We start from the raw sequence: 54,349 nt of genomic DNA, 5'->3' as shown, positions 1-54,349 counted from the left end.
TCACGCGGCGCTCGCTTCTTGCGGGTGCCGTCGCCGGCGCGGCGTTCTCGGCGCTGCCCATGGGGCGGGCTCTGGCGGCGGAGCGGGTGCGCTTCGTCTGGTGGGGCTCGCAGGAGCGCGCCGACCGCACCAACAAGGCGATCGCCGCCTACAAGGCGGTCAATCCCGCTCTCGAGATCGTCGGCGAGTTCTCCGGCTGGAATGATTACTGGACCCGCCTCGCGACGCAGGTTGCCGGCCGCAACGCGCCCGACCTGATCCAGATGGATTACCGCTACATCTTCGAATATGCCCGCCGTGGCGCGCTGATGCCGCTCGACGACTATCTCGGCAAGGGCCTCGATATCGCCGATTTCGGCGCCGCCAACATCGATAGCGGCCGCGTCGGCGGCAAGCTCTACGGCGTCAATCTCGGCGTCAATTCCAGCGCGCTCCTCTATGACACCGTCGCCTGGCAGAAGGCCGGCGTCGAGGCGCCGGCGCCCGGCATGACATGGGAACAGTTCGGCGAGCGCTGTCTGGCGCTCTCCAAGGCCAAGACGCGGCCGGGCATTTACGGCATGTCGGACGGCAGCAGCGTCGAGCCGGCGCTGGAACTCTGGCTGCGCCAGCGCGGCAAGTCGCTCTATGCCGATGATGGCAAGCTCGGCTTCGATGCCGCGGATATCGAGGCCTGGTTCAGCTATTGGGAGGAACTGCGCAAAGCGGGCGCGATCGTGCCGGCCGACATCGCGGCGCTCGATCAGGCCTCGATCGAGACCAATGCGCTGACGACCGGCAAGGCGATGGCGACCTTCGCCCATTCGAACCAGTTCGTCGGTTTCCAGAAGCTGAACAAATCCGAACTCGGCCTCTCCATCTATCCGAGCGCCGGCCCCGACAAGCCGTCCGGACACTATCTGAAGCCCTCCATGCAACTCAGCCTCGCCTCGACCGCGAAGAGTGTGGAGGCGGTCATCGGCTTCGTGAACTTCCTCGTGGCAAAGCCCGAGGGCGTCAACATTCTGGGCCTCGAGCGTGGCGTTCCGGCCTCCGAGGCGATGCGGAAGGAACTCTCCGGTTCGCTGAACGCGGTCGACAAGAAGGTGGTCGAGCTGATCGCGATCATCACCAAGGTGGCGACGCCGTTGCCGCCGCCCCCTCCCTCCGGCGCGGGCGAGATCACGGCCGTGCTGACGCGCGTCAGCCAGGAGATCGCCTTTGAATCGATCACGCCGAAGGATGGCGCGACGAAGTTCGTGTCCGAGGCCGACGCCATCCTCGCGCGCGGATAGGCCGATATGGCGACGACGTCGATCGCGCGGCCGCAAGCGGGCGTCCGGCCGGAGGGCGGTGGCTTGCTGCACCGTCTCTTCGGCCGGCAGCCGGCCGGCTATCTGTTCCTGCTGCCGTGGCTCGTCGGCTTTCTCGGCCTGACGCTCGGGCCGGCACTCGCGTCGCTGTATCTCTCCTTCACCGACTACAATCTGCTCGAGTCTCCCAACTGGGTCGGCGCCGCGAATTATGTTCGTATCGCGACCGCCGACCCGCGTTTTGTCGCCGCCATGCGCGTGACGCTGCTCTATGTCGTGCTGTCCGTGCCGCTGAAGCTCGTCTTCGCGCTTCTGGTGGCGATGGCGTTCAATCGCGGCCTCAAGGGGCTGCCGCTCTATCGCGCGATTTTCTACCTGCCCTCGCTGCTCGGCAGCAGCGTCGCGATCGCCGTGCTCTGGCGCCAGCTCTTCGCCGGCGACGGCCTCGTCAACATGGCGCTCTGGCAGCTCTTCGGCATTGAGGGGCCGAGCTGGATCTCCAATCCGCGCTATTCGCTCTATACGCTGGTGATCCTGTCGGTCTGGCAGTTCGGCTCGCCCATGATCATCTTCCTCGCGGGCCTGCGGCAGATCCCGGTCGACATGTACGAGGCGGCCAATCTCGATGGCGCCAGCAAGATGCGGCAGTTCTTCAAGATCACGCTGCCGCTCCTGACCCCCGTCATCTTCTTCAACGCCGTGATCCAGACGATCGACGCCTTCAAGGCGTTCACGCCGGCCTTCATCATCTCGGACGGGCAGGGCGGCCCGGTCAATTCGACGCTGTTCTATACGCTCTATCTCTATCAGGAGGGCTTCGGCTTCTTCCGCATGGGCTATGCCTCGGCGCTCGCCTGGATCCTCGTGGTGATCATCGGCGCCTTCACGGCGTTCTCCTTCCTCTCCGCGCGCTACTGGGTGCATTATGACGAGTAGTGCCGCCGCCATTCCCGCCATTCACCAGCCTGCCGAGCGCCGCGCGCTCTGGCGCTCGATCCTGATCCACGCGCTGTTGATCGGCGCGTCGATCCTGATGCTCTATCCGCTGCTCTGGATGCTGTCGGGCTCGGTCAGGCCGCAGGACGAGATCTTCGGCTCGTCCTCGCTGCTACCCTCCAGCATCAGCTTCGACGGCTTCGTCCGCGGCTGGAGCGGACTTCAGGTCAGCTTCGGCAAGTTCTTCCTGAACTCGCTGATCATCGCCGTGCTCGCCACCATCGGCAATGTCGTCGGCTGTTCGATCACCGCCTTCGCCTTCGCGCGGCTCGACTTCCGGGGCCGCAATTTCTGGTTCGCGCTGATGCTGGGCACGCTAATGCTGCCCTATCACGTCACGCTGATCCCGCAGTATATTCTGTTCCTGCAGATCGGCTGGGTGAACACCTTCCTGCCGCTGATCGTGCCGAAATATCTGGCGACCGACGCCTTCTTCATCTTCCTGATGGTCCAGTTCTTCCGTGGCATCCCGCGCGAATTGGACGAGGCGGCGATGATGGATGGCTGCAGCCCGTGGCGGATCTACTGGAAGATCATGCTGCCGCTCTCCCTGCCGGTTCTGGCGACGGCGGCGATCTTCTCCTTCATCTGGACCTGGGACGATTTCTTCGGTCCGCTGATCTACCTGAACGACATCAATACCTACACGATCCAGCTCGGCCTGCGCTCCTTCGTCGATTCGACCGGCCAATCGGACTGGAGCGGGCTCTTCGCCATGTCGACGCTGTCGCTGATCCCGGTGTTCCTGTTCTTCCTGTTCTTCCAGCGCCTTCTGATCGAGGGCATCGCCACGACGGGGCTCAAGCGCTGAACGCGGCGCGGGACCGACCGACATTGGAAATGAGAGACATGCCCGACATCAAGACGGTTGCCATCATCGGCTGCGGCATCGGCCGCTCCCACATCATCGAGGGGTATCTGCCGCATCCCGATCGCTTCCGCGTCGTGGCGGTCTGCGACCTGGACCCCGCGCGGCTGGCGGCGATCGCCGACGAATTCGCCATTTCCCGCCGGACCACCGCCTCGGCGGAAATCATGGCCATGGACGATATCGACATCGTCGATATCTGCACTCCGCCCGCAACGCATTATCCGCTGATCCTCGAAGCGCTCGCCGCCGGCAAGCATGTGATCTGCGAGAAGCCGCTGGTCGGCTCGCTCGCCGATGTCGACCGGGTCATCGCGGCCGAGCGTACGGCGCGCGGCGTGCTGATGCCGATCTTCCAGTATCGCTACGGCGACGGCGCCATGAAGGCGAAGCGGATCATCGAGGCGGGTATTGCCGGCAAGCCCTATCTCGGCACGGTCGAGACGCTCTGGAAGCGCACGGCCGAGTATTACGACAATCCCTGGCGCGGGCGCTGGGCGAGCGAACTCGGCGGCGTGCTGATGACGCATGCGATCCATATTCACGACCTCGCCACCTTCCTGATGGGCCCGGTCTCCCGCATCTTCGCCCGCGTCGCGACCCGCGTGAACGCCATCGAGGTCGAGGATTGCGTCAGCGCCAGCTGGCTGATGCAGTCCGGCGCGCTGGTCTCGGCCAGCGCCACACTCGGCTCGCAGGAGGAGATCAGCCGGCTGCGCCTCGCTTTCGAGAATGTGACGTTCGAGAGCAATCACGAGGCCTATGCGCCGGGCGAGGATCCCTGGCGGATCATCCCGGCCAATGCCGATGTGGCGTCGGCGATCGATGCCCTGCTCGCCGACTGGCGACCGGTCGGCCGGCGCTTCAACGGGCAGATGCTCGCCTTTCACGAGGCGCTTTCGAACGGCCTGCCGCCGCCCGTAACCAGCCGCGACGCGCGCCAGGCGCTCGAAATCGTCACGGCTTTCTACGAATCGGCCGAGAGCGGCGCCGATGTCGCGCTGCCGCTCGCCGCCGATCATCCGAAATACCGGAGCTGGCGTCCCGCCGCCTGACAGGTTCGCCATTCTGGGAGTATTCGCATGGCCACACGCATCGAGCTCAGGCAGATCGTCAAGAGCTACGGCACTCTGCAGGCGATCCACGGCATCGACCTGACCATCGAGCCGGGCGAGTTCACTGTCTTCGTCGGGCCATCGGGCTGCGGAAAATCGACCCTGCTGCGCATGATCGCCGGGCTGGAGGAGATATCAGGCGGCGATCTCTTCATCGATGCCGACCGGATGAACGGCGTGCCGGCCTCGAAGCGCGGCATCGCCATGGTGTTCCAGTCCTATGCGCTCTATCCGCACATGTCGGTCTACAAGAACCTCGCCTTCGGGCTGGAGACGGCCGGCTACAAGCGCGCCGAGATCGACCAGCGCGTGGCGCAGGCGGCCGACATATTGCAAATCCAGCATCTCTTGCAGCGCCGGCCCAAGGCGCTTTCCGGCGGGCAGCGCCAGCGCGTCGCCATTGGCCGCGCCATCGTGCGCGAACCGAAGATCTTCCTCTTCGACGAGCCGCTCTCCAATCTCGACGCCGAACTGCGCGTCCAGATGCGGCTCGAGATCGCCAAGCTGCATCAGACGCTCGGCAATACGATGATCTATGTGACGCATGACCAGGTCGAGGCGATGACCATGGCCGACAAGATCGTCGTGCTGCGCGATGGCCGCGTCATGCAGGTCGGCGCGCCGCTCGATCTCTATAACCGGCCGGCCAACCAGTTCGTCGCCGGCTTTCTCGGCAGCCCGAAGATGAACTTCCTGCCCGCCCGCCTCGACAGCGCGGCCTCGGGCGGCCATACCATCAGCGTCGCCGGGCGCACGCTCGATCTCGGCCGGAGGCTCGCGGTCACCGGGCCGGACGAGGCGCTGATGATGGGCGTCAGGCCGGAGCATGTCGTGCTCGGTGAGAATGCCGGGCCGGCCAGCCTCGGATTGGCGCGGGTGCAGCATGTCGAGCAACTCGGCGGGGAGACAATCCTCCACACGGCGCTCGACCAGGGCGATGTGCTCACCGTATCGAGCGCCGGCCAGCTTGCCATCCGTCCGGGATCGATGGTGCCGCTCGGCCTCGATCCCGCCTTCTGCCACCTGTTCGGCGCGGATGGCCGCGTGCTCTGAGGCGGCCATCCCATGCATTGTCCGAAGGTCACGGCTCGGCCTTCGGGTTCCGATCGGGGATCGGGCGGTCAGTACCGCATCACGCAGCCGCGCGGATAGCCGACGCGCGTGCAATAGACGACATGGCGGGGAGCGGCGGGGCGAACGACGCAGCCGCGCGGATAGCCGGGGCCGGTGCAATAGACGACGCGTGCCGGCGGCACGACGGGCCGCGCGACGCAGCCGGCCCTGTAGACGCCCGCCGCGCAATAGACCACGGCCTTGCTCGGGGTGCTGGTGACGATCGCTCCGGTGAAGAGCGCGCCGAGCACGAGGGCGAGCGAAAGAAATGCGAACCTGATTGTCTTCAACGTCGATGACATGACGTTCCTCCACGAATGGGAGCCGACCTGCTGTCGCTCCTCCACTTCAGGTTACCACGTTCGACTTCCCCGAACCTTAACGTTCCGCGTTTGGCGCCCGGCATCAGCCGTCATTTTCAGCGTTCAGATTCTCCGGCCGCGTGCCGTCCTCGTTGCGGAAATAGCCATGCGCGGTCAACCAGTCCGACAGGATGGCGGTGATCGCATCGGTCTCGGATTCGCTCGCGAGCTTCTCGCGACGGAAGGCGTTGATCGCGGCCAGAAGCGGCTCGGGGAGGTAAAGCTGCAGCGTTGGGGTGTCGGCCATGGTGACGCCTTCCTTTGGGTTGATCGACGAAAGAACGGTCCGAGCGGCTCCGGCCCCGACGGTACCGCATCGCCTCGCGCGGCGCGCGGGCGACGATCCGATATTCGCTGATCGAGTCGCCGCGTCAGTCAGGATTTGTAGCGCGGGACGCCTCAGCCGCGAAGACCCGCAGCAGCCAGTCATGGCGCACCCGTGCCATACGCGGCCGCTGGAAATGGCTAAACTGGTGAAAGCGCGTGTGTCCAGCGGCGACTATGCTTAAAGAGCGAAGTCTTCGCGAAGGCCTGCGGGCCCTGCAGGAACGAGAGAACGCCGTCGAGAACTGGCTCCGCACGCAGGCTGTATTCGCCGGCTATATAACGTTACCACCAGCCACGAGTCGCAAGTTCCTGTTCCCACATTTGGTAGACTTTCTCTGCGATGGATTGGAACTCCAAGTAATTGCCATTGGGGTCAGCCAGAATGACACGTGGAGTTCCACCCCAGGGCCCGGTCCCATATCGGCCCCTGCCGAAACCAGTCGATTGCGATCTCGTGTTCGCGGCATTGCTCGGTGCATTTTGGACAGGCCGGATGCCGCCCGGAGCGAGCTTCAGGTGCTTCCCGGCATTTGCAATTCCCCGGATACGACCAAAGTCATCACATGTCTGCTCTAGCGCAGTCGCAAAGTCCTTCTCGCAAGCGACTGCCACGATCTGCCCTGCTTTGCCCTTAAGTGTGTATGCTGACCTCACGTCATTTTCATGCGAATGAAATACCCAATCGGACATATGAAATAGAGAGTTTGCCAGATGCAAGGCGAGTCGCAGGCTTGCCTTCTGACCTAAGTATTCATTGTAGTCCGGTTTGACCATGCCATGCCAAAATTCTTCAGCATTGGTGAATTGTTCTATAATAGGCATATTGTCGTACTCGGAATATAATGTATGCGCGTACTTGCCCTAGCCCCAATTAGTAATATATGCCACTATTTCGCACAATATCGAGCGCGGGCAACTGCGCAATTCCGATGTAGATATACTATCGCATAACCATGACCTGACCTACGTCGTGGCCATGCCATTATTGGGAGCAAAACTGTGCCATGAGCCGACCTGCTGCAGCCGAAATCGATCGCCTGAGCGTCGCCTACCAGGCGAGCAGGCGGCGGCCGATCAGGGCGCCGGCGGCGGTCACGATGGCGATGCCGAGCGTGTACCAGGTGAGCACGAAGAGCGGGGAATCGTCGGTGCAGTGGAGCGCGTAGAGCGCGGCGCCGATCCCGCCCGCGACGAGGCCGGCGGCCGCACCCGCGAGCGCCGGCCGCGTCGGCGCCCCGCGCTTCAGCGCGAGCAGCGCCGCGCCCAGGAGCGGCGCGCTGATGAGGGGGATCAGCGCGACGCAGAAACGCGCATTATGGCCGATGAGACCCGTCATCCAGCTCGACTCGGGCGTCGCCGCCATCTCGCCGCCGACGCCGATCGCGAGAATGGCGAGCGGAACGAGCAGGGCAGCGAGGCCCGGCCTCGGATCGGCGCCCGGCCGCGAGAGCCGCAGCACCAGCGCCGATGCCGCCGCCGCCAGCGTCAGCGTCACGGCGAATTTCAGGATCAGGCGCGGCTCGGCCAGGATCTCGGCGAGGTCCGGCCGCAGGCGCAGCAGCAACGTGAACAGCAGCATTGAGCCGAGCAGGCCGGGGCCAAGCGCAAGCGCGAGGCCCGCGCCGAGGCCGGGGCGCCTGCTGCTGTCGGCTGAAAGGCCGCGGATGAGGTCTTCGGTTTTCACTGTCCTGGTCCCGTCATCATTCGTCCGCCCTGAGCTTTTCCGCGAGCCGCGCGAAGCCCCGATGCAGGGCGACGCGCACCGCGCCCGGCGTCATGCGCATCCGCGCCGCCGCCTCGCCGATCGATGCGCCCTCGACCGCCACCGCCTTCAGGATCGCCCGCTGCTTTTCCGGCAGCAAAGCGAGATGGCGGTCGACATCGGCCGCGTCCGTGGCCGGGCGCTCGTTTGCGGCCGGAAGGATCTCGGCGAAATCCTCGATCGGCACCTCGATCCGCCGCCCGCGCCGGCGCATATGGTCAACCAGTTTGTTGCGCGCGATCGTCCAGAGCCATGGCCCGAGCGGGTCGCCGGTCCGCCATGTGTGGCGCTTCAGATGGATCGCGAGCAGCGTTTCCTGCACGACGTCCTCGCTTTCGCTGGCCGAGACGCCCATCGACGCGAAACGGCGCCGCGCCACCGCGCGGATGGCGGGCGCGAGCTCACGCAACAGCCTGTCATAGGCCAGTTGATCGCCGGCGAGCGCGGCCTGCATCATCAAGGCCCAACCTCGTTCGCGATCGTTCATCGATATCGTCCCGAAGAGGAATTCGCACACGCGCGGGCGATTGTTACACCGGCTTTGTCACGGCCGGGCGAATTTTCATCCGGCATCATCTATCACAGTCCGATTGGCGGTGGCCGGTCCGCCCGGGGCAGCACGCTCAGGCTCCTTTTTGACAGCCTCCAGATAGGAACGGCACATCACCACCAATTGCCCGCGCACCTCGCCGCCGAGCGCCGACGGCAGATTGCGCTCGAAGACACTGCGGACGGCTCCGAAGATGGCCGTCAGGAGCGTGGTATTGACCACGGACGGGTCGGCGAAATCCGCATCCGCGGCGCTCGCGAGCATGGCTGCCGTGGCGGCATCGACCCGGCGCCCGAAGGCCTCGATCAGGGATTCGGTGTCGAGTTCGACGGCGGAACGATAGAGCGCGCGGGTGACGTCGCTTCGAACGGTCTTCGCCTCCCAATAGGCGCCGACGAGTGCATCGACCATCTGCCCGATCGAGGCGCCATGCTGGGCCTCGCAGGCTCGCTCCACTTTTTCGGCGACAATCTCCAGATAGCGCTCGTTCAGAGCGTAGAGCAGTGCCTGCTTGTGCGGAAAATACTGGTACATCGTGCCGACGGAAACGCCGGCGCGCTGCGCGACGCGTGTCGTCGTCAGCCGGTTGGGGCCATCGGCCAGCAAAACCTGAATGGTCGCCTCGAAAATCGCGTCGACCGTGACCGTCGCCCGCGCCTGGCGCGGCCTTTTCCGCGGGGTCAGATGGGCCGGCGGCACCGTCGCCATAAGCGAATCCTCAAGCTGAATGATCCTTCATATACTGGGCGCCTCATCCACACCAGCTTCCAGGGATCCACACATGATCGAACCCGCTCGCATCGCGCTCGTCACCGGAGCCAACAAGGGCATCGGGCTGGAGATTGCCCGCCAACTCGCCGAAGCGGGCGTCACCATGATCATCGGCGCGCGCGATCCCGATCGCGGCATGGCAGCCGTCGCGGATTTGGCTGCTCAGGGTCTGGAGGCCGAGTTCGTCAGGCTGGACCTGACCGACGAGGCGGGAATCGCCGCCGCGGCGGCCGAGATCGCCACACGGCATGGAAGGCTCGATATCCTCGTCAACAATGCCGGCATCGTGGATGAGGGCGACGGACCGCCCAGCGTCGCCACGACCAGGGCCGTCCGGCGCATCCTGGAGACGAATTTCATCGGCACGCTGGCGGTGACGCAGGCGATGCTGCCCTTGCTGCGCCGGTCGGCCGCGGGCCGGATCGTCAACCTGTCGAGCTCGCTCGGATCGCTCGCCGGCAATGGCGATCCTTCGTCGCCTTACTATGCGGCGCGGCTGATCGGCTACAACGCCTCCAAGGCCGCGCTCAACATGCTGACCGTCCAGCTCAGCGAGGAATTGCGCGATACACGCATCGCCGTGAATTCGGTGAGCCCGGGCTTCGTGAAGACGGACATGACGGGCCTCGGATTCCTCACGCCCGAGCAGGGCGCGCGGCTGCCGGTCGCGTTCGCATTGCAGGGGGAGGATGCCGTCTCGGGACGTTTCGTCGAGGCGAGCGGGGAGACGCCCTGGTAAGGGCCGGCCTCAACCCTGCGTCGAGGTGATGGCGTCCCAGCCGAACATGGCGCTGCGGGCGACGGCGGCCAGCGTCTCGGCGTCGGCGCCGTCGCGGGCCTCGATCGACATGCCCTTGATCACGGTCGCGAAATAGGCAGCGATCCGGTCGAGATTGAGGCCCGCCGGCAGTTCGCCATCGGCGACGCCACGCTCCAGCCGGGCGCGGATGCGGGCTGCCATGTCCTTGCGCTTGTCGCAAAGATATTGCTGCGCGGCATCGGTCTCCGGCCCGCCATTGGTGGCGCCGATCATCAGGAAGCAGCCGGATGGACGGTCGGGCAGCAGGCAGGAGCGGGCATTGACGGCGAGCATGGCGGCGATCGAATCCCGCGTCGTCAGGTCGCCTTCCAGCATTTGCAGCGTGCAGGAATCGTCGGTCGCGACATAGAGCGCCACCGCCTCCTTGAACAGCTCCTCCTTGGAACCGAAGGCGGCATAGAGGCTCGGCGAATTGATGCCCATCACCTCGGTCAACTCCGCGATCGACGCGCCCGCATAGCCGCGCGCCCAGAACACCTCCATCGCCTTTTCAAGGGCGACGGCGCGATCGAAACTCCTTGGGCGGCCTCGTGCTGTCATGTCGATTTCTTTTCTGTGACGATCACTAAATAAAGGTCTTGACGGGCGGAATCAAGCGCTTATCATTTGTGTATCGATCCTCACAGAAATGAGGAGCGGTGGTGACCTCCAAAGCGCGCGACGCCTCTCCCGTCGCGCGCTTCGCCATCTTCGATCGGTGCCCCGGCGCCAGACCAACACATAGTGAGACCATCATGACCCGCGCATCCCCCGATGCGGCGAGGAGCAAGTCGCTCATTCTCGCCGCCATCTTTCTCGTTGCCGTGACGATCCCGATCTCGTTCACCGGTCCCGCCGTGGCCCTCCGCTCGATCGGGGAGGATCTCGGCGGCAGCGTCACCGCGCTCGCCTGGATCATCAACGGCTTCATGCTCGCCGTCGGTTCCTCCGTCATGCTCGGCGGCGCGCTCGCCGACCAGTATGGCCGCAAGAAGATCTTCACGATCGGGATCACGGGCTTCACGCTCGTCTCGCTCGCGATCGGCCTCGCGCCCAATGTTCTGACGCTCGACCTGCTGCGCGGGCTGCAGGGCATTTCGGGCGCGCTGGCGCTCTCGGCAGGCTTCGCGGCGCTTGCGCAGGAATTCGAGGGGCCGGCGCGGACGCGGGCGCTCGGGCTCATCGGGTCGGGCTTCGGCATCGGCATAGCCTTCGGCCCGATCATCGCCGGCGGGCTGATCGCGACGCTCGGCTGGCGCGCGATTTTCTTCATCTCCGCCGCCGCCGGCGTGCTGATCCTCGCCATCGGTGTGCCGCAACTCCGCGAGACCCGCGATCCCGGCGCGACGCGGATCGACGGTTTTGGCGCGGCGACGTTCACGGCCATGCTGGTAACGCTGACCTTCGGCCTCGTCGAGGCGCCGGAGCTCGGCTGGGCGCATCCGCTGGTGATCGGCCTGCTGGCGTTCGCGGCGATCTTCCTCATCGTCTTCATCGCGATCGAGCGGCTGCAGGTCCGCCCGATGCTCGATCTCTCGCTCTTCCGCTATGCCCGTTTCGTCGGCGTGCAGGCGCTGCCGGTCGCGGTCGCCTATTCCTTCGTCGTGCCGCTCTTCCTGCTGCCGATCCGCTTCATCCGGGTCGAGGGCTATAGCGAGTTGCAGGCGGGGCTGATGATGCTGCCGCTCTCCGCGCCGATCGCGATCGTGCCCTTCCTCGCCGCAAATCTGACGCGCTGGGTGCCTTCGGGAATGCTGGCGGCCGGCGGCCTGGTGCTGTCGGCGATCGGCATTGCCTGGCTCGCCGCCATCGCGCCCGGCGCCTCGACCTTCGCCTTCGTGCTGCCGCTCCTCCTCGTCGGCACCGGCGCGGGCATGCCCTGGGGCCTGATGGACGATCTCGCCATCTCCGTCGTCCCGACCGAACGGGCCGGCATGGCCACGGGCATATTCGGCACGATGCGCGTTGCCGGCGAGACCGTGGCGATCGCGGTCATCAGCGCGGTTCTGGCGGGCTTCGTCGGTGGCGGGCTGGCCGGTCAACTGCCGGACGCGGCGGTCGGTGAGGTCGCGCTGGCGGTGGCGAGCGGCGCCTTCGAGCAGGCGGCGACGCTGGCGCCCGGTCTCTCGCACGCCGCCTTCGCAGCAGCCTATGGCCACGCGTTCCACATGACGATGCTGATCTGCGGCACGATCACTTTCGCCGCCGCGCTGATCACCTTCGTGGCTCTGAAGAAGCCGCGCCCGGCGCGCAAGCGGGGCAGGGGCCGGCGCATGATGGAAATCGAGGCCTAAGACGCCAAGAAACGCATGAGCCGCGCCAGGGGGGAGGGCGCGGCTCATGGTTCAGATGAGATCGCCGCGCTCAAATCGTGCGCGGCGATCAGATGCGGGGATCAGCTCTCGGCATATTTGAATGCGGGCTCGGCGCTCAGGCTGTCCTTGGTCGCGCCGGGCAGAATGGTCTTGCCCTTTTGCGTGGTGTCGAGCGAGCTGTAGGGCACGGCGACGAGCTTCGTGCCGATGCCGAGGAAGCCACCGACGGAGAGGATCGCGAACGGCACCTTCTCGTCGGCCGTCAGGATCAGGTCGTCGACCGCGCCGATCGTCTCATTGTTCTCGTTGACGACGGTGGTGCCGATGATCTTCGACGCGCGCCAGCCGGTCGCGACCGTGCTCGGGTCGATCTTGGCGACGCCCACGGTTTCCTGCGGCGCCGGCGTCGCGGCATCCTGTCCAAAGGCCGGCGTTCCGGCGATGAGAAAAAGAGCTGCTGTCGTCGCGATGATGTAGTGTTTCATTCCATGTCTCTCCGCATGCCGATTCAGGCATTCAGACGACTAACGTCGTCGTGAAAGACTGGTTCCATCCGCGAAAGACATGATCGTTATTTCGGTCAACTTCGGGGGCGGGCCGTTGACCTGTCCGCCACCGGGTTGTGCTGGCCGGTGCGATCGCTTGCACCCATGCTGCCGATATCAGCTGGCACCGAGGCTCTCGGCGGAAAGCCAGAACACTTCGCCTTCGCTCTCGGCCGTGTCGAGCCAGAGGAAATCGAGGTCCGGATATTCCGCCTCGAGAATTTCCCGGCCGGTGCCGATCTCGCAGAGCAGGCCGCCGCCAAGGTTCAGATGGGCGCCGGCTTCGGCCAGGATGCGGCGGACGATGTCGAGCCCGTCCAGGCCGGAGCCGAGCGCCATGGCCGGCTCGTGCAGATATTCCGGGGGCAGCTCGTCCATGGCGACCTGGTCGACATAAGGCGGGTTGGTCAGGATCAGGTCGTAGCGCTTGCCGTCGAGCGGCGCGAACAGATCGCCCTCGTAGAGCTCGATCCGGTCGGCGAGCTTGTGGTCGTCGACATTGATGCGCGCAACGTCGAGCGCTTCCGGCGACAGGTCGACGGCATCGATCTCGGCATTCTCGAACACATTGGCGGCGAGGATCGCGATCGCGCCGGAGCCGGTGCAGAGATCGAGCACGGTCTCGATGCTGGAAAGATCCTCAATGACGGTGAAATCATCGCCCCCGAAGACATCCGAATAGAGCAGTTCGCCGATGAAGGAGCGCGGCACGATCACGCGCTCGTCGACATAGAACGGCACACCCTGAACATAGGCGCGCTTGACGAGATAGGGCGTGGGCTTGCGCGTCGTCACCCGCGCCTCGATCAGAGCGGCGAGGTGCTGCCGCTCGTCGGCGAGAAGGCGGGCGTCGAGGAACGGCTCGAGCTGGTCGATCGGCAGCTTCAGCCCTTCCAGCACCAGATAGGCCGCATCGTCGAGCGCGGTCGAGACGCCATGGCCGAACGCCAGGCCGGCGCTGTTGAAGCGGCTTACCGCATAGCGCAGGAAGTCGCGGACGGTGAGGAGTTGATCGGCGGGCGCAATCTCTTTGGTCACGGTCGTTCTCGGTGTCTGAGCAGGATTTGCGCCCGTACTAGCAGGTCGCGCCGGGAAGCGCATCCGTTCCTCGCCCGGGGCCGGCTGTCTTCACGGTGCGTCGCCCAGCGCGCCCCGCCGGGCAATCCGTTGCGGCTATCCTGCCTGCTCGACGGCATGACCGAGCCAGTCTTGCCGTCGAGCGGCGCGTCACATCGCCTTGCCTCGACCGGGGAGCTACTGGCCTTGTGCCTTCAGGCGCTTGTTGCAGTCGCTCCAATATTGCGGCCATTTGGCGCCGGCGGGCAGCTTGCCGGCCTTCTTGTTCGCCTGCCACTCCGCGCCGCACGCCTTGATGCGCACGATCGCAGCCTGCTGGCCGGGCGTCAGCGGGCGCTTCGGCTTGGCGGTGGTGTCGATGCTCGCGGCCTTTTCAGGGTCCGGCAGCGGAAGGCCCTCATCGGCCTCGACCGGCTTCACGGCTTTCGGCGCCTTGGTCGCCGCCGCCTTGGCTGATGAAGCTGCATCCTCGGGATGGGCGGCGGCATAGGTCTTGGCGCATTCGCTCCAGAATTTCGGCCAGGTCTGCCCGGTCGTCTTGCCGGCAGCCTTCATCGAGCCCCATTCGTCGCTGCAGGCCGTCATGGCTGCGGATTTTCCGGTCGATGCGGCGGCGGGCTCTTCGGCGGGCGCGGCGGCCGGAGCGGCCGCCTTGGCCGTCTTCTTGGCCGGGGCGGGCGCCGGCTCCTCGGGCGCGGTCGCCGCCGCCTTGGTGGTCTCGGCCGCCTCGGCCGGATGGGCGGCGGCATAGTCCTTGGAACACTGGCTCCAGAACTGCGGCCATGTCGTGCCGGCGGGAACCTTGCCGTCGGCCTTCATCGTGGACCACTGGTCGCTGCAGGCCGTCATGGCGGGAGATTTGGTGGCGGCCCCTGCCGGGAGGATCGTGGCGGCAAGGCCCAGCGACAGGCTGGCGCCCAGCAGGAACATCTTCGTCTTGAGCTTCATAGGACGTTCTCCCTCCGATATCGGCTTCGACGATACCGGCTCCGCGCGACGTCGGCTCGACGCCTCAACTGCCCCGCATGAGGGAACATCCGCGCGTTGCAACTGTCAACGTCCGAGCCCTCGCAAACGAAGGAATTCGGCGGGCCGGCATCGTGTCCGTCGTGATCGCGGCCACCCTGCGCGGCCGCGATCCGATCTGGTGTCTACCCGTGGTCGCGGAACCTATTTCGCGTGGGCAGCGAGCCAGGCGTTCATGAGGGCGATTTCCTCGGTCTGCGCCTTGATGATGCCCTCGGCCAGTTTGCGGATTTCAGGGTCCTTGCCATATTCGAGTTCGACCTTGGCCATGTCGATAGCGCCCTGGTGATGCGGGATCATGCCGCGCACGAAGTCGACATCGGCATTGCCGGTATAATCGATCATCATGTCCTGCATCATGGTGCGGTCGGCGTGGCGGAAGGCCTTGGTCGAGGCGCTGGCGTCGTCGTCGTCATCATCCATCATCGGCATGTCGCCACGGTTCATCATGCCGTTCTGCATCGCGCCATGGTTCATCATGGTGCTCTGCGCCCCGGCATAGGACAGCGACAGCACGAGGCCCGCGGCGATGGCCGCGCCGGTCAATAGTCTCTTCATCTTGATGGTCTCTCTGATCTGAGGCGGGCATGGGCTGACGCATCGCCACGGCCCGCGCGTGACGACGTATGATCGCTCTTCAGGCTCGGATCAGAGACGGGGTGGGGGCAGGTCGGGCCCGATGGCGCGGGTGCGCGGGGCGCGATCGGAAAGCGGACGTGCCATGGCGCCAATCGCGGCGATGCGCTGTGGCAGCAGGGCCTCGGCGGCGAGGTTGGCTGACGGGGCGGCATAGCAGCAGATCGGCAGGACAGGCGGCAGGTTGTGTCTGCCCTGCGGCGCCTTGCCGGCGACATGCGTCATGTGCCCGCCATCGCCCATGCCTTGCAGCGCGGCATGCGGACAATCCGCCATCGCCATGTGGTCGACAGGCATCACCGACGCCATGGCAGCCTCGCTCGTGGCGATGAGGCCGACGAGAACCAGCATGACGGCAAAGAGGCGCCTGACGATATCCATGCGCCAGAACTGGCGCGCCCCGGCGGCCGCGTCAAGGTGGGGCATCAGCCGAGCTTCCTCTGCAGGAAGACGAGATCGAGAAAGCGGCCGAACTTGTAGCCGAGTTCGGGCATGCGCGCGGTCTCGATGAAGCCCTGTCGGGCATGGAGGCGGAGCGACACGTCATTATCCGCCGTGATACCGGCGACCATCATATGCTTGCCGGCGGCTGTCGCATGCTCGATCAGCGCCGCCAGAAGGGCCGAACCGGCGCCCTTGCCGCGCGCGCGGCCATCGACATAGATCGAGTTCTCGACCGTCAGGCGATAACCCTGGAAGGGACGGAAATCGCCATAGCTCGCATAGCCGAGCACAGTCTGGTCCTCGACCGCGACGAAGACCGGAAAGCCCTGGCCGGTGCGCGTCCGGAACCAGGCGATGCGGTTTTCGAGATCGACGACGTCGTCGTTCCAGATCGCGGTCGTGTTCGAGACCGCATCATTGTAGATCGCGAGGATCGCGGTGAGGTCGGCCTCGGTGGCGGGTCGGATCGTCGTCATGGATCAGTGTCTTCCGATCATCTTGTAGAAGATGGTCGCGCCCTTGGGCCGCCCATCCGTCGAGAGGGCATAGCCGGGGATGGTGCCGACTTCCGTCCAGCCGCAGGCGGCATAGAGCCGATGGCCCGCGCTGTCGGTTTCAGTATCGAGGACCAGCAGCGTCTTGCCGGCGTCCAGCGCGGCCGTCTCGGCCGCTTCGAGCAAGGCTCGGCCGATGCCCTGCCGCCGTGCCGCCGAATGGACCAGCATCTTGCCGACATCGGCGCGGTGCGGCTGGTTCGGCTGCGGCGCGAAGGTGATGACGACCGTGCCCGCGATCGCGCCGTCGCGCGTGGCGACGATCAGGATGCGCTTGCCCTCGGCGATCAGCGGCAATTGTCCGCGCCAGAACGCCTCGCCCTCGGCCTGCGCGAAGCCGGCGAGGAAATTGACCGAGGCACCATTCGCCACCGCATCGACGAGGATGGCGCCGAGCGCCGGCAGCGCCGCCTCGGCCTCCGCCGCATCGAGCCGCCGCAGCGTCACCCGTCCGTCTTCGTTCATGTCGCACTCGCGCATCGTCATTTACGATTGAACATCGCGCCCTGGCATCGGATATGTCAATCTGATCAGCTGATCCATCGACTTTTCCGTATTCCAGCATAGAATAATTCTATGGATATCGACCAACTCCGCAGTTTTGACCGGATCGTGCGCGACGGCAGCTTCACCAAGGCGGCGGCGCGGCTCAACATCACCCAGGCGACGATTTCCATGCGCATCCGCACGCTGGAGCAGCATGTCGGCGGGCCGCTCTTCTCGCGCGGCCGCAGGATCGCGCTGACCGAGCGCGGCATCACCTTCCTGCCCTATGCGCGGCGCGTGCTCGCGACGCTGCTGGAAAGCGAGGAGGCGCTGCGGGCCGTCGATCGCGGCCGCATCGCCTTTGCCGCCTTGCGCAGCCTGATCGACACGCTCGCGACGCCGGCCGTGGTCGATTTCATGACCGCCCATCCCCGCGTCGAGCTGCAATTGGAGGAGGGGCGCCACCGCGACCTCGCCGAATGGCTGCATGACCGTCATCTCGACCTCGCCGTGATGGGCTGGCCGAATTTCGATCCGCTGCTCGAAACGCTGGAGCCGATCGCGGTCATGCGCGAGCCGGCGATCCTCGCCGCCGCGCCCTCGCTCGCCGCCGCGATCGGACCGGCGCCGACGCTCGACCGCATCTTCGAGATCGCGCCGCATTTCCTCACCTTCTTCTGGTGGCAGGTGACGCCCGACGCGATCGCCGCGCTGCGCCATCGCGCCCGTACCACCTCTCAGGTGCTGTTCGCCCCCGGCGTCAGGCTGATCGAGAGCGGGCAGGCGATCGGCCACCTGCTCGGCCCCTCGATCCGCGACGAGCTCGCCAGCGGCCGCCTGGTCGATCTCGCGCCGATCGACATGCCCGTCGCCTTCCGTGATTCGGCTCTTGTGGCGGGCACGCCGGACGCGCTTCAGCGCCCTCTCGTCGCCGAACTTGCCGAGCGGATCGTGGCGCGCGCCACTATCCTCGGCATCCTTCATGCCGATCGGCGCTGATCGACCGCGTTTCGGCGCTTTGCGGTCAAGATTCTTGATGCTATTGAGCGCGCCATGAGCACCGCGCCCAAAGACAATATCCGCAATTTCTCGATCGTCGCCCATATCGACCACGGCAAGTCGACGCTTGCCGATCGGCTGATCCAGGTCACGGGCGGCCTTTCCGAACGCGAGATGACCAATCAGGTCCTCGATTCGATGGATATCGAGCGCGAACGCGGCATCACCATCAAGGCGCAGACCGTCCGGCTCGACTACAAGGCCAAGGATGGCAAGACCTACATCCTGAACCTGATGGACACGCCCGGCCATGTCGACTTCGCCTATGAGGTCTCGCGCTCGCTCGCGGCCTGCGAGGGCGCGCTGCTGGTGGTCGACGCCTCGCAGGGCGTCGAGGCGCAGACGCTCGCCAATGTCTATCAGGCGATCGACAATAATCTCGAGATCGTGCCGATCCTGAACAAGATCGACCTGCCGGCGGCCGAGCCCGACCGCATCAAGGCGCAGATCGAGGAAGTGATCGGCATCGACGCCTCGAACGCCGTGCTCATCTCCGCCAAGACCGGCATCGGCATTCCCGACGTGCTGGAGGCGATCGTCACCCGCCTGCCGCCGCCGCAAGGTGACGCCGACGCGCCCTTGAAGGCGCTCCTCGTCGATAGCTGGTACGACACCTATCTCGGCGTCGTCGTGCTGGTGCGCGTCATAGACGGCCATCTGAAGAAGGGCGCCCGCATCCGCATGATGCGCGCCGATGCGGTCTATGATGTCGAGCGCGTCGGCTTCTTCACGCCGAAGATGATCGCCGTCGAGAGCCTCGGCCCTGGCGAGATCGGCTTCTTCACCGGCTCGATCAAGGAAGTTGCGGATACGCGCGTCGGCGACACCATCACCGACGACAAGCGGCCGACCGCCGAGCCGCTGCCGGGCTTCAAGCCGGCGCAGCCGGTCGTCTTCTGCGGTCTGTTCCCTGCCGATGCGGCGCAGTTCGAGGAATTGCGCGCCGCCATGGGCAAATTGCGCTTGAACGACGCCTCGTTCTCGTTCGAGATGGAAACCTCGGCAGCACTCGGCTTCGGCTTCCGCTGCGGCTTCCTCGGCCTGCTCCATCTGGAGATCATCCAGGAGCGGCTGGAGCGCGAGTTCAATCTCGACCTGATCGCGACGGCGCCTTCCGTCGTCTACAAGATCAAGCTCACCGACGGCTCCGAGATGGAGCTGCACAATCCGGCCGACATGCCGGATACGATGAAGATCGAGGAAATCGCCGAGCCCTGGATCCGCGCCACCATCCTGACGCCGGACGAATATCTGGGCGCCATCCTGAAGCTCTGCCAGGAGCGGCGCGGCGTCCAGGCCGATCTCTCCTATGTCGGCTCGCGCGCCATGGTCACCTACGACCTGCCGCTGAACGAAGTCGTGTTCGATTTCTACGACCGGCTGAAATCGATCTCCAAGGGTTATGCCTCGTTCGACTACCATTTGACCGACCACAAGCCCGGCGATCTGGTCAAATTGCAGATCCTCGTCAATGGCGAGCCGGTCGATGCGCTCTCCATGCTCGTCCACCGCACCCAGGCCGACCGCCGCGGCCGCGCCATGTGCGAAAAGCTGAAGGACCTGATCCCGCAGCATCTCTTCGTCATCCCGATCCAGGCCGCGATCGGCGGCAAGATCATCGCGCGCGAAACCGTCAAGGCGATGCGCAAGGACGTGACGGCCAAGTGCTACGGCGGCGACATCACGCGCAAGCGCAAGCTTCTGGACAAGCAGAAGGAAGGCAAGCGCAAGATGCGCCAGTTCGGCAAGGTGGATATCCCGCAGGAAGCGTTCATCGCCGCGCTGAAGATGGACGAGTAGGGGGCGGGGGGCCGGAGGGCGGGGCTGTTTCCCGGATAGGCATCCTCCTATTGTGCCGAGCGTCCAACGACGAAGGCAGCTCTCTGGTAGAGTTCGCTGTAGGTTAGGATGTCTATGTTCCGAGAATCCCGCCGAAGAAGCTCGAAGGTCCGGAATTTGGCCTGCCGCTCCGCGTCGCTTCCAGAGAAGGCGTTGTCGCTCCCGATGACAAGGATGCACTTGGGGTCAGTCGTGCCTTGGCGTATGAGTGAACCTTGGCGGTCATAGTTCCCGCCGTGATTGCTCTCGGCCTTGACCTGCCAGGCGGCCTTCTGCTGGAGGACTTGGGAGACTGACTCGATCAGATCTGTAGACAAGCGCCACGATCCTGAACGTGCCCTACTTGCGCCGAAGAGCGGCGTGCCCGGTTGCTTAACCTCGACCAGTACTGTGAAGTGGGTGGCGCTAAGAAGGAAGTCCACTATCGGAGCGTCCCGCCCGGCGAGGTCAGGTGATCCTACCACCGCCTCCTCTTGGAGTATGCTGAGGAACCGGTAGTCGAGGCCGAAGCCGAATATCCACTCGTTGTGTTTGAGGAAATGCTGCCAGGCCTTCTCGGGCTGGTCTATCCTCACGTCCTCCCTCTGGGCGTAGGCCCTGAGCTCTCCGGCGTCATCGAGCATAAGCCGGAACTGCTCCAATTGCGCCTTGCGATAGCCTATGTTGACGATGTCGTGAGAGGTGATGACCCCGCTCGATACGACTTCCTCCACGATCCTTTGGCCGTCGGGCTGAATAAGCAGTGTCTTAATCTTTTTCGCGAACTCAGGGTCGATGCCCGATATGGCTCCCTCCATGATGGGAATCCTAGGCAGATTCAGGCTCGCCAGATCGAGGTCCTTCAGTAATTGCAGGAGTGACGCCAGCTTCTCGAACGAGAAGTGTGTGAGCTGGAAAGGCTCGTCCGACACGAAACGGTCCTCGACCCAGCCTTCACGCTTATCGTGCTTGAAGCGCTTAAGCGTTACTTTTGTGATTTCGTTTGATCCGTGGATGAAGGTGAGCGTTAGCTTGATGCGATTCTTTGACGGAAAGGGTGGGGAGTATTCAACGGTTGTAGCGCCGTCTTCTTCGACGACGTAGTTAAAGAACCGTCCAGCGCCGTTTTTGAAGTCTCGCGGGTAGAGATGATCTATCTTGCATCCGCTAATAAAATCGGCCTCATCAGCTTCGCTCATTAGGTTCCCCCACCTCGACCATAATACAGCAACGGTACAGCTCGGGAGGTTGAGCCGCAAATGCCGACGTTCAGACCGCCATTTGCTTGGCGCGGAGCGTCGCGACAAGGTCCGCGCGGTGATCGGGCGGCTGGACGACGCGGCGCTGGAACGCCTCGATCGGGCGCTGCTGATCGTGCTGGGGCTGGCGGGTTGGGCGGAGCGTGGGGTTTCGTTCGGACGAACGGCCCAACCCGGCCACAGGCCGTCATCCCGGGCGGAGCGGAGCGGAGACCCGGGATCCATGCAGCCTGAGCGGCCCTTGCCAGTCGCGACCAGGGTCTCGGCTGAATGGCTCCCCGCTTTCGCGGGGATGACGGCACTGGAAGGGGGCTGGTGCAAGCCAGGCGTGACGGCGCCAGCGGCAGGGCTACGCCTCCCCTTAATCCGCCCCTTGCGGGCGGGTCGAAAGTGCGGAGCACTTTCGGGGCGGGGGTAGCTTCGGCCCTAGCCGAAGCGTGCTTGGCGGTTGGAGTCGGCGGATGTCGGAAAGGATGGTGTCCGGCCCGATGGGCGCGCCCCCTCCCCAAAACCGCTTTGCGGTTTTGACCCTCCCTCGAGGGGAGGGTTTGGACCGAGCTTGGGGCGATGTTTGTGTTCTAAGCTCAGAGGCTGACATGCCGCCTGTTTGGCGGGCATCAGCTTCTTGATTTTGGTCGGCGTCGGTGAGGCGAAGGACAGGAAGGCGTGCCTCCCCTTAACCCGCCCCTTGCGGGCGGGTCGAAAACGCCTTTAGCGTTTTCGGGGCGGGGTTAGCCTTGGCGAAGCCGGGGCGTTCTTGCTTCGAGCAAGTTCTGACCGGCCAGAGTCCGGCCCCTGCAACCCGACCCCGCCCCAAAACCGCTTTGCGGTTTTGACCCGCCCGCAAGGGGCGGGTTAAGCGGAGCGTGGGGTTTCGTTCGGGCGATTCCGAGAAGCACGGCCACAGGCCGTCATTCCGGGCGGAGCGGAGACCCGGGATCCGTGCAGCCTGAGCGGCCCTTGCTAGTCGCCACCGGGGCCTCGGCTGAATGGGTCCCCGCTTTCGCGGGGATGACGCCACTGGAGAGGTGTGATGGCGCGGGGAGCGGGCTGCGTCGCCCCTCGGCGCGGAATCGAGCACGCAGACCCTCGTCGTGCCGCAATCCGGCGGCTTCACCGGCGGCAATACCGCGACCTTCACCGGCAATGTCGTCGCGCGATGCCATGAGACGACGACCGACAACCCGTTGATCCTGGCGCCGTTCCTTGGCCGCTCATACGACAGGGGCATATTGAGCGGCAATTGGGGCAGCGGCGCCAATGCGCAGTCGCTGACGATCTCGTTCAACCGCGCGTTCTGATCCGGGGCGGATGCGAAAACGGGGTGCCCGCCATGGCCGGCGGGGTGTCGCGGGCTGCCCATCGCTTCCCTCCGCGGCTGATGTTAGCATTCGCGCGAGGAACGAAGCCATGCCACAGCAGCCGCCTGATACCGATCGCACGCCGCCGCGCGCGAGCATTCTCGATGCGGCGCTCCGCATCGGGCTCGTCGCGGCGCTCGCTTATACGACCTTTCGCATCATCACGCCGTTCATGGGCATGTTGCTCTGGGCGGCGATCCTGGCGGTCATGCTCTATCCGCTGCATCGCCGCCTCGCCGCGCGGCTCGGCAATCGCTGGTCGGCGCTTTTGATCGGGCTGATCGGCGTCGTCGTGACGCTGGTGCCGATCGTCGTCGTCGTGGCCTCGCTCGCCGAGACGATGATGGCGCTCGTCGGGCAGATGCAGAGCCACCAGCTGGTCCTGCCGCCGCCACCGGCCCGGCTCGCCGATCTGCCGCTCATCGGGACGCGGCTGAGCGAGGCCTGGGCGCTCGCCGCGACCAATGCGCCGGCGGCGTTCGCCAAATATCGCGACGCGCTCACTGGCCCGGCCACATGGGTGCTGTCCTTCGCCAGGGGGCTCTTGGCGGGCGAGGTGACCTTCGTCGTCTCCTGCGCGCTCGCCGGCGTGCTCGTCGCCTATGGCGAGGGCGCCGCCGCCTTCACCCGCCGCCTGATGCAGCGCATTACCGGCAGCGCCGAGCGCGGGACGCGCCTCGTCACGCTGACGGCGGCGACGATCCGCGGCGTGGCGATCGGCGTCGTCGGCGTCGCGACGATCCAGGCGCTGCTGCTCGGCATCGGCTTCTTCGCCATCGGCCTGCCGGCGGCGGGGCTCCTGACGCTCGCGACGCTGCTGCTCTGCATCGTGCAGGTGCCGGCCATGCTGCTGACGCTGCCGGTCATCGGCTATGTCTTCGCGACCGAGGCGACGGGGACGGCGGTCGTCTTCGCGGTCTGGACGCTCGTCGCCGGGCTCAGCGACAATGTGCTGAAGCCGATGATGCTCGGCCGCGGGCTCGAAGTGCCCATGCCGGTGATCCTGGTCGGCGTCATTGGCGGCATGATCTCGGAAGGTCTGATCGGCCTCTTCGTCGGGCCGGTGCTGCTTGCCGTCGCCTATGTGCTGCTGATGGAATGGCTGCGCCAGCACCCGTCCGAGGGCGCGCCCCCCGAGGCGGGGAACGCGACGGCGCCGTAACGCCAGACGAAAAGGGCAGGCCGAGGCCTGCCCTTCATCGGGGATCGAGCAGAATGCGTCAGTTGGTGCCCGGCTGGGCCACGACGCGCAGATAGGGCTTAACGGTCTTCCAGCCGCCGGGGAACTTCTCCTTGGCGGCCTCGTCGGAAACGGCCGGGACGATGATCACGTCCTCGCCATTGGTCCAGTTGACCGGGGTGGCAACGGAGAATTTGGCGGTGAGCTGCAGGCTGTCGATGACGCGCAGGATCTCGGCGAAATTGCGCCCCGTCGAGGCCGGGTAGGTCAGCGTCAGCTTGAGCTTCTTGTCCGGGCCGATGACATAGACCGAGCGCACCGTCGCGGTGTCGGAGACGTTCGGATGGATCGCGCCGTAGAGATTGGCGACCTTCTTGTCATGGTCGGCGATCAGCGGGAAATTCAGCGTTGCGCCGGTCGCGTCCTTGATGTCGGCGACCCACTGGCCGTGATTGGAAAGCTGGTCGACCGAAAGGCCGATCACCTTGACGCCGCGCTTGTCGAATTCGGGCTTGAGCTTGGCGACTTCACCGAGTTCCGTGGTGCAGACGGGGGTGAAGTTCTTCGGGTGCGAGAAGAGCACGCCCCAGCTGTCGCCCAGCCATTCATAGAAGGAGATCGGCCCCTCGGTCGTCTCGGCGGTGAAATCGGGAACGATGTCGCCCAGGTTCAGTGCCATGTCGGGAACTCCCTTGATCCGTTGTACAGGGCCGGCCGCCCCGGCGCGCTCATCGCGTCCGGTGCCAGTCTTTGAGGAACGAGTATGGCGAGGGCGCGCGTCGGGTCAATCGCGGATTTCTGCGCGATTCTGTAATCTGGTTCCGAAATATCGGCGATATGAGCCACATAATTCCGGATATGGTGGCAATGATCGCTGATCGGGGAAAATTCGTGCGTTTCGTGCGAACGGCGGGATGGTTGATGAATCGTCAACCGAGTTCGGACAAAATGGCGGTGGGGCGTGACGATGAAGGTGCCATCATGTTGAAAAAGCCGATCCGGGCACTGATCCTGTCGTTGGCGGCCTGGTCGCTCGCCGTGCCGGCCATCGCCGATCCGCTGGAGACGACGCCGGCCAAGGTGCTGTTCAGCCAGGTCAACACGCCGATCCCGATGCAGGCGCGCTCGATCGGCTCCTATGCCAAGGGTTGCCTCGCCGGCGCCGTCGCGCTGCCCGTGAACGGGCCCGACTGGCAGGCGATGCGCCTGTCGCGCAACCGCAACTGGGGTACGCCCGAGCTGGTCGCCTTCACGGAGAAGCTCGCGGCCGAGAGCAAGCGCCTCGATGGCTGGAAGGGCCTGCTCGTCGGCGATATGGGCCAGCCGCGCGGCGGCCCGGCGCTGACCGGCCATGCGAGCCACCAGATCGGCCTCGATGTCGATCTCTGGCTGACGCAGAGCCCCGGCCGCACGCTCTCTGTTTCCGAGCGCGAAACCATGGTGCCGATCTCCATGGTCAACGAGAAGGCGCGCAAGATCGATCCCGCCGCCTGGACCGGCGGCCAGTTCCGCCTGATCCGCCGTGCCGCGCTCGATCCCGAGGTCGCGCGCATCTTCGTCAATCCGGCGATCAAGAAGCAGCTCTGCGTCCAGGCCGGGCCCGATCGCGCCTGGCTCGCCAAGGTGCGCCCCTGGTGGGGCCACACCTATCATTTCCATGTTCGCCTGGATTGCCCGCCCGGCATGGCGAGTTGCGTGCCGCAGAAGGCGCCGCCGCCCGGCGATGGCTGTGGCGCGGAACTCGACGCCTGGCTGAAACCGCCGCCGCCTCCGGTCAAGCCCGTGAAGCCGGTCAAGCCCGTCAAGCCGCGGCCGATCATGCTGTCCGACCTGCCGGCCGCCTGTCGCGAGGTGCTGATCGGCGCTCCGCCCGGCATCAAGCCGCAGCCGATGATCGCCAATGCCGCACCCGCGCCGGCCGCTGCCGCCGACGATGCGGCGCCGGCCGATGTCGAAAACCCGGTCGACAGTGCCGCGCCGCCGGCCGCCATGCCCGGCTCGGTCTATTGAGGCAGAATTCGCCTCTCCCCTCGGGGGAGAGGCGACGGGGATCAGGCCGCGTCGGCGACCCAGTGCTTCATCGTCGAGAGGCTGCGCTGGTATTGCGGCGGCGCGTAGGCTTGCGCCCCCAGCGTATAGGCCGCGCGCCAGGGCCAGCGCGGATCGGCGAGCACGGCGCGGGCGAGCGCCACCATGTCGGCCTTGCCCTCGGCGATGATCGCCTCGGCCTCGGCCGGCGTCGTGATCAGGCCAACCGCGCGCGTCACGATCTGGGCGCCGTTCTTGATCTCAGTCGCGAAGGCGGTCTGGTAGAGCGGGCCGACCGGGATCTTGGCATCGTGCACATTGCCGCCGGTGGAGGCGCAGATATAGACCACGCCGGCTTCCTTGAGCGCGGACGCCACGATGATCGCCTCCTCGGGCGTGAAGCCGCCCTCGGTCCAATCCGTCGCGGAGAGGCGCGCGCCGACGAAGACGCGCTCCGGCAGTGCGGCGCGGACGGCCTTTGCCACTTCGAGGATCAGCCGCATGCGGTTCTCGAGGCTGCCGCCCCAGCGATCGGTGCGCTTGTTGGAGATGGGCGAGAGGAACTGGTGCAGGAGGTAACCATGCGCGCCATGGAGCTCGACGAAATCGAGCCCGGCGCGGGCTGCCCGCCTGGCCGCTGAGGCGAAGGCGGCGATGACGGTCTCGATGCCGGCCTCGTCGAGCGCGGTCGGGGTATGCCAGCCGGGGCCGAAGGGGATCGCCGAGGGGCCCACGGTCTGCCAGGGGTCCTGATCGGCCTTCAGCGCGCCGCCGCCATGCCAGGGCAGTTGCGAGGAGGCCTTGCGGCCGGCATGGCCGAGCTGGATGCCGAAGACGGTGCCGGGCGCGGCGACGCGGCGGGCGGCGGCGAGCTTTTCGCCGATCATCGCCTCGTTCTGATCGGAATAGAGGCCGAGGCAGCCATGCGAGATGCGGCCGCGCCGCTCCACGCCGGTCGCCTCGAAGGTGATCATGCTGGCGCCGGAGGCCGCGAGCGACATCCAATGATGGAAATGCCACTCGCCCGGCGTGCCGTCATCGGAGGAATACATGCACATGGGCGCGATGGCGATGCGGTTCGGCAGCGTGACGGGGCCGACGACAAGCGGGGAGAAGAGCTCTGACATGGGATCCAATGGCGATTGCGTGGGAGGGAGAAAACCGATGGCCGAGACTTAAGCACGGCGATCAGCGCAAGGAAGAGCCTACCCCGTGGAGGAACTCTTTCGAGAACGGCAACAATTCCGTCAGCGCGCGGGATCAAGCCGGTTTGCCGAGGACCCGTTGACACGCCACCAGCCGGCGATCGCATGGCGCGGCCGATGGGCCGGCAGGACTTCATGCGGAATCTCCTCGGAGAGCATCAGCACGATGCGCCCCGCCATAGGCTGGATCGCCTCCGCCGGTGCGCCGTGATCATCGGGCGCGGACCAGACGCGCAGGAAGCCGCCATCTTCGGCGCTCCAGTCGGGATCGAGATAGGCGACCAGCGAGACGACGCGGTTCTTCGCGCCGGCGAGACTGTCGAGGTGGCGGCCATAGAAGCCGCCCACCGGATAGGCGATGAAATTACACTCGAAATCGAACAGGCCCAGGAAGAGCCGGCGGTTGATCGCCGTCTTCAGCCCATCGGCGAGCGCGAGGAAAGCGCGCTCCGCCGCCGTGCCGCCATCGAACCAGCGGATCGCGGCGCGGCGAATGTCGCCGTCGCGCCGCAGCCCCGCATCGCGGCCAACGCCGGCGCCCGAGAGCAGTCCGGCCTGCTCGAGGCCGTGCAGTTCCGAAAGCAGCCCGGCGACGAGGGCGGGCGGGAGAAGCCCATCGGCAACCGCGAAGCCCTGCGTCGCAAGTCGGTCGACGAGGCGGCTTGTCGCCTCGTCATCCAGCGTGGCCGCATCTTCGGCGAAGGCGCTCACGCTGCCGCGACGCCTGTCCCGATCGGGCAGGAGACGCCCGTGCCGCCGAGGCCGCAATATCCGTTCGGATTCTTGGCCAGATATTGCTGGTGATAGTCCTCGGCGAAATAGAACGTCGGACGATCGACGATCTCGGTCGTGATGGCGCCGAAGCCGCGCTTGCCGAGCGCCGCCTCATAGGCATTGCGCGCCGCCTCGGCCTGCTGCCTCTCGGCGGCGTTGGCGACATAGATGCCGGAGCGGTACTGCGTGCCGACATCATTGCCCTGGCGCATGCCCTGCGTCGGGTTGTGGCCTTCGAAGAAGATCTTCAGCAGCCCCTCATAGGAGATGCGCTTCGGATCATAGGCGACGAGCACCACTTCATTGTGCCCGGTCAGGCCCGAGCAGACTTCGTCATAGGTCGGGTTCGGCGTCTCGCCGCCGGCATAGCCGACCGCCGTCGCATAGACGCCGTCAGCCTGCCAGAACATGCGCTCCGCACCCCAGAAGCAGCCGAGCCCGAACACGGCCGTCTCGATGCCTTCGGGATAGGGCCCTGCAATGGCACGGCCATTGACGAAATGGGCGCCCGGCCGGGTGATCGGCGCGGCGCGACCGGGGAGGGCGGTGCCGGGCTCGGGCAGCTTGGTCTTGCGGGCGAAGAGGTCGAGGAGATTCATGGGAGGACGTCTCCTTTCGGAAGAGAGGATCAAGAAAGGTGTCTCAGGCGACCGCGGCGCGGAACGGCCTGGGCTTGCCGGCGAGGACGAGCAGGGCGCCGAGAGCGCCGAAGACGAGCCAGACCGGCAGGGTCAGCAGGAACTGGATCACAGGATACCAGACCCAGGCACCGACATAGACCTCGACATGGCTCGCCACCGCGGCCTGCGCCGCGGCAAGGCTGTCGGGATCGAAGGAGAACCAGGCTTGTCCGAGCGAGGTCAAAGTCAGCGTCGAGGCCGCGATCGATCGGGTCCCGTCGACGACGAGCGCAATCAGGGCGCCGGCGATCGCGAACAGACCGAGAAGACGGACGAGCCAGCGAACCATCGGCGGAACCTGCAAGGCACACATGTTGACGGGGAGCAGTGGCCGATAAATAGGTGTTCGGGGGGATTTCGGCAACGGCAAGCCAACGATCCACAGCTTGATCGGCAACGGTGCCTTCCTTCGCCGGCCAAGCCTTGCGTCCGGCCCTTGCTTCGTGATACCGCACGCCCGGTCTTCAGAGCGATCAGAACTTGCGGCTCCGCAAGATTGCTGCATCCGCCTTGCGCCGTTCCAGCGGCCGAAGACATGCTGCCGCCGCGATCGCCGTCTTTGGCATGATCGACGCGCGGAAGCTGGCCATTTGGCCGGCACAAGGGCCGCAAGGCTGCGATACGGAGGGGTGGCCGAGTGGTTGAAGGCGCACGCCTGGAAAGTGTGTATACGGGAAACCGTATCGCGGGTTCGAATCCCGCTCCCTCCGCCATTTCTGATGCCTCGATGACCGCTCAAAACGGCTGAATGCAGCCAGAACGGCCGATATCAGCCATTGACGCGGAGCGCCAGATGGGCACGAGTGTACCAGCAACTGTACCAGATAGCGGTTCAGGCGGGGTTCGGGTGGCTCGACGGCTCAAGAAGCGCAACGGCGTTTGGTATTATTCGCGGCAGGTGCCCGCCAGGTTCGCCGACGTCGATCGTCGTGGCTGGGTCGCGATCTCCCTTGAAACCAGAGACCTCGCACGCGCCGAACGACTGAAGGGCGCCGTCGAGCGCGAACTGGAGGCCTATTGGGTCGCCTTGAAGCGCGGCGATTCCGATGACGACAAGGAGCGCTATCGCGGCGCGATCGATCGCGCGCGGCTCGAAGGATTCGAATATCGGGAAGCGCCGGCGCTCGCCAATTCGCAGCTGGACGATATCCTTGCTCGGCTGCAGCGGCTCGAGCAGATGAAAATCATCGGCGCCGGCATGGATGCCCAACCGCCGACGCCGGCCGAAGTACAAGCCGCCGATGCGCTGGCCGGCGGCCTGTCCTCTCCAGCCCTGAAGCTGTCGGATGCGCTCGCCGAATTCTACAAGCTGACCCGCGACAAGGTCCGCGCGAAATCGGAAGATCAGTTGCGGCGCTGGAAAGCGCCTCGCCTCAAGGCGGTCAACAATCTGATCGAGTTGGTCGGCGACAAGGCGATCATCGACGTGAACCGAGCCGATGCCCTTTCCCTGCGGGCGTGGTGGCAGGACCGGGTGATCGACGAAGATTACACACCAAACAGCGCCAACAAGGATATCGGGCATCTCGCGCAGCTGTTCGACACCCTCAATGACGGCCTGCAGTTGGGGCTTTCGAAGCCATTCCAGAAGCTCCGTTTGGCTGACGAGGAAATCAAGCAACGGTCCCCATTCACGAGCGATCAGCTCCGCCACATAGCGAAGCCGGCGACGCTCGCCGGGATGAACGACCAGGCTCGCTGGATCGTCATGGCGATGATCGAGACCGGCATGCGACCGAGTGAGATTTGTGGGCTCGAGAAGGATGACATCATCCTCGATACTGCCGTTCCGCATGTGAAGATCCGGATGAAGGCCTATCGACGCCTGAAGACCCCCTATTCGCAGCGCGACATCCCGTTGATCGGCATTTCTTTGGAAGCGTTTCAGGCGAACCCCGATGGCTTTCCTCAGTACCGGGACCGCACCTCGCAGCTGTCCGCTCTGGTGAATAAGGTGATGAGGGGAAGACACCTGCTGCCGACCGAAGATCACAGCCTCTACTCGATCCGCCACAGCTTCCAGGACCGCCTGACGGCCGCCGACATGCCTGATCGCCTGCAGGCCGACCTGATGGGCCACAAGTTCAACCGGCCGCGCTATGGCGAAGGGCCGACGCTCGAGCACAAGCTCGAATGGCTGTCAAAAGTCGTCGTTACTGCAACGCAGATCTGCGAGAGCTGAATTGCAGGAGCAAGGCCTTGTTGAGGGAGAAACCGAGATCTCGTTCACTTTCGTCGAGCCTGATCGCGAAATCACTGTGCTGACGGTGAAAGAAGACAAAGAGCAGGGGTTAAGGCTTTTGCTGCGTTCGCCTGACACACTTTCTGCGCTTGACGATTATGCGGACGGTCCAGACCTCAGTGCGTTCGCAGGGCAGCGGATAAAGGAGAGCCGTTATTCAATTCATGCGAGCGATGAGAGTGTAAACGGGATCAACCTGATAAAGCGAACACTGCGTTTGTTCGGGGGCGTTGAACCGATTACATCTGTCCACCTGACCAAAGCAATCAAGACTGCCAATCAATTTGCGCCGATCTACACTCGGCGTGTCGGAGAGTTGGGGGAGGCGCATAAGTATAAACCGGGGAAGGGGCGGCTGATCCGGCTTGGCGCATATGATCCTAACAAGTTTACGGCATTTTTCATGGTTGTTATTTCATCCCCCGAGCGAAGTCTAAATAATCTTCGGCCCAGAACGACCAGCGTTTTTGAGTATAATTTTACACGGTTCAAAATAACAGTTGTGGTAACCTATCTGCCGATACCAACCCTCAAGAAAGGTCATCTCTTTCATCTGGTCACCATTAATCCTGATCTGGCGGTCAACGAAGAGGAGAAAGCAGCGGCGCTAGCGGCCATCGACGGCTTTGATGATCTTGAAGTCATGGATCTATTCGCACATATGGCGAGAGCTGCCGAGGATATTCTGATCGATGATGTCGCCCGAGGGGGTGGGCCACCGCGCGATTCCTCGTTTTGGCAGGCGGTCCTTAGAACCGGCCTCTACAAGGAGGCAGACCAATCGGAATATCTATCGAGACTTGCACAGGTTATGGGTTACGACCCGCCTTCGTAGCAGACATTCGATCTCGCATTTTTCTCGAGCCACATCATAATTCTGTTGTCGAGCATGTGGTCAATGTGCCACAAATCGCCTTGTCAGCTGATGGGCTGGATTATTGCGTTGGTCGCCGAGTGAAGGCGATTCGATGCAGAAGTCACACTCGATAGACCGCCAACGCCGGACCCTTTTGGGCCCGGTTTTTTTATATCCAGTTTCTGGGATCCTGCGGGTTTGGCGGCCTGCAGGTCAACGGCCGGGTCGGTCGGTGGCAACTGCGAGGTTGGTCGTGGCGCGACCAACCTCGTACATCTCCTCAACGACGGAAGACCGATCGCGTTCATGAGCACCGGCACGATTACGGTCAAAGGGCGTTCCATCGTCGTGACCGAGCGCAGCCTTGGTCGACGCGCGCCAGTTGTTCCGCACGACCAGCGCCGTGAGATGGCTCAGAAAGTCGATGATATCGAGGCGCGGCTGAATCGGTTGACCGTCTCGCGGCACGACCCCGAACGCTTCTTCGTTCAGCGATCCGAGCTCGCCGACGATCTGCGCCGACTCGCCGTGAGCCTGCGCGAATAGAATTTCCGAACTCAGCACGACGATCCGCCGCTCGGCTCTCGTAGAGCGTTCCGAGCTCGCGGCAATGCGGTCGCCATGGGAACCACCGCTCCTCCGCTTCGGCCGAGGGATTGCCGCTCATTGCCGATCGTCGTGCTGGGCCTGCAAAGCTTCCCATCATACCGGAGATCCGAATGCACCGCCCGTCGCTGCGCATGCTGCTTGCTGCGTCCGCTCTTCTGGTCGCCGCAGGCTCGGCGTCCGTCGCCCTGTCGCCGCCGATGCCCGGCCGAGAACTGATGGTGCTGCATGAGCCGCGGCGCGCGCGCCTGGCCGTTCGTCGGCGCTATCCGAAGACGGGCGCATCGTATCCATCGAATGGGCGCCGCGAATGGGAGCGACGCCAGAAGCAGATCGCCAGCGGTCGCCTGACCGAAGCCAACGGGCTCGTGCGCAACGCCGCCTAGGTGCTGGTGCTGATCGTCGGCGCCGGCGCGTTGAATGTCGCGGCCGAGCGCTGACGATCTCCATTTCGGGCGAGACGTTGCAACATGCCGCTCACTTTCGATCTTCGCGACTTCGAGCGGATGGCCGATCGGCTGGGCGGTGCTGTTGATCAGCTGCCGTTCGCCCTTGCCAACGCCTTGACGGCGGCGGCTTTCACCACACGCGCATTTCTCGTCGACGACGTCTGGCCCCGGCACGTCGAGCAGAGGAACAAGCGCTTCATCAGCGCATCGCTCAGGATCGATAAGGCGACCAAGCGCAACCTGTCGGTCTCGATCTTCGACAATTTGGGCCGCGGGCATCTCGCGCTCCACGCCAAGGGCGGAACCAAACAGGCCAAGAAGCGCCTTGCGATCCCGGCCACCGGCGCGGTGAGGCGCTCCGGCAAGGGTGTGAGGAAGAGCGAGACGCCTTACGCAATTCGCGCGATGACGCCCGCCAGGGCGCTGCGCGTGCTGCCGCATGGCATTTTTGTCGGCAAGGGGGGCCGACTGCATCTCGTCTATTCCTTCAAGCAATCAGCCCACCAGCCTGAAGATGTTCCCTTCTTCGAGAGCTTCCAGCGCGTCATGCGGGCAGAACTGAAGGCGGGCTTCTCGGCATCGCTGAAGAACGCCATGGCGACGCGTGGGAAGAAGTCCCGATACGACCGTGAAGCGGCGCTTGGACGCCGCCGGCTGGGGAGTTCTCACGGCAACGCCGGCTCGCGCCGATGACGAGGAATGGAGACCAGCATGCCGCAGTCCACCGAGACCGTTGTCCATGAACGGCGCGTCCGTGTCCGTTTCGATCGGCGCGAACTGGAGCTCCTGATCGCAGAGGCGGCCGCGCGTGAAGCGGGCATTCTGGTGACAGACGTCGTCTGCAAAGTGACGTTCGAGGACGCGACAGAGGGCTCGCCGGCCTACCGCGTCGGAGTTCGCGCGGTGGTCGACATCGTCGAGAAGCTGGGACCGCCCGGTTCGGCCGCCTGACGCTCAGCCCTCCGGGGGGCCTTGGGTCCTTCCGCCCCCCGGCCCCCGGGCGGGGTACGCGCGACCGCGGACCGTGACGCGGCGTGGGGTCGCAAAACTGGGTAACAGGTAACAGGGTAACAATCAGGGCCCGCCTCGTTTCATGGCAGCAGAGGATCCGGGCTTCGTCTCCCAGGCGGATTATGGTCGTCACCGCGGCGTCTCGCGAAAGACTGTAACGGACTGGAAACAAAAGGGCATTCTTGTTCTCGACGCGCGCGGTCGTGTCGATGTGGCGAAGACCGATGCCGCCCTCAACGACCGGCCGGCGACCTATCGCGGCGGTGTTACCTCCGAGGCGCCGAGGCGGGACGAGGGTAACAAATCGCCGCTGACCCGCCGGGAGGTAACAGCCGCTGTTACCCCCGAGGGTAACACCGTCGTCGACGAGGAAGCTGACGGACTGCTCGACGCAGACATCTCCGATGAGGGGATCGAATCCGCTGGCAGCTGGAAGCTCGCAGAGGCGACACGCGTCAAAGAGATCTACCTCGCTCTCAAGCGACGGCAGGAATACCTCGTCAGCCAGGGCGCGCTGGTCGCGATCGAGGAGGTCGCCGTGCAGCTCGAGGCCGAATACACGATCGTCCGCGAACGCCTCCTGGGCATCCCGGGCAAGATTGCCGCCTCGCTGGTGGGGCTCGATCGCGCGGCGATCGAAGAGAAGATCCTCGAAGAAATCAGTGAGGCCTTGAGCGAGCTGCATGATCAGGGAAATGTTCAGGCCGGGAGCGCTGGCGCTTCTGGCTCGCCTGACGCTGGCGAGGCTCGCACTTAGGCCGCCGCCGCGGCTCAACCTGATCGAGTGGGCGGATACCTACCGCCATATCTCGTCCAAGACATCGGCTTCACCAGGTCGGTGGAAGACGCGGTCGCAGCCGGTGGCCTTTGGGCCATTCGCGGCAGTGACCGAGGCCGACACACATACTGTGACCGTGATGGCGGGCACTCAGGTCGTGAAGACCGAGCTCGATATCAACGTCGCACTCTATTTCGTGCATCAGGATCCAAGTCCGATCCTGTTCGTGCAGCCGACCCAGGGCGCTGCCGAAGCGTTCTCCAAGGAACGCATCGAGCCCACGATCGAGGTCAGCCCGGAGATCCGGGAAGCGCTCGCGCCATACGCTGCGCGCAGCACGATCACGCATAAGGAGTATCGGGGAGGGTCGATCGACTTCGTCGGTTCGAACTCGCCGACCGACCTGGCGTCGCGCCCGAAACGCATCGTCATTTCAGACGAGATCGACAAGTATCCGCCATCCGCTGGCAAGGAAGGCGATCCGCTTATCCTGGCCGAAGAGCGCGCATCGACCTATCACGCGCTGGGTCGGGCGAAATTCGTCAGGACCTGTTCGCCGACCGACGAGGACACTTCGCGCATCGGCCGGGAATACCGTGCCAGCGATCGCCGTCGCTGCTTCGTACCGTGCCCGCATTGCGGCGACCGGTTTCAGATCGAGTGGCGCCATGTCGTGTGGAGCCGCGACGATATGGGCGAGCACCTGCCGGAGACGGCAAGCATCTGCTGCCCAGCGTGCGGCGTCCTCTGGTCCGAAGGCGACCGGGTCCGCGCGCTGACAGGGCTGGCGGACCTGCCAGACCATGGATGGCGGCAGACGCGCGCGTTCTCGTGCTGCGGTGAGCGGCAGGAGCCCGAGCTATGGGATCGGCAGGGCAGGTCGCTCTGCAGGACGTGCGGCAAGAGGCCTGCCTATGGCGGCCATGCCGGCTTCGTCATCTCGAAGCTGTTGTCGATCCGACATCGGCTTCCCGATCTAGTCACCGAGTTCATCACGGCCCAGGGCGACCCGGAGCTGCTGAAGAAGTTCGTCAACACTGCGTTGGCCGAGCTCTGGAAGCCGGCCGGGCGCGAGACACTCGACGGTTCGGGCTTGATTGCTCGCGCCGAAACCTACGGTCCGGAAGACCTGCCGAACGAGGTGATGGTCATCACCGGGTTCGCGGACGTTCAGGGTGACAGGCTTGAGGTGCAATTGGTGGCCTGGGGGCCCGATGAGGAAAGCTGGCCGTTCCTCTATGAAGTCATCTCCCAGGACCCGGCGCAGCCGGCGGCATGGAAAGAACTCGATGCGCTGCTGAAGCGCAAGTTCAAGCGTCGAGACGGTCGCGTCCTTCGCGTTGCTGCCTTCGGCATCGATACGGGCGGCCACCATGGCACGCAGGTGTTCGCCTTCTGCAAGGCTCGCCGCCGCCGGCGCATCTTCGCGACCAAGGGCGTTGCAGGGCAGCGACCGATATGGCCGAACCAGGGTCGCAAGGCCAAGACAGGCGATCTGTTCTGGCCCGTCGGCGTCGACGGCGCCAAGGACGCAATCTATGGGCGCCTCAAGATCGAGGCTCCAGACGAGCCTGGCGGCCGAAAGCCGGGCCTAATTCACTTCCCGACTGAGCCCGGCTTCGGGCCCGACTATTTCGAGCAGTTGACGTCTGAGCGTCGCGAGATCCGCAAGCGCAACGGCCGTCCTTACGCGATCTGGATCCTGCCCGAGGGCAAAAGGAACGAAGCGCTCGACACGTTTGTTGGCGCGCTCGCCGTCCGGAAATCACTGCCGCGCCGGATCGACGCTGCTCTCGAATACGATCTCGCGCCGGAAGCTGCCGAGACTGAGGCTGAGGCAGAACCAGCCCCGCCGAAAAAAGAACGTCCGGCGAGCCCGGGTCGAATCGAGCGCCAGCGCGGCTGGCTGCAATCCAGGAGATAGGCCATGGCCGAGACCACCCCGGACGACGCTGCGGCGGCGGAAGCCGCGGCGAAGGCGATCGCGGATGCCGAGGCTGCAGCCAAGGCGGATGCTGAAGCGACGGCGGAAGCCGAGGCGAAGGCGATCGCGAATGCCGAGGCCAAGTCCAAAGCGGAGGCCGAAGCGGCGGAGGCCTCCGCGAAGCAGAAGTCGCCGCGTGCCGCAAAGGACAAGGCTGACAAGGCGCCGGCGGCCAAGAAGAGCGAAGGTACCCTCGACACTCCCGCGAATCCCGTACGAACGCTCGCCCTGAAAGGTGAGGGGATCTTGAGCCGCCATCGGAGCGGCGTCTGGTCCTATCCCGGTGCACCGCTCGACCCGAGCGCGACCAATCTGGTGCTGCCCGTCGAGTACGTCACCGAACAACAGATCCGCGAGGCTCTCGCCGGCACCGACTATGCGGTCATCACCAAGGACCCATTGCATGAGCCTCTGGCCATCCGCCTCCTCGGCGATGGTGAAGTCGCACGGCCTGCAATCTCGAATGCGATGGCGGGGTCGGCCGAGGCCGGAACCGAGGTTCCGAAGAATTACCGGCCCGAGCACGATGCCGGCATGCCGGCGGCCGGGAGCAAGCGCTGAGCGCAATCATGGCGACGCAAACCGAGCTCCAGTCGCGCCTGCAGGCGATCGAAACAGCGATCGCCAGTGGCACACGCCGCGTGTCCTACGATGGCAAGAGCGTCGAATACGCGTCTCTCGCCGAGATGCGATCGATCCGCGATGAGCTGCGCCGCGAACTCGGCATAGCCGTCCCGTCGCGTCGGCGCGTTGCCCGATATAGCGGCGGCTACTGATGCAGGCAGCCAACTGGATTGATCGGGCCATCGGCTATGTGGCGCCGGCAGCAGCGTTGCGCCGTGTCCAGGCGCGAACGCAGATCGCTCGCATTGCCCGCACGCGTGCGCTCTACGAGGCCGCCTCGGCGGGGCGACGGACGCATGGCTGGCGCTCGGTAGGCACCGACGCGAACGCCGAGACGCGCATCGCCGCCGCCAAGCTCCGCGACGTCTCGCGCGACATGGTGCGGAACAACCCGTTCGCCTTCAGGACCAAGTCCGTGATCGCGAACAATGTCGTCGGCGCGGGCATCATTCCGGCGGTGAAGGCTGCGCGCCAGCAGCGGGCCGACAAGATCAAGGAGTTGCTCGACCAGCACTTTGACTCCACCGATATCGATGCCGACGGCCGCCTTAACCTCTACGGCCTGCAATGGCTGGCGATGGCGACCATCGTTGAATCGGGCGAGGTCCTGATCCGCAAGCGCATCCGCCGGCCTGAAGACGGTCTGGCCCTGCCGTTTCAGATCCAGATCCTCGAGCCCGACTTTCTCGATAGTTCCGTGGACGGTGCTCTCAGCAATGGCAACTTCGCGGTGCAGGGCGTCGAGTTCGACCAGCGCGGCAAGCGTGTCGCCTATTACCTGTTCGACGAGCATCCCGGCGCGACGATCGTCGGATCGCGCTCGAGCTTCAAGGGCAAGCGCGTCTCCGCCGACTTCGTCCTGCACGTCTGCAGGGTCGATCGCCCGGGCCAGGTCCGCGGCGTTTCATGGTTCGCGCCCGTCATCCTGCGCATGCGGGATTTCGCCGACTATACTGACGCCCAGCTCATGCGGCAGAAGATCGCCGCGTGTTTCGCGGCCTTCATCACCGGCTCATCGTTCGATGACGGGCTGGATGACGATCAGGACACGCGCTCATCGGGCGGCTATCCGCTCGAGACACTGGAGCCGGGTATCATCGAGCGGCTTGGCGAGGGTGAAACAGTCACCTTTGCCTCGCCGCCCACGACCCAGGATTTCGCCCCTTATGCGTCGGTCACGCTGCACGAGATCGCGGCTGGGCTGGGCATCCCCTACGAGGTCCTGACCGGTGATCTGTCCGGTGTGAACTTCTCGAGCGGCCGGATGGGTTGGCTCGAATTCGCACGGGCGATCGACACCTATCGCTGGAACATGCTGATCCCTCAAATGATGGGGCCGCTGGGGCGCTGGACCGCGGAGGCCGCCGCCGTCGTCACCGGTTCGTCCGAACCCTTCAGGATGGTGTGGACGCCGCCCCGTCGCGAGATGATCGACCAGAGCACCGAGATCAAGTCGGCCGTTTCGAAGATCCGCGCTGGCCTGAACTCGCGCAGCGACGAGGTGCGCATGCTCGGCTACGACCCGGAGAAGGTCGACGCAGAGATTGCCGCCGACAACGAGCGAGCCGATCGCATGGGCCTGGTCCTCGACTCGGACCCGCGTCGCAATAACGCGCAAGGCCAGGCGCAACCCGAGCCCTCACTCGCTGCATGACACCGGAGCACGAGGCGGCGCTCCTGATCGGCATTGCCAGCCGGGGGATCGGCGCGGCTGTAGCTGAGCGGATCATTCGGCTCAACCCGCACTGGGAGCGCGGACAGATCGTTCGCGGCTGGCATCCGGCACCCACGGCCAGTTCGTTCAGGTTCGAGCGCGGCGCCGTTTCCATCCCGGACTTCGACCGCAAATGGGGCCGTGGCGCCGCGCGGCGGCTTCCACGGTCAGCCTTCATCAGTCGCGGCGGCAAGCGTCGCGCCATCCGGTTCGATGCCTTTGCGCTCGGCCCTGCTGGTTTCAAGAATTGAGAGGATCCCCAATGTCGACCTCGCCTGCCGCAAGAAAGAGGGGGCGCCGTTCCTCGCCGCGCGCCCAGATGGAAGGCACGCGTTCGCTGGTGCTCAATGGCGAGCTGATCCTCTACGGCATCGTCGACCCGTGGGACTATTCCGACACCATTCGCGCCATCGACGTCATGGCGTCTCTGATCGAGCTCGACGCCCAAGAGACCATCGTGGTTCGGCTGAACTCGCCGGGCGGCTCCGTGATCGAAGGGTTCGCGATCTACAATGCGCTTCGCATGAGCGGCAAGCCGATCGAGGTGCATATCGACGCCCTGGCCGCGTCCATCGCGTCGGTCATAGCGATGGCTGGCGATACGATCGTCATGGCGGAGAACGCCAGTCTGATGATCCACGATCCCTATGTCGCAGCCTATGGCGGATCGGATGAACTGCGGAGCGCGGCTGACGAGATTGATCGCCTCAAGGGGATGATGGTCTCGATCTATGCCGGCAAGACCGGACTGGATGCTGCCGAAATCGAGGCCCTCATGGCCGCGGAAACCTACTTCTCGGCAGAGGATGCCGTGGCGAAGGGTTTCGCGACCGGTGTCGACAAGCCGCTGGCCATCGCCGCCTGCGCAAAGCTCGGGCGGGACGATCTGGCGCGTCTCAATGCGCCACTCGACGTCCGGGCGAAACTCGAACCCTCTCCCGCGGCACTGCCCGCTCAATCCCCGAGGAATGAAACGATGCCTCTGAACGACAAGGCCGCGGGTGAAATCGCCGCGGCCGAACGCACGCGCGTCACGAAGATCTTCGCCGCCGTCCGTAATGCCAAGCTTCCGCTGGAATTCGCCGACGAACTAGTCGACGCCGGTCTCTCTATCGAGGACGCGCAGACCCGGATCACGACCAAGGTTGCGGAGAGCAGCGACCCGGCCTCGGTCGCCAATGTCCGCGCCGCTGCGGTGACGGCCGAGCGCCAGCGCGTCCAGTCGATTCACTCGTCCGTTCGCGCCGCGAAGCTGTCTGCCGAGTTCGCCGACGAGCTCATTGCCGCGGGCGTGAGTGTCGAGGAAGCCGGTCAGCGCGTCATCGCGAAGTGGACCGAGGTGCAGGCCGCCGCCGATACCGATCCCGTGCCGCACCGCGGACAGATCCGCATCTCGGCCGACGAGGTCGAGAAGTGGGCGGAGGGCGCGACCAAGGGCCTGCTGGCGCGCGCCGGCCTGAAGGGCGGCGAACGCAACGAGTTCAGTGGCCTGACCCTCTATGAGCTCGCACGCTCGTCGCTCGATATTCGCAACATCAAGAGCGGCTCCATGGACCGCATGTCCATGGTTGGCACGGCCTTCACGGCGCGCAATGCCGGTCCCGGCTACCATTCGACCTCGGATTTCGGCAGCGTCCTCGCGACGGCCGCCTATCGTTCGATGATGACGGGCTATGAGGAGGTCGACGAGACCTTCGGCGAATGGACCAGCAAGGGCCGTGCGTCGGACTTCCGCCCGATCTCCCGCGTGGATCTCGGCCTGTTCCCGTCGCTCGACAAGGTGGAGGAGGGGGCCGAATACAAATACGCGACGATCGGCGACACCGGCACCACGGTTCAGGTCGCCACCTACGGCAAGATGTTCTCCATCACGCGCCAGGCGATCGTGAACGACGATCTCGGCTTCTTCGACCGCGTCCCGCGCAAGATGGGACGCGCGGCCAAGCGCACGATCGGCAACCTGGTCTACGCGATCGTCAATTCCAACCCGACGATGCAGGATGGTGTGGCGCTTTATCATGCGAGCCACGGCAACCTTGCCGCGGCTGCTGGCGTGATCAGCGTCACCAGCCTGGGCGCCGCACGCGCGGCCATGGCGCGGCAGAAGGACGAGGCCGGCGTAGGCACGGCCATCGGTGTCCGGCCGAAGTTCATCCTGCTGCCGCCGGAGCTGCTCGATCTCGCCCTGACCGTCATCGGCGCCGAGAAGACTCCCGGCGATGCCGCCGGCACGCCGAATGCCGTGCGCAACATCGCAACCCCGGTCAGCGACAGCCGCCTGACCGGCACGGCCTGGCACCTCGCGGCCGATCCGGCCCAGGTGGACACCATCGAGGTCACCTATCTCGACGGCGTCGAGGAACCGTTCCTGGACCAGCGCGACGGCTGGGGCGTCGATGGTTCGGAGTTCAAGGTTCGCATGGATGCGGGCGTGAAGGCCCTGCACTGGCGCGGCCTCTACAAGAACGCCGGCCAGTAACACCAGCTCGGCATGAACCGAAAAGGGCGGCCATCGGCCGCCTTTTTCTTATCCAACGCGAGGACCCCATGAAGAACTACATCCAGTCGGGCGACACGGTGACGGCGCCGGCGCCGGCAGGCGGAACCGTTTCCGGCCTGCTCTATGTCATCGGCTCGCTGATCGGCGTCGCCACCATCACCGCCGTCGAGGGCGTCAACGTCCCCTTCAAGACGTCCGGCGTCTACGAACTTCCCAAGACGAGCGCACTCGCCATTGCGGTGGGCGATGCGGTCTATTGGGATGCGGCGAACAAGGTCGTCAACAAGACGTCGGCCGGCAATACGCTGGTCGGCTACGCGACCGAGGCGGCAGCGAACCCGTCCGCCGTCGGTCGCTTCCGCCTCAACGTCTGACGACCGTGATCGATTTCGATCGCCTGATACTCGGCCCCGCGATGGATGCCTTCGCGCGGCCGATCATCGTCGTGCCCAAGAGTGGGGCCGCGCCCTATGGCGGCCGCGGCGACTATCGCGAGCCGCACACCGACATCCAGCTCGAGGATGGGAGCTTCTCCACCGCGAGCCCGACCATCGGTATTCGCCGATCCGAGTTCGCCCGCGTGCCGCAGCAGGATGACCGCGTCTACATCGATGTCGATGGGTTGACTGTCATTCCGAATGTCAGCCGGCTTTTCCTTGTCGCCGATGTGAAGCCAGACGGCGAGGGCGACGTGAAACTGATCCTCGCCGAGATCGATCCCTGATGCCGAGCTTCGAGATCGAGATCCGCGACGAGACGGCCCGACGTCTCGAAGCACTTTCCCGCTATGGCTCTCCTGCGCGCGTCCGCAAGAGCTTCATCCTGCCGACGCAAGACAGCGAGGTGCCTTGCGCCCTCGTCTATTTCGGCGGGGTATCCATGACGACCGACGGCGACGCCAATGCAGGCGCGCCGTCATTCGTCCATTCGGTTCGGCTGGTCGTCTCCTGCCTGGTCAAGGCGAACGATCCGGAAGAGCTGGAGCTTGAGCTCGACGATGCGGCCAACGAGGTCCTGGAGACCTTGCTGACCGATCCGTCCTGGCTCGAGCTCATCGACAGCGTCCCGCAGATCGATCGCAACTACAAGCTTCACGACGAGAACAAGCGGCTCCTGATGGCGGAGGCGCGAATGATCTTCACGATCAACTATAGCAGCGACTGGGAGCCGCGCGTTCCGGACCGGTTCGCGACAGGGCGAATTCGCACGGGCGACACCCCCGGCGACATCAACGCCGAACTCAACCTGCCCCAATCCTGAGGACCAGCATCATGAAGCTCATCCCAGCCGATCCGGCTGCGCCGCTCTATGGCCCGACCGGACAGCTCGTCGACCCGGTCGACGGCATCGAGGTCGATCCGCTCGACGTCTTCTGGCAGCGACGGATTCGCGCTGGCGAAGCGGTCGAAGCCCCCGCCAAGGCCTCCAAGTCCAAGGCCTAACCCCCGCAACCAATTCGCCTCGATCGGAGCGCGCCCATGTCGATTTCGTTCAACCAGATCCCTGCCAACTGGCGCCTCCCCCTTTATTATGCCGAGGTCGATCCGTCGAAGGCCGGGCAGAATGTGCTGGACCAGCCGGCACTGATCTGGGGCCATAAGCTGGCCTCCGGCTCCGCGACGCTGGACGTCCCCGTTCCGGTCGGATCGCTCAACCAGGCTCAGGCGCTTTTCGGCATCGGCTCGATGCTCGAGCGCAGCGTCGCCGCGTTTCTGAAGAACGATCAGGCTTCAGAGATCTGGTGCATTCCCGTGGCAGAGCCGGCCGCCGGCGTCGTGGCGGCGGGCAGCTTCACGGTTACCGGTCCCGCGACTGCCGCCGGCACGCTCAGCGTCTATATCGCCGGTCAGCTCGTCGAGATCGCAGTCGCCAGCGGCGACACGGCGACAGCGATCGCCACGGCCCTCGCGGCAGCGATCAACGGCAGTGCTACGCTGCCTGTCACCGCCGCGGCCGCCGCCGGCGTCGTGACCACGACCGCGCGCTGGAAGGGGCTGACGGGCAACGACATTCGGCTTGCTGTCAACCTCGGCGGCGTTTCCGCCGGTCAGGCGCTCCCGGGCGGCGTGGGCGTCGCCATCGTCCAGATGACGGGCGGCACGGGCACGCCCTTGCTGGGCAATGCCATCGCCGGCCTGGGCGATGATCCCTATGAATATGTTTCGTTCCCATGGAACGACAGCACGAGCCTCAATGCCATCGAGGCGGAGTTCGGCTTCGGCGACGCCGGCCGCTGGGGCTGGTTGCGCCAGCTCTATGGCCATGTCTTCAGCGCCTATCGCGGCACCTATTCGAGCCTGATCGCGTTCGGTGCCGGCCGCAATTCCGGAGTAACGTCGATCCTCGAGATCGAGCCCGACATGCCGACGCCGATCTGGGAGGTCGCGGCAGCGTACACTGCGCAGGCTGCTCGTTCGCTGCTCAATGATCCGGCCCGGCCGCTGCAGACGCTCCCGCTCTATGGCGTCGCCGGCGCCCCGAAGGGATCGCGCTTCCGTGCCTCCGAGCGCAACACGCTGACCATGTCCGGCTTCGCCGTGCAGGACGTGCGCGCCGATGGGACCGTCCAGATCGTGCGCGAGCAGACCACCTACCAGACCAACGCCTACGGCGTGACCGACACGGCCTATGGCCTGGTCACGACGCTGGCAACGCTGGCGCGTCTCTTCCGGAACCAGAAGCAGGTCATCACTTCCAAATACGGCCGTCACAAGCTGGCCAACAATGGAACCAGGTTCGGTCCCGGACAGGCCATCGTCACGCCGAACACGATCAGGGCGGAGCTGGTCGCGCAGTATGCCGCGGACGAATATGACGGGCTCGTCGAGAACCTCGCCGCCTTCAAGACTGGGCTCATCGTTGAGCGCGACAGCGGCAATCCCGATCGCCTCAACATTCTCTACGACCCCGATCTCGTGAACCAGCTGCGGATGTTCGCGGTCCTGGCGCAGTTCCGCCTGCAGTTCGCGGCGAATGCGTCCGAGACGACCGCCTGATCGCCCCGGCCATCTCAAATCAATAGGAGGCCCCCATGGGCAAGCGCATCGCCGGCATCGCCTATGTGAAGGCGAACGGGACGCAGTATCCGCTCCGCGGCAATTTTACGGTCAGCCCGTCTCCCACCGAACGCGAGGGCCTTGCTGGCCAGGACCGCGTTCACGGCTACAAGGAGATGCCGCGCGTCCCGTCGATCAGCGGCGATATCTCGATGGTGCCCGAGCTGTCCCTCGAGGAGCTGGATGCGATCACGGACGCGACCGTTACGGCCGAGCTCGCATCGGGCCACGTCTACGTGCTGCGCGGCGCCTGGACGAAATCTGCCCATGAGATCAACACGGCCGACGGCCAGGTCGCCGTGACCTGGGAAGGCCTGGAGTGCCATGAGCTGACGCCCTAAGGCTGTTTTGGCAACTCCTCGTTAGGTACTATTCCGCGGCACCCCTCAGACGCGCCTGCAATGATCAGGACCGTACTGGATAGCCAGCCCCCATCGACCACGACAGCCGCAGTCCCCTTCGGGACGTAGCATGAGACAAGCCTGTTCAACATCTGTGGGTTCGTCCTGTGCACTCCCGCGCGGATCAGCGTCATCGCCTCGCTGTAGGAGTCATTGTCCTTCCAGACGATCACCCCCTTGGCACCTTCCCGACCGAGAGGAATCGACTGGCCGTGGGCTGCAGCGATCCCAGCCACCGAAATGGCCGCCGCCAGAAAATACTTCAGCATTCTTCCCCCGATCACTGGAACCACTCGCTGTGACCCAAACACCTAAGCCATCGGATAACAAGATCCGGGTGCCACTCTCGCGTGCAATTCCTGCGCATGGCGAGCAGATCTCCGAACTCGTGTTCCGAGAGCCGAGCGGGCTCGACATCGCGCGCTGTGGCAATCCGGTGAAGCTCAATTTTGCCTACGATCCGCCTGAAGTGACGTTCGACGAGCCGAAAATGGCACGCATGATGTCCATGCTTGGCGACGTTCCCGCGTCCACGATCGAGAAGCTGACGGGCAGCGACTGGAACGCCTGCGCGTGGATGCTGTCCGGTTTTTTCATTCCTGGGGCCCCGACCCGATCAGGCGGTGCTGCCGACTAGCGCGGGTCTATCACTGCTCGCCGGGTGATTTCCTCGGCGAGCCGCTCTCCGTCATCAAGACGCTCGAGGAGGCCACCGTGAGGCTCCTCGACGAAGAGGCCGACGATCGTGACTGACGAACGACTTCGTATGTCTGCCGAGTTTCGCGACCGCGCCTCGGCCGGCCTGCGCAAACTGGGGCAGGCGATCCGGGCCCTGGGCATGATGGACGGCCTGCGCCGACTGTCCGTCGACATGGACCGGCTCGAACGCGCCGGCTATCGTGTGGGCGCTGCCATCGGCAAGACGATCAGGTTCACCGCCATCTCCGCCGCTGGCGCGGCGACGGTCGCCTCGGCGGCGATGATCAAGTTCGGCAAGGCCTCGGCCGACAGCCTCGATGATCTGGCGGCATTCTCGAAGCAGGTCGGCTTCAGCGCCGATTCCATGCGTACGCTGGAAGGCGTCGCGGCGCGCTATAATGTCAATGTCGAAGGCATGCGCAGCGGCATCGAGCGGTTCAATACGAATCTTGGCCGGCTCAAGGCGAACCAGGGCGCCTTCTATGGCTATCTGATCAAGACGAACCCGGCGCTTGCGCAGCAGTTCAAGCATGTGAAGACGACGGAGGAGGGGTATCTCCTCCTGTTCTCCGCGCTCGATAAGATCACGGATCCGTCTAAACGCGCGGCGTTCGTCAAGGCGGCAGGTATTGGCCAGGAGAGCCTGCGCTTCCTGGCCGATGGGTCCCTCGACCTCAAGGCGACGATCGAAGAGGTCAAGAAGCTGCAGGGCTATCTCGGGCCCAAGGCTTACGAGGATGCGGCTGCCTACGGCGATGCCATGGATAATCTGGGTCTGTCGTGGCGGGGCCTACGAGACAAGCTGACTGCGGCTGCCTTGCCGGCTATCGTTCCCATGCTGGAGGATCTCAATAAGTTCTTCGCGAACAACAGCGAGGCAATTGCTTCGGGCTTCCGTGAAATCGCCGTCGAGGTCAGCAACGGCGTTCGGTCGATGGCGAGCTGGTTTGGCAGCCTTAAATCGGATGATTGGAAGGGCTTCTGGAACGATCTGAAGGGCATCGCTTCCGCAATCAGCAACGTCGCATCCACGGTTAATCAGGTTGTCCAGGCCATGGGCGGCTGGAAGGTGCTGATCGGGTCGCTCATTGCGCTCAAGGTTGCCAACTGGATCAAGGGCCTTGCTGGCAATCTGACCGACCTGTTGCCGGGCATGGGCGGTACACCGGGCCCCGCCGACAAGAAGGGCGCGCCCTGGTGGGCGCCCGGTGTCCAGGCTTGGATGTATGATCAGGGCAAGACCTGGATGATGAATCGGCTGGATGCGTTGCCCCGCCCCAACGGGCCGGGTGCCGTCGCCGATCCCGGCAGTTTTGATCCTTGGGAGGACCTTAAGAAGATCATCGGCACATGGACGCGCGACACCGTCCAGAACAAGACCGCTGATCTCATCAGCGAACGAACTGGTCAAATCGCCGAGGCCCAGTCGCAGCTGTCGGACGCCAATTCGATTATCGCGGACATGCAGCGAAGCGGGAACGACAAGAAATACCCGGGCGCCTTCGAACGTGCACTGCAGATGCGCGATTCGATCCAGGCCCGCATCGCAGACCTGCGTGCCGGTCTTGAACTGCTGAAGCGCGACGGCGCGGATGTTGGTCGAAAGATGGGTGAGGAGGCTGGAAAGTCCTTCATCGACAGCATTCGATCCTTCTTCCAGAAGAGCTCCTACTCCGAGGGAGGCGTCTCGAATGGCGGGATCGTCAACGCCAGCCTGCGGATCGGTGGCGGACGGGCCGCTGGCCGGGCGCAGGCCATGGCCGGGCGGGGGCATGGCGTGGCGCCGAACTTCGGCTCGGCCAAATCCATGCTCGACCTGATCGGTACGGCAGAGGGCACGGACAAGGGGCGCGGCTACAACGAGACGCTCGCCTATGGCGCGTACACCGGCGGCGACCGCAATCTTGTCGGCATGACGCTCGACGAGATCGACGCGCTGCAGACACAGATGCTCCGCCATCCAGGCAATAGGTTCAATTCCTCGGCCCTCGGCCGTTACCAGTTCACCCGCACGCGTCTGCGTGACCTCAGGAAGCGTTACGGCATTCCGGGCTCGGCTCGCTATGATCAGAACTTGCAGGACCAGCTCGCCAAGCTCTCGCTTTCCGAGCGCGGCGGAACGCTCGGCGCCATTCGCAACGAGTGGGAGGGCCTGCGCAATGTCCCCGACGATATCCTGCGGGATGCCATGCGCCGCGATCGGCAGCGCAAGGAGAAGCGTCAGCGCGACAAGGTCGAAGGTGCGGCGAGCGTCGATGTCCGCTTTCATGGCACGCCGGCCGGCACCAAGGTCGGTGCGAAGGCCACCGGGCTGTTCCGCGAGGTCAGGCTCGATACAGGCCGCAGCATGAAGCCCGCCACCGCATGAGCTGGCGCAACCGCCTGCTGCCCGCCTCGTTTCGAGGCGTGCCGTTCCATTTCGAAGACAATGAGCGCGCGGGCGGCCGGCGCGGCGTCGTGCACGAGTATCCGAAGCGGAACACCGGCTACGCCGAGGATATGGGCCGGAGGCAGCGAACCTTCCGGGTTCGCGGATACACGATCGGTGCCAACTACGATCTGCAGGTCCGCCTGCTCGAGCTTGCCTGCGAGGCCGATGGGCCCGCTCTCCTCGTGCTGCCGACGCGCGGCCCTTCGCTGGTGCTCTGCAATGGCTTTGCCGCGATGGAGACGCGGGAAGAGGGCGGCTTCGCGACCATTGACATGGACTTCGTCGAGGCCGGCAGTGCGCCGAGCGCGGCCGCCAGCATCAACACCGGCGAGGCGGTCTCCAGCGCTGCGGATGCGGCTTCCGCAAGTGTTGCAGCCAGTCCAATGAGCGGGATCGGTCACCAGTGAGTACGAACCGGGAAATCGCCGAAGCGATCGCGCTCGGCAAGTTGTTATCCGACCAGCTGCTTGTTCGTGGGGGTCCTCGCGGGCAAAGCGCCTCGGACCTCCGTCGCGCCGTCGCGGCGTTCCAGACCAATCTCGAAACCAGCATTCGGCGGCAGACGCTCGGCAGCGATATCGTCGCCCTGTTCGCGGCCGCGCTCTCGGCCGGCATCAGTGCGGTGGTGTTTCGGAACCTTCGCGAAGTGACCATGGCGTCGACGGCCCGCGGCGATCTCGCGATCTGGACGCGTACCGCGTTCCGGCGCCAGGCGCTCATCGCCGAGACGCGGCGCTGGTCCACGGTGGTCTTCTCGAACCGGGACGCTGTCGAGGCGACGCGCGCGGCGCTCACTGTTGCCTTCGACGGCGTGATCGAGGACGCGTCGGAGACTGGCGAATACCAGATCATGCGGGACTTCGTGACGCTGTTCACCGCGATCCAGCGCCATCTCGCTGCAACGGCCATTCCGCTGCCGCGCGTCATCTCCTATGCGACGCCAGCGTCACTTCCCTCGCTCGTCATCGCCCACAGGCTCTACGGCGACGCGTCGCGCCGGCTCGAGCTCGTGCGCGAGAACAGGGTGATCCACCCGCTATTCATGCCAGTTTCGGGGCGCGCGCTGGCCACATGAGCACCGGCTTCGTCGATAGCTCCGATCCTGGCGCCGCCGGGATCGGAAGCTTGCCGCTGTCCGCAGCGATGATGCCTGCGGCTGGTGGCGAGGTCTGCCAGGTCTATTGCAACGGTCAGATTTTCGAGGGCTGGACACGGGTTTCTGTCGTTCGGTCGGTCCAGGGAGCGGCGAGCCGCTTCAGGTTGACCGTGACCGAGGCGAATGATGCAGCCGGGGCGGTACTGGCGTGGCAGATCCGCTGCGGCGATCCGATCAGCATCAAGCTAGGCGGCGTGAAGGCATTGACCGGCTATGTCGACGTTCGCCAGGCCGCGTATGACGCAGAAAACCATGGTGTGGAAATCGAGGGGCGTAGCCTGACGCAGGATGTGATCGACAGCTCCGCGGTCAAGAAGGATGGCGGTCCGGTCGGCCCTTATCGCGGCTACAAGCTCGATGAGATCGTACGGGCGCTTCTGTCGCCCTTCGGCATCGGCCTGCGGATTATCGGCGATGTCGGTGCTGCGATCCCGATGGTCAGCGTCCAGTTCGGCGAGACCATATTCGAAGTCATCGAGCGTCTGGCGCGTCTGCGTGGGTTCAACATCCATGACGATGCTGACGGCAATCTGGTGCTCGCAAGATCCGCAAAGACCACCTTGTCCGCGGGGCTCGTCGAGGGAGTGAACATCAAGCGCGCCAACGGCACGCAGGATGTGAGCCAGGTCGTTTCAGATCTCTTCATCGCCGGTTCGACCACTGGCGACGACGATGCTTCAGGGGCCGACGTGTCCGGAGAGTCGGCAAAGGCGTCGAACGGCAACGTTCAGCGCTACCGGCCGCGCGCCATGATGCTCGAGCAGCCCGGGACCAAAGACGATATGAAGGTGCGCGCCAATCGCGAGATGGCGCAACTTGCGGCCGATACCGCGCGGGTGAGCGTGACCGTGTACGGCTGGCGCATGGCGGATGGAAGGCTCTGGGAGCCGCGCGACGTCGTGCAGGTCACCTCGCCGATGCTTCTGATTGATCGCCAGATGGCTGTGTTTTCGGTCGAGTTCACCCAGGACGACCAGGGCGGCACGGAATCCATCCTCGATCTGGTCGTGCCGGAAAGCCTCGATCCAAACGCACCTGCTGACCAGGCGACTCCACCATCGACCGAAGACGGGTCGGATGGAGGTGATGCCGGTGAGGACACGGTGGCTGACAACTGGTCAATTCGATCGACGGGTGCTGCGGCATGATGCGCGAAACCGAACGCGGAGCCGGCCGCCGTGGCCTGATGGGCTTTGCCCGCGGCGTCGTCACGGCGGTATCGTCGCGCGCCAAGCAGGCGAAACTCCAGCATCTCGACGTCAGCGTGCTCAAGGGCGAAAGCCATGAGGGCGCCGAGCATATGGAGCCGTATGGCATGACGGCCAGGCCACATGCCGGCGCCGAGGCCATGGTGCTCTATGTCGGCGGCAACCGCGCGCATCCGATCGTGATCTCGGTTGCGAACCGGAAGTATCGACTGCAGGGCCTGACGGAAGGCGAGGTCGCCATCTACGACGATCTCGGCCAGAAGGTGCACCTAACGCGCGACGGGATCGTATTGGACAGCCCGATCGCCGTCACCGTCAACGCCCCGGACGCAACCCTCAATACGGACGTCGTGATCAACGGCACGCTGGCCATCAACGGGGATGGCGTGACCCACAACGATCGGAACATCGGCGCCGACCACGCTCATTCGGGTGTCACCCCGGGCGCCGCCAACACCGGACCGCCGGTCTAATCCATGGTCGACATCAAGACACTGCAGACCGTCTCCCTCGAGGCGATCACGACCGATTGGCTGGTTGGTTCCAGCGGCGCGCTCGAGGACGGTGACGACCTTGCGACAGCGTTCGTCATCGCGCTGCTGACCGACCGGTCCGCCCTCGATGGCGACGAGTTGCCCGATGACACCGGCGATCGCCGGGGCTGGTGGGCCGATCTCGATGCCGAGGCGATCTGGAATGGATGGCCGATCGGCTCGCGCCTGTGGCTGCTCAGCCGCCACAAGATCCTCGACGAGACGGTCACGCTTGCTGAGGGCTATTGCCGCGAAGCTCTTCAGCCCTTCATCGACCGGCACATTGTTTCTCGCATCGACATCGCGCTCGAGCGTCTCGGCGCCGAGATGATCGGCGGATCGATCACGGCCTATCGCGGTCCGGCCAAGGCCGTCGACCTCCGCTTTGAAACCCTCTGGAACAATATCAGGTCGCGCTGATGGCATGGACGACACCGACGCTGCGCCAGATCCGGAGCCGGGTCCGCGACGACGTCACCACACGCCTGCCCGGCGCCGATGCGATGGTGCCGAATTCGAACCTTCGCGTGATGTCCGATGCGAATGCAGGACTGGCGCTGGAGGAGCACGCCTATCTGCAATGGCTGGGCCTGCAACTGCTGCCGGACACGGCTGAAGGCGAGTGGCTGGAGCGTCACGCCAATATCTGGCTTCGCCGCGGCCGCAAGCCGGCGACTTTCGCGCAGGGCACGGTCACGCTCACGGGCACGGCCGGAACAATCCTGCCGGCCGGAACATCGCTTCTGTATGGATCCTACGAGTTCCTGACGACCGAGGAGCTCACGATCGGTGCCGGCGCGACAGCTGTCATCGTCGAGGCTCGGACCGCCGGTGCTGCCAGTTCCCTCGAACTGGGTGGCTCGCTCCGCCTGTCGCAGGCCACGGTTGGCGTCGACGCATCCGCTGCCGTCACCGCGGCAACGGTCGGCCTTGATGAGGAATCGGACGACGATCTCCGCGCCCGCGTGCTCAAGCGCATTCGCAAGCCGCCAATGGGCGGCAACAAGGATGACTATGAGGCCTGGGCACTCGAAGTGCCCGCGGTCACGCGCGCCTGGTGCGCGCCGCTCGAAATGGGCATCGGCACCGTCACCCTCAGATTCATGATGGATGACCTGCGCGCTGACGCTGGCGGCTTCCCGGAAGCGGAGGACGTCGCGATCGTTGCGGCCTATCTCGACACGGTTCGACCCGTGGCGGTGAAGGATATGTTCGTCGTCGCGCCGATCCCGGAGCCGATCGATTTCACGATTCTGAACCTCTCGAGCGATACGTCGTCGGTGCGCGCCTCGATCGAGCGGAGCGCCAAGGAGATGCTGGCGGGCCGCGCGGCGCCGGGCCAGACCATCTACCAGTCGTGGATCTCTGAATCCGTTTCCGCCGGAACGGGCGAGGACCATCACAATCTGGTCTTCGAGGATCACCTGATGCCATCGCTCGGCCATCTAGCTGTCCTCGGGACGATTGCCTATGCCTGAGATCAATCGCGACGGCGACGCTTTCGCGTCGGGACTGGCCGCGCTGCTGCCGACAGGCATCGCCTGGCCGCGCGAAAGCGACACGGTGCTGATGGGGCTGGTGCGAGCACTCGCCGAAGAGTGGGCCCGGGTCGACAAGCGCGGCGCCGATCTGCTCGGCCGAGAATCCGACCCGCGCGCGACCATCGAGCTGCTCGACGCGTGGGAGACGGCCTTCGGCCTGCCGGATCCTTGCGTTGCCGAGCCGCAGACGATCGAGGCGCGCCAGCAGGTCCTGGTCAACCGGATGACAATGGAGGGGTCGCAATCGCGCGCCTTCTTCATCCAGATCGCTGCGGACCTCGGCTACGAGATCGAGATCAAGGAATACTCGCCGTTCATGTGCGGCGTGTCCGAAGTCGGCGAGACCCTGCACGGCTGGGAAATCGGGCCCGCCGAAATCCGCTTCTACTGGTCGATCGCGATAGCGGGCGCGCGCTTGAGCTGGTTCCGCGCGGGATCCGGCCAGGCCGGCGTCGATCATCTGCTGGAGATCGGTATCGCGACCGACATCACCTGCATTTTCAACCGGTTGAAGCCGGCGCACACCCAAGTCCTCTTCGACTATAGCGAGAGCCTCTAATGAAATATGTGCCGCCCTTTACGTCGGTCGACCCGAACGCCCCCTATGTGAACGGCAATCCGTCGTCCGGCACCAAGGGCTCGATTCCGCCGGCGGAAGCTTTCGAGCATCCGATGCGCGAGATCATGAAGGTCATCGAGGACGCGGGCCTCGATCCCGATGAAGCTGACCTGACGCAGCTCTGGCAGGCGATCAACATCCTGATCGGCATCGGCGTCGCGGGCGGTAACACGGCCTTCGCGACGCTCGCCGAGCTCAGGGCCGCCCTTGTTTCTGGCAAGGCCGTCGATCCGGCCAAGCTCGCGGCCGTCATTCAGGAAAACCGCTGGATTTCGGGCGTGGCGGGAGGCACTGCCAACGCACTCACCGTCACGCTCGCGCCGGCGCCAACTGCGCTTTCGGCTGGCATGCTCGCATGGGTCTATACCGGTGCGACACCAAACACTGGAGCGGCGACGCTCAATGAAAATGCGCTCGGCGTTAAGTCCATCCTGCGCGTCGATGGTTCGCCGCTGCAGTCGGGCGACCTGCCCGCCTCGACACCTGTTCCGCTCTATTATGACGGCGCCGCATGGCGCAATCTGATCGCGGGCGGTCCGAACGCGCAGCCCAAAGGTCAGATGACCTGGGCGGTCGCCGGAACCTATTCATTCGTCGTGCCGGCCGGCGTCTATCTGGTCTATGCGAAGGTCTGGGGTGCGGGCGGCGGCGGCGGCGGCGCGCAATACACATCCGCACGCGCGGCGGCAATGGGTGGGGCCGGTGGCGCTTATGCGGAGAGATATATCCCCGTCACGCCGGGCCAGACACTCGCGATCGTGATTGGTGGCGGCGGCTCCGGAGGCTCCGCGAGCGGAGGCAATGGAGGTCAGGGCGGCTCGTCGTCGGTCGCCGGCTCCGTGATTGCTCCCGGTGGCTCCGGTGGCGTCGGCGCCACGGATACGCTGGCCGGAGGGTCGGTGCCGGGCGGCGTCGCAACAACCGGCACCGTGAATATCGCCGGCAATCCTGGTGGCGGCGTGATCGATACGGGCGGCAGCCCGGTCTCCGGCGCCGGTGGATCGTCCTACACGTTCCCAGGCTACGGCAACGGAAACCAAGGCAGTGCGGGCGCGGCGGCGGGTCAGCCCGGCTGTGGCGGCAATGGCGGATCAAGAGGATCTGCCGGGACCGCCGCTGGCGGCGCTGGCGCCGCTGGATTTGTCGTCATTTCCTATTGATCGAGGCTCATCATGACGAAGTTTGCACGCGTGCTCGCCGGGACGGTTATCGAGCCGCCGCTTGATTGGGCGGAATTCACGCCAGACAAAGCGTTCCCTGCCGAGCTCGCGGCCGAATATGTCGAATGTCCGGAAGATATCGGGCAGGGCTGGAGCTTCGATGGAGAGCAGTGGGCAGCGCCCGTCGCACCAGCCGGTCCGCCGACCAAGGCCGAACTGATGGCCTATGCAGCCGACAAGCGTTGGCGCGTCGAGACAGGCGGCATTGTGGTCGATGGCGCCGTGATCCGCACGGACGATAAATCACAAAGCCGCGTCTCTGGAGCGGCGCTGCTCGCTTTTTCCGATCCTGACCTCGTCACGATCGATTGGGAGGCAC

Annotated in this window: 63 protein-coding genes and 1 tRNA gene (1 of these 64 cut by a window edge); 43 read left to right on the top strand and 21 right to left on the bottom strand. The window is 65.0% G+C overall.

Going from position 1 to position 54,349, the window contains the following annotated elements:
• The 5 genes in view from QO014_RS17380 to QO014_RS17360 are tightly spaced (at most 38 nt apart) and all read left to right on the top strand, a layout consistent with a single transcriptional unit that may run on beyond the window.
• On the top strand, window positions 1-1,274 hold the 3' portion of the coding sequence (locus QO014_RS17380; protein WP_266350009.1) for an ABC transporter substrate-binding protein. The gene continues 40 nt to the left of window position 1, outside the view; only the last 1,274 of its 1,314 coding nucleotides appear in the window; its start codon lies beyond the left edge, outside the window; it ends in the stop codon at window positions 1,272-1,274.
• A gap of 6 nt (window positions 1,275-1,280) precedes the next feature.
• Entirely contained in the window at window positions 1,281-2,228 is a 948-nt protein-coding gene (locus QO014_RS17375) for a carbohydrate ABC transporter permease (RefSeq protein ID WP_266350008.1), read from the top strand.
• The gene (locus QO014_RS17370; RefSeq protein ID WP_266350007.1) at window positions 2,218-3,099 is read left to right on the top strand and encodes a carbohydrate ABC transporter permease; all 882 of its coding nucleotides are present in this window, start codon (window positions 2,218-2,220) and stop codon (window positions 3,097-3,099) included. Before QO014_RS17375 ends, QO014_RS17370 begins: the two co-directional genes overlap by 11 nt.
• Before the next feature lie 38 nt (window positions 3,100-3,137).
• Window positions 3,138-4,211 carry a Gfo/Idh/MocA family protein gene (locus QO014_RS17365; RefSeq protein ID WP_266350006.1) on the top strand — a complete coding sequence of 358 codons (1,074 nt, stop codon included), beginning with the start codon at window positions 3,138-3,140 and terminating at the stop codon, window positions 4,209-4,211.
• Between the two features lie 27 nt (window positions 4,212-4,238).
• Window positions 4,239-5,324, top strand: coding sequence for an ABC transporter ATP-binding protein (locus tag QO014_RS17360; protein WP_266350005.1), 1,086 nt, complete (start codon window positions 4,239-4,241; stop codon window positions 5,322-5,324).
• Window positions 5,325-5,392: 68 nt separating this feature from the next.
• Here the strand turns inward: QO014_RS17360 and QO014_RS17355 are convergent, their stop codons facing one another.
• The 6 genes from QO014_RS17355 to QO014_RS17330 all read right to left on the bottom strand — a co-directional run bounded on the left by QO014_RS17355 (window position 5,393) and on the right by QO014_RS17330 (window position 9,093).
• Entirely contained in the window at window positions 5,393-5,686 is a 294-nt protein-coding gene (locus QO014_RS17355) for a hypothetical protein (RefSeq protein ID WP_266350004.1), read from the bottom strand.
• Between the two features lie 103 nt (window positions 5,687-5,789).
• Window positions 5,790-5,993, bottom strand: a complete 204-nt coding sequence (locus QO014_RS17350) for a hypothetical protein (protein ID WP_266350003.1) — start codon at window positions 5,991-5,993, stop codon at window positions 5,790-5,792.
• Window positions 5,994-6,355: 362 nt separating this feature from the next.
• Complete coding sequence (locus QO014_RS17345) at window positions 6,356-6,895, bottom strand: hypothetical protein (protein ID WP_266350002.1); 540 nt, start codon at window positions 6,893-6,895, stop codon at window positions 6,356-6,358.
• 226 nt (window positions 6,896-7,121) lie between these two features.
• Entirely contained in the window at window positions 7,122-7,757 is a 636-nt protein-coding gene (locus QO014_RS17340) for an NrsF family protein (protein ID WP_266350001.1), read from the bottom strand.
• A gap of 16 nt (window positions 7,758-7,773) precedes the next feature.
• A complete protein-coding gene (locus QO014_RS17335) occupies window positions 7,774-8,322 on the bottom strand; it encodes a sigma-70 family RNA polymerase sigma factor (protein ID WP_266350000.1) in 549 nt (182 codons plus the stop codon).
• Between the two features lie 75 nt (window positions 8,323-8,397).
• Window positions 8,398-9,093 carry a TetR/AcrR family transcriptional regulator gene (locus tag QO014_RS17330; protein WP_266349999.1) on the bottom strand — a complete coding sequence of 232 codons (696 nt, stop codon included), beginning with the start codon at window positions 9,091-9,093 and terminating at the stop codon, window positions 8,398-8,400.
• Window positions 9,094-9,166: 73 nt separating this feature from the next.
• On the opposite strand from QO014_RS17330, the gene QO014_RS17325 reads away from it, so the two are divergent.
• Window positions 9,167-9,895 (top strand): SDR family oxidoreductase, encoded by a 729-nt coding sequence (locus tag QO014_RS17325; protein ID WP_266349998.1) that lies wholly within the window; start codon window positions 9,167-9,169, stop codon window positions 9,893-9,895.
• 9 nt (window positions 9,896-9,904) lie between these two features.
• On the opposite strand, the gene QO014_RS17320 is transcribed toward QO014_RS17325, so the two are convergent.
• Window positions 9,905-10,516 (bottom strand): TetR/AcrR family transcriptional regulator, encoded by a 612-nt coding sequence (locus QO014_RS17320; protein ID WP_266349997.1) that lies wholly within the window; start codon window positions 10,514-10,516, stop codon window positions 9,905-9,907.
• A 194-nt stretch (window positions 10,517-10,710) separates the two neighbouring features.
• On the opposite strand from QO014_RS17320, the gene QO014_RS17315 reads away from it, so the two are divergent.
• Window positions 10,711-12,249: an MFS transporter gene (locus QO014_RS17315; RefSeq protein WP_266349996.1), complete on the top strand. Its 1,539-nt coding sequence runs from the start codon at window positions 10,711-10,713 to the stop codon at window positions 12,247-12,249.
• Between the two features lie 101 nt (window positions 12,250-12,350).
• On the opposite strand, the gene QO014_RS17310 is transcribed toward QO014_RS17315, so the two are convergent.
• The 7 genes from QO014_RS17310 to QO014_RS17280 form a co-directional block, all read right to left on the bottom strand.
• Complete coding sequence (locus QO014_RS17310; RefSeq protein ID WP_266349995.1) at window positions 12,351-12,755, bottom strand: PRC-barrel domain-containing protein; 405 nt, start codon at window positions 12,753-12,755, stop codon at window positions 12,351-12,353.
• A 177-nt stretch (window positions 12,756-12,932) separates the two neighbouring features.
• Complete coding sequence (gene prmB, locus QO014_RS17305) at window positions 12,933-13,916, bottom strand: 50S ribosomal protein L3 N(5)-glutamine methyltransferase (RefSeq protein ID WP_370877165.1); 984 nt, start codon at window positions 13,914-13,916, stop codon at window positions 12,933-12,935.
• A 153-nt stretch (window positions 13,917-14,069) separates the two neighbouring features.
• Window positions 14,070-14,840: a hypothetical protein gene (locus QO014_RS17300; RefSeq protein WP_266349993.1), complete on the bottom strand. Its 771-nt coding sequence runs from the start codon at window positions 14,838-14,840 to the stop codon at window positions 14,070-14,072.
• Between the two features lie 222 nt (window positions 14,841-15,062).
• Window positions 15,063-15,398, bottom strand: a complete 336-nt coding sequence (gene copM / locus QO014_RS17295; RefSeq protein WP_370877175.1) for a CopM family metallochaperone — start codon at window positions 15,396-15,398, stop codon at window positions 15,063-15,065.
• A 168-nt stretch (window positions 15,399-15,566) separates the two neighbouring features.
• Window positions 15,567-15,980: a hypothetical protein gene (locus QO014_RS17290; protein WP_266349992.1), complete on the bottom strand. Its 414-nt coding sequence runs from the start codon at window positions 15,978-15,980 to the stop codon at window positions 15,567-15,569.
• On the bottom strand, window positions 15,980-16,474 hold the full coding sequence (locus QO014_RS17285) for a GNAT family N-acetyltransferase (RefSeq protein ID WP_266349991.1): 495 nt from the start codon (window positions 16,472-16,474) through the stop codon (window positions 15,980-15,982). Before QO014_RS17285 ends, QO014_RS17290 begins: the two co-directional genes overlap by 1 nt.
• Window positions 16,475-16,477: 3 nt before the next feature.
• Window positions 16,478-17,017 carry a GNAT family N-acetyltransferase gene (locus QO014_RS17280; RefSeq protein WP_266349990.1) on the bottom strand — a complete coding sequence of 180 codons (540 nt, stop codon included), beginning with the start codon at window positions 17,015-17,017 and terminating at the stop codon, window positions 16,478-16,480.
• A gap of 111 nt (window positions 17,018-17,128) precedes the next feature.
• On the opposite strand from QO014_RS17280, the gene QO014_RS17275 reads away from it, so the two are divergent.
• Window positions 17,129-18,037 carry a LysR family transcriptional regulator gene (locus QO014_RS17275; protein WP_266349989.1) on the top strand — a complete coding sequence of 303 codons (909 nt, stop codon included), beginning with the start codon at window positions 17,129-17,131 and terminating at the stop codon, window positions 18,035-18,037.
• A 54-nt stretch (window positions 18,038-18,091) separates the two neighbouring features.
• Window positions 18,092-19,897: a translation elongation factor 4 gene (lepA, locus tag QO014_RS17270; RefSeq protein WP_266349988.1), complete on the top strand. Its 1,806-nt coding sequence runs from the start codon at window positions 18,092-18,094 to the stop codon at window positions 19,895-19,897.
• 47 nt (window positions 19,898-19,944) lie between these two features.
• Here lepA and QO014_RS17265 read toward each other — a convergent pair whose 3' ends face one another.
• Window positions 19,945-21,114: a Shedu immune nuclease family protein gene (locus QO014_RS17265; protein ID WP_266349987.1), complete on the bottom strand. Its 1,170-nt coding sequence runs from the start codon at window positions 21,112-21,114 to the stop codon at window positions 19,945-19,947.
• 1,154 nt (window positions 21,115-22,268) lie between these two features.
• Between QO014_RS17265 and QO014_RS17260 the strand changes: the two genes are divergently transcribed.
• Together QO014_RS17260 and QO014_RS17255 are read left to right on the top strand one after the other, a co-directional pair.
• A complete protein-coding gene (locus tag QO014_RS17260; RefSeq protein WP_266349986.1) occupies window positions 22,269-22,475 on the top strand; it encodes a hypothetical protein in 207 nt (68 codons plus the stop codon).
• Window positions 22,476-22,584: 109 nt separating this feature from the next.
• Complete coding sequence (locus QO014_RS17255) at window positions 22,585-23,697, top strand: AI-2E family transporter (protein ID WP_266349985.1); 1,113 nt, start codon at window positions 22,585-22,587, stop codon at window positions 23,695-23,697.
• A 58-nt stretch (window positions 23,698-23,755) separates the two neighbouring features.
• On the opposite strand, the gene QO014_RS17250 is transcribed toward QO014_RS17255, so the two are convergent.
• Entirely contained in the window at window positions 23,756-24,394 is a 639-nt protein-coding gene (locus tag QO014_RS17250; RefSeq protein ID WP_266349984.1) for a peroxiredoxin, read from the bottom strand.
• Window positions 24,395-24,696: 302 nt separating this feature from the next.
• Here QO014_RS17250 and mepA point away from each other — a divergent pair, with 302 nt between their 5' ends.
• Window positions 24,697-25,725: a penicillin-insensitive murein endopeptidase gene (gene mepA / locus QO014_RS17245; protein WP_266349983.1), complete on the top strand. Its 1,029-nt coding sequence runs from the start codon at window positions 24,697-24,699 to the stop codon at window positions 25,723-25,725.
• A 41-nt stretch (window positions 25,726-25,766) separates the two neighbouring features.
• Here the strand turns inward: mepA and QO014_RS17240 are convergent, their stop codons facing one another.
• From QO014_RS17240 to QO014_RS17225, 4 genes are all read right to left on the bottom strand, one after another.
• Complete coding sequence (locus QO014_RS17240) at window positions 25,767-26,870, bottom strand: NADH:flavin oxidoreductase/NADH oxidase (RefSeq protein ID WP_266349982.1); 1,104 nt, start codon at window positions 26,868-26,870, stop codon at window positions 25,767-25,769.
• Window positions 26,871-26,990: 120 nt separating this feature from the next.
• A complete protein-coding gene (locus QO014_RS17235; protein ID WP_266349981.1) occupies window positions 26,991-27,659 on the bottom strand; it encodes a 2OG-Fe(II) oxygenase in 669 nt (222 codons plus the stop codon).
• Window positions 27,656-28,321, bottom strand: a complete 666-nt coding sequence (gene msrA, locus QO014_RS17230; RefSeq protein ID WP_266349980.1) for a peptide-methionine (S)-S-oxide reductase MsrA — start codon at window positions 28,319-28,321, stop codon at window positions 27,656-27,658. The genes QO014_RS17235 and msrA overlap by 4 nt, the downstream gene beginning before the upstream one ends.
• A 43-nt stretch (window positions 28,322-28,364) precedes the next feature.
• Window positions 28,365-28,691, bottom strand: a complete 327-nt coding sequence (locus tag QO014_RS17225; protein ID WP_266349979.1) for a hypothetical protein — start codon at window positions 28,689-28,691, stop codon at window positions 28,365-28,367.
• 334 nt (window positions 28,692-29,025) lie between these two features.
• Here QO014_RS17225 and QO014_RS17220 point away from each other — a divergent pair.
• From QO014_RS17220 to QO014_RS17120, 21 genes are all read left to right on the top strand, one after another.
• A tRNA-Ser gene (locus QO014_RS17220) sits at window positions 29,026-29,115 on the top strand.
• 35 nt (window positions 29,116-29,150) lie between these two features.
• Window positions 29,151-30,584, top strand: coding sequence for a tyrosine-type recombinase/integrase (locus tag QO014_RS17215; protein WP_266349978.1), 1,434 nt, complete (start codon window positions 29,151-29,153; stop codon window positions 30,582-30,584).
• A gap of 1 nt (window position 30,585) precedes the next feature.
• Entirely contained in the window at window positions 30,586-31,479 is an 894-nt protein-coding gene (locus QO014_RS17210; RefSeq protein WP_266349977.1) for a hypothetical protein, read from the top strand.
• A 327-nt stretch (window positions 31,480-31,806) separates the two neighbouring features.
• A complete protein-coding gene (locus QO014_RS17205) occupies window positions 31,807-32,046 on the top strand; it encodes a hypothetical protein (protein WP_266349976.1) in 240 nt (79 codons plus the stop codon).
• A 173-nt stretch (window positions 32,047-32,219) separates the two neighbouring features.
• Window positions 32,220-32,492 (top strand): hypothetical protein, encoded by a 273-nt coding sequence (locus QO014_RS17200; protein ID WP_266349975.1) that lies wholly within the window; start codon window positions 32,220-32,222, stop codon window positions 32,490-32,492.
• A 120-nt stretch (window positions 32,493-32,612) separates the two neighbouring features.
• Window positions 32,613-33,248 (top strand): hypothetical protein, encoded by a 636-nt coding sequence (locus QO014_RS17195; protein ID WP_266349974.1) that lies wholly within the window; start codon window positions 32,613-32,615, stop codon window positions 33,246-33,248.
• 18 nt (window positions 33,249-33,266) lie between these two features.
• Entirely contained in the window at window positions 33,267-33,506 is a 240-nt protein-coding gene (locus QO014_RS17190; protein ID WP_266349973.1) for a hypothetical protein, read from the top strand.
• Window positions 33,507-33,648: 142 nt separating this feature from the next.
• Window positions 33,649-34,323: a hypothetical protein gene (locus QO014_RS17185; protein ID WP_266349972.1), complete on the top strand. Its 675-nt coding sequence runs from the start codon at window positions 33,649-33,651 to the stop codon at window positions 34,321-34,323.
• The gene (locus QO014_RS17180) at window positions 34,250-36,268 is read left to right on the top strand and encodes a phage terminase large subunit family protein (RefSeq protein ID WP_307258616.1); all 2,019 of its coding nucleotides are present in this window, start codon (window positions 34,250-34,252) and stop codon (window positions 36,266-36,268) included. The genes QO014_RS17185 and QO014_RS17180 overlap by 74 nt, the downstream gene beginning before the upstream one ends.
• A gap of 3 nt (window positions 36,269-36,271) precedes the next feature.
• Complete coding sequence (locus QO014_RS17175) at window positions 36,272-36,889, top strand: hypothetical protein (protein WP_266349970.1); 618 nt, start codon at window positions 36,272-36,274, stop codon at window positions 36,887-36,889.
• Window positions 36,890-36,897: 8 nt separating this feature from the next.
• Complete coding sequence (locus QO014_RS17170) at window positions 36,898-37,104, top strand: phage head-tail joining protein (protein WP_266349969.1); 207 nt, start codon at window positions 36,898-36,900, stop codon at window positions 37,102-37,104.
• On the top strand, window positions 37,104-38,606 hold the full coding sequence (locus QO014_RS17165; protein ID WP_266349968.1) for a phage portal protein: 1,503 nt from the start codon (window positions 37,104-37,106) through the stop codon (window positions 38,604-38,606). The genes QO014_RS17170 and QO014_RS17165 overlap by 1 nt, the downstream gene beginning before the upstream one ends.
• Window positions 38,603-38,917 (top strand): hypothetical protein, encoded by a 315-nt coding sequence (locus QO014_RS17160; RefSeq protein WP_266349967.1) that lies wholly within the window; start codon window positions 38,603-38,605, stop codon window positions 38,915-38,917. Before QO014_RS17165 ends, QO014_RS17160 begins: the two co-directional genes overlap by 4 nt.
• Window positions 38,918-38,928: 11 nt before the next feature.
• Window positions 38,929-41,145 carry a head maturation protease, ClpP-related gene (locus QO014_RS17155; RefSeq protein ID WP_266349966.1) on the top strand — a complete coding sequence of 739 codons (2,217 nt, stop codon included), beginning with the start codon at window positions 38,929-38,931 and terminating at the stop codon, window positions 41,143-41,145.
• A 68-nt stretch (window positions 41,146-41,213) separates the two neighbouring features.
• Window positions 41,214-41,540, top strand: coding sequence for a DUF2190 family protein (locus tag QO014_RS17150; RefSeq protein WP_266349965.1), 327 nt, complete (start codon window positions 41,214-41,216; stop codon window positions 41,538-41,540).
• Window positions 41,541-41,545: 5 nt separating this feature from the next.
• Window positions 41,546-41,890, top strand: a complete 345-nt coding sequence (locus QO014_RS17145) for a head-tail joining protein (RefSeq protein ID WP_266349964.1) — start codon at window positions 41,546-41,548, stop codon at window positions 41,888-41,890.
• Window positions 41,890-42,426: a hypothetical protein gene (locus QO014_RS17140; RefSeq protein ID WP_266349963.1), complete on the top strand. Its 537-nt coding sequence runs from the start codon at window positions 41,890-41,892 to the stop codon at window positions 42,424-42,426. Before QO014_RS17145 ends, QO014_RS17140 begins: the two co-directional genes overlap by 1 nt.
• Before the next feature lie 11 nt (window positions 42,427-42,437).
• Entirely contained in the window at window positions 42,438-42,608 is a 171-nt protein-coding gene (locus tag QO014_RS17135; protein WP_266349962.1) for a hypothetical protein, read from the top strand.
• 36 nt (window positions 42,609-42,644) lie between these two features.
• Window positions 42,645-44,162 carry a phage tail sheath C-terminal domain-containing protein gene (locus QO014_RS17130; protein WP_266349961.1) on the top strand — a complete coding sequence of 506 codons (1,518 nt, stop codon included), beginning with the start codon at window positions 42,645-42,647 and terminating at the stop codon, window positions 44,160-44,162.
• Window positions 44,163-44,197: 35 nt separating this feature from the next.
• Window positions 44,198-44,563 carry a phage tail tube protein gene (locus QO014_RS17125; protein ID WP_266349960.1) on the top strand — a complete coding sequence of 122 codons (366 nt, stop codon included), beginning with the start codon at window positions 44,198-44,200 and terminating at the stop codon, window positions 44,561-44,563.
• A 358-nt stretch (window positions 44,564-44,921) separates the two neighbouring features.
• Window positions 44,922-45,260, top strand: a complete 339-nt coding sequence (locus QO014_RS17120; protein ID WP_266349959.1) for a phage tail assembly protein — start codon at window positions 44,922-44,924, stop codon at window positions 45,258-45,260.
• A gap of 54 nt (window positions 45,261-45,314) precedes the next feature.
• Here QO014_RS17120 and QO014_RS17115 read toward each other — a convergent pair whose 3' ends face one another.
• The gene (locus QO014_RS17115; RefSeq protein WP_266349958.1) at window positions 45,315-45,854 is read right to left on the bottom strand and encodes a hypothetical protein; all 540 of its coding nucleotides are present in this window, start codon (window positions 45,852-45,854) and stop codon (window positions 45,315-45,317) included.
• Here QO014_RS17115 and QO014_RS17110 point away from each other — a divergent pair, their 5' ends adjacent.
• From QO014_RS17110 to QO014_RS17065, 10 genes are all read left to right on the top strand, one after another.
• Window positions 45,855-47,690: a lysozyme family protein gene (locus QO014_RS17110; protein WP_266349957.1), complete on the top strand. Its 1,836-nt coding sequence runs from the start codon at window positions 45,855-45,857 to the stop codon at window positions 47,688-47,690.
• Window positions 47,687-48,160, top strand: a complete 474-nt coding sequence (locus QO014_RS17105; protein ID WP_266349956.1) for a DNA circularization N-terminal domain-containing protein — start codon at window positions 47,687-47,689, stop codon at window positions 48,158-48,160. Before QO014_RS17110 ends, QO014_RS17105 begins: the two co-directional genes overlap by 4 nt.
• A complete protein-coding gene (locus tag QO014_RS17100; RefSeq protein WP_266349955.1) occupies window positions 48,157-48,828 on the top strand; it encodes a hypothetical protein in 672 nt (223 codons plus the stop codon). Before QO014_RS17105 ends, QO014_RS17100 begins: the two co-directional genes overlap by 4 nt.
• Window positions 48,825-50,057 (top strand): phage baseplate assembly protein, encoded by a 1,233-nt coding sequence (locus QO014_RS17095; RefSeq protein WP_266349954.1) that lies wholly within the window; start codon window positions 48,825-48,827, stop codon window positions 50,055-50,057. Before QO014_RS17100 ends, QO014_RS17095 begins: the two co-directional genes overlap by 4 nt.
• On the top strand, window positions 50,054-50,590 hold the full coding sequence (locus QO014_RS17090; protein WP_266349953.1) for a phage baseplate assembly protein V: 537 nt from the start codon (window positions 50,054-50,056) through the stop codon (window positions 50,588-50,590). Before QO014_RS17095 ends, QO014_RS17090 begins: the two co-directional genes overlap by 4 nt.
• Window positions 50,591-50,593: 3 nt before the next feature.
• Window positions 50,594-51,070, top strand: coding sequence for a phage GP46 family protein (locus QO014_RS17085; protein WP_266349952.1), 477 nt, complete (start codon window positions 50,594-50,596; stop codon window positions 51,068-51,070).
• On the top strand, window positions 51,070-52,128 hold the full coding sequence (locus QO014_RS17080; RefSeq protein ID WP_266349951.1) for a baseplate J/gp47 family protein: 1,059 nt from the start codon (window positions 51,070-51,072) through the stop codon (window positions 52,126-52,128). The genes QO014_RS17085 and QO014_RS17080 overlap by 1 nt, the downstream gene beginning before the upstream one ends.
• On the top strand, window positions 52,121-52,750 hold the full coding sequence (locus QO014_RS17075) for a YmfQ family protein (protein ID WP_266349950.1): 630 nt from the start codon (window positions 52,121-52,123) through the stop codon (window positions 52,748-52,750). Before QO014_RS17080 ends, QO014_RS17075 begins: the two co-directional genes overlap by 8 nt.
• Complete coding sequence (locus QO014_RS17070; protein ID WP_266349949.1) at window positions 52,750-53,970, top strand: glycine-rich domain-containing protein; 1,221 nt, start codon at window positions 52,750-52,752, stop codon at window positions 53,968-53,970. The genes QO014_RS17075 and QO014_RS17070 overlap by 1 nt, the downstream gene beginning before the upstream one ends.
• Window positions 53,971-53,982: 12 nt before the next feature.
• Window positions 53,983-54,349: DUF4376 domain-containing protein (locus QO014_RS17065; protein WP_442358275.1), on the top strand; the 367-nt coding region annotated here is incomplete at its 3' end.

Origin of the sequence: Kaistia dalseonensis, assembly GCF_030814715.1 — a bacterium.
GTDB lineage: Bacteria > Pseudomonadota > Alphaproteobacteria > Rhizobiales > Kaistiaceae > Kaistia > Kaistia dalseonensis.
The sequence above is the reverse complement of the archived record's forward strand: the minus strand, read 5'-3'. Positions and strand labels throughout refer to the sequence as shown.

What these genes read in the sequence shown, in the direction of transcription:
- QO014_RS17250 (WP_266349984.1), bottom strand. Translation starts at nt 24,394, where the DNA reads ATGGCACTGAACCTGGGCGACATCGTTCCCGATTTCACCGCCGAGACG.
- QO014_RS17255 (WP_266349985.1), top strand. Translation starts at nt 22,585, where the DNA reads ATGCCACAGCAGCCGCCTGATACCGATCGCACGCCGCCGCGCGCGAGC.
- QO014_RS17215 (WP_266349978.1), top strand. Translation starts at nt 29,151, where the DNA reads ATGCAGCCAGAACGGCCGATATCAGCCATTGACGCGGAGCGCCAGATG.
- QO014_RS17115 (WP_266349958.1), bottom strand. Translation starts at nt 45,854, where the DNA reads ATGCTTGAACTGCTGCGCAAGCGCCGGGTTCGTCTTGATCAGATAGCC.
- QO014_RS17335 (WP_266350000.1), bottom strand. Translation starts at nt 8,322, where the DNA reads ATGAACGATCGCGAACGAGGTTGGGCCTTGATGATGCAGGCCGCGCTC.
- QO014_RS17125 (WP_266349960.1), top strand. Translation starts at nt 44,198, where the DNA reads ATGGGCAAGCGCATCGCCGGCATCGCCTATGTGAAGGCGAACGGGACG.
- QO014_RS17285 (WP_266349991.1), bottom strand. Translation starts at nt 16,474, where the DNA reads ATGACGACGATCCGACCCGCCACCGAGGCCGACCTCACCGCGATCCTC.
- QO014_RS17265 (WP_266349987.1), bottom strand. Translation starts at nt 21,114, where the DNA reads ATGAGCGAAGCTGATGAGGCCGATTTTATTAGCGGATGCAAGATAGAT.
- QO014_RS17280 (WP_266349990.1), bottom strand. Translation starts at nt 17,017, where the DNA reads ATGAACGAAGACGGACGGGTGACGCTGCGGCGGCTCGATGCGGCGGAG.
- QO014_RS17330 (WP_266349999.1), bottom strand. Translation starts at nt 9,093, where the DNA reads ATGGCGACGGTGCCGCCGGCCCATCTGACCCCGCGGAAAAGGCCGCGC.
- QO014_RS17180 (WP_307258616.1), top strand. Translation starts at nt 34,250, where the DNA reads ATGATCAGGGAAATGTTCAGGCCGGGAGCGCTGGCGCTTCTGGCTCGC.
- QO014_RS17135 (WP_266349962.1), top strand. Translation starts at nt 42,438, where the DNA reads ATGAAGCTCATCCCAGCCGATCCGGCTGCGCCGCTCTATGGCCCGACC.
- QO014_RS17165 (WP_266349968.1), top strand. Translation starts at nt 37,104, where the DNA reads ATGCAGGCAGCCAACTGGATTGATCGGGCCATCGGCTATGTGGCGCCG.
- QO014_RS17275 (WP_266349989.1), top strand. Translation starts at nt 17,129, where the DNA reads ATGGATATCGACCAACTCCGCAGTTTTGACCGGATCGTGCGCGACGGC.
- mepA (WP_266349983.1), top strand. Translation starts at nt 24,697, where the DNA reads ATGTTGAAAAAGCCGATCCGGGCACTGATCCTGTCGTTGGCGGCCTGG.
- QO014_RS17345 (WP_266350002.1), bottom strand. Translation starts at nt 6,895, where the DNA reads ATGCCTATTATAGAACAATTCACCAATGCTGAAGAATTTTGGCATGGC.
- QO014_RS17205 (WP_266349976.1), top strand. Translation starts at nt 31,807, where the DNA reads ATGAGCACCGGCACGATTACGGTCAAAGGGCGTTCCATCGTCGTGACC.
- QO014_RS17155 (WP_266349966.1), top strand. Translation starts at nt 38,929, where the DNA reads ATGTCGACCTCGCCTGCCGCAAGAAAGAGGGGGCGCCGTTCCTCGCCG.
- lepA (WP_266349988.1), top strand. Translation starts at nt 18,092, where the DNA reads ATGAGCACCGCGCCCAAAGACAATATCCGCAATTTCTCGATCGTCGCC.
- QO014_RS17350 (WP_266350003.1), bottom strand. Translation starts at nt 5,993, where the DNA reads ATGGCCGACACCCCAACGCTGCAGCTTTACCTCCCCGAGCCGCTTCTG.
- QO014_RS17160 (WP_266349967.1), top strand. Translation starts at nt 38,603, where the DNA reads ATGACACCGGAGCACGAGGCGGCGCTCCTGATCGGCATTGCCAGCCGG.
- QO014_RS17290 (WP_266349992.1), bottom strand. Translation starts at nt 15,980, where the DNA reads ATGCCCCACCTTGACGCGGCCGCCGGGGCGCGCCAGTTCTGGCGCATG.
- QO014_RS17200 (WP_266349975.1), top strand. Translation starts at nt 32,220, where the DNA reads ATGCACCGCCCGTCGCTGCGCATGCTGCTTGCTGCGTCCGCTCTTCTG.
- QO014_RS17150 (WP_266349965.1), top strand. Translation starts at nt 41,214, where the DNA reads ATGAAGAACTACATCCAGTCGGGCGACACGGTGACGGCGCCGGCGCCG.
- QO014_RS17360 (WP_266350005.1), top strand. Translation starts at nt 4,239, where the DNA reads ATGGCCACACGCATCGAGCTCAGGCAGATCGTCAAGAGCTACGGCACT.
- copM (WP_370877175.1), bottom strand. Translation starts at nt 15,398, where the DNA reads ATGATGAACCATGGCGCGATGCAGAACGGCATGATGAACCGTGGCGAC.
- QO014_RS17355 (WP_266350004.1), bottom strand. Translation starts at nt 5,686, where the DNA reads ATGTCATCGACGTTGAAGACAATCAGGTTCGCATTTCTTTCGCTCGCC.
- QO014_RS17075 (WP_266349950.1), top strand. Translation starts at nt 52,121, where the DNA reads ATGCCTGAGATCAATCGCGACGGCGACGCTTTCGCGTCGGGACTGGCC.
- prmB (WP_370877165.1), bottom strand. Translation starts at nt 13,916, where the DNA reads ATGCGCTTCCCGGCGCGACCTGCTAGTACGGGCGCAAATCCTGCTCAG.
- QO014_RS17320 (WP_266349997.1), bottom strand. Translation starts at nt 10,516, where the DNA reads ATGACAGCACGAGGCCGCCCAAGGAGTTTCGATCGCGCCGTCGCCCTT.
- msrA (WP_266349980.1), bottom strand. Translation starts at nt 28,321, where the DNA reads ATGAATCTCCTCGACCTCTTCGCCCGCAAGACCAAGCTGCCCGAGCCC.
- QO014_RS17095 (WP_266349954.1), top strand. Translation starts at nt 48,825, where the DNA reads ATGAGCACCGGCTTCGTCGATAGCTCCGATCCTGGCGCCGCCGGGATC.
- QO014_RS17170 (WP_266349969.1), top strand. Translation starts at nt 36,898, where the DNA reads ATGGCGACGCAAACCGAGCTCCAGTCGCGCCTGCAGGCGATCGAAACA.
- QO014_RS17190 (WP_266349973.1), top strand. Translation starts at nt 33,267, where the DNA reads ATGCCGCAGTCCACCGAGACCGTTGTCCATGAACGGCGCGTCCGTGTC.
- QO014_RS17300 (WP_266349993.1), bottom strand. Translation starts at nt 14,840, where the DNA reads ATGAAGCTCAAGACGAAGATGTTCCTGCTGGGCGCCAGCCTGTCGCTG.
- QO014_RS17085 (WP_266349952.1), top strand. Translation starts at nt 50,594, where the DNA reads ATGGTCGACATCAAGACACTGCAGACCGTCTCCCTCGAGGCGATCACG.
- QO014_RS17080 (WP_266349951.1), top strand. Translation starts at nt 51,070, where the DNA reads ATGGCATGGACGACACCGACGCTGCGCCAGATCCGGAGCCGGGTCCGC.
- QO014_RS17130 (WP_266349961.1), top strand. Translation starts at nt 42,645, where the DNA reads ATGTCGATTTCGTTCAACCAGATCCCTGCCAACTGGCGCCTCCCCCTT.
- QO014_RS17325 (WP_266349998.1), top strand. Translation starts at nt 9,167, where the DNA reads ATGATCGAACCCGCTCGCATCGCGCTCGTCACCGGAGCCAACAAGGGC.
- QO014_RS17175 (WP_266349970.1), top strand. Translation starts at nt 36,272, where the DNA reads ATGGCCGAGACCACCCCGGACGACGCTGCGGCGGCGGAAGCCGCGGCG.
- QO014_RS17315 (WP_266349996.1), top strand. Translation starts at nt 10,711, where the DNA reads ATGACCCGCGCATCCCCCGATGCGGCGAGGAGCAAGTCGCTCATTCTC.
- QO014_RS17140 (WP_266349963.1), top strand. Translation starts at nt 41,890, where the DNA reads ATGCCGAGCTTCGAGATCGAGATCCGCGACGAGACGGCCCGACGTCTC.
- QO014_RS17185 (WP_266349972.1), top strand. Translation starts at nt 33,649, where the DNA reads ATGGCAGCAGAGGATCCGGGCTTCGTCTCCCAGGCGGATTATGGTCGT.
- QO014_RS17365 (WP_266350006.1), top strand. Translation starts at nt 3,138, where the DNA reads ATGCCCGACATCAAGACGGTTGCCATCATCGGCTGCGGCATCGGCCGC.
- QO014_RS17370 (WP_266350007.1), top strand. Translation starts at nt 2,218, where the DNA reads ATGACGAGTAGTGCCGCCGCCATTCCCGCCATTCACCAGCCTGCCGAG.
- QO014_RS17105 (WP_266349956.1), top strand. Translation starts at nt 47,687, where the DNA reads ATGAGCTGGCGCAACCGCCTGCTGCCCGCCTCGTTTCGAGGCGTGCCG.
- QO014_RS17310 (WP_266349995.1), bottom strand. Translation starts at nt 12,755, where the DNA reads ATGAAACACTACATCATCGCGACGACAGCAGCTCTTTTTCTCATCGCC.
- QO014_RS17070 (WP_266349949.1), top strand. Translation starts at nt 52,750, where the DNA reads ATGAAATATGTGCCGCCCTTTACGTCGGTCGACCCGAACGCCCCCTAT.
- QO014_RS17090 (WP_266349953.1), top strand. Translation starts at nt 50,054, where the DNA reads ATGATGCGCGAAACCGAACGCGGAGCCGGCCGCCGTGGCCTGATGGGC.
- QO014_RS17195 (WP_266349974.1), top strand. Translation starts at nt 32,613, where the DNA reads ATGGCCGATCGGCTGGGCGGTGCTGTTGATCAGCTGCCGTTCGCCCTT.
- QO014_RS17225 (WP_266349979.1), bottom strand. Translation starts at nt 28,691, where the DNA reads ATGGTTCGCTGGCTCGTCCGTCTTCTCGGTCTGTTCGCGATCGCCGGC.
- QO014_RS17240 (WP_266349982.1), bottom strand. Translation starts at nt 26,870, where the DNA reads ATGTCAGAGCTCTTCTCCCCGCTTGTCGTCGGCCCCGTCACGCTGCCG.
- QO014_RS17375 (WP_266350008.1), top strand. Translation starts at nt 1,281, where the DNA reads ATGGCGACGACGTCGATCGCGCGGCCGCAAGCGGGCGTCCGGCCGGAG.